Here is a 57,344-nt window from a genome sequence, read left to right as displayed (position 1 = left end):
GAACGATGTCGTCGCTGATCATAAGTGCGAACGCCCCGAAAACGTTACGGTCTCGAGGTTCATCCATCCGTGCGGGTATATGTGCGCGACGCATAGACAGCAAGCTTCGGTGCGTATTGATCTGGCAGGTTAGAACAACCGGGAGTCCTGCAAAGTCAGAGACTTACCGAGGCACATCCGATTTTCATCAGTCGTAGTTTGCGACGAGCTGCCATACCGCTCGATACGCTGCGGCTATGGCGGCTTGAGAGAACCCCGGCGTCTCTCCCCCTTCGGTTCATCAAGGACGCGGCGCTGGGGCAAAAGGTTCAACCCGCAGTACTGGGATCACGATCGATCCGCGTGTCTAACGTCAACCGCACCATCGCGCCCAACGATGATCGTATCGATCTCAGAGAGGAAAAGGCCGTGCGCGGCAACACCCGGAATGGCTGCGATCGCGAGTGCGGTCTGTTGCGGGTCTGTGATGACCCCGAAGGCCACATCCAGGATGTGATTGCCCTGATCTGTCAAAAGCGGATCGTCATTCTGCAATCGGAGGGACACCGGAACTCCAAGGTCGGCGAGGCGCGCTCCGACGAATTCAGCGGCAAACGGGAAAACTTCGACGGGTAGCGGAAAGCGGCCGAGCCGCCTTACGACCTTGCTTGAATCGACCACGGCGATGACGCGAGCGGATGCCGCAGCAATAACCTTTTCCCTCAGCAAAGCGCCCCCGCCGCCCTTGATTGCCTGGAGGTTTTGATCGATCTCGTCGGCGCCGTCGATCGTGAGGTCCACTGAACTGAGACCCCCGAAGGCAACCAGCGGTACGGCCAATTCGCGGGCCAGAGCCTCGGTCATGCGCGAGGTTGGGACAGCCGTGATGCGGAGCCCGGCAGCAACTCGCTTTCCAAGATACTTCAGAACGTAGTTCGCCGTGCTGCCGGTCCCTAACCCGACAAGCATGCCGTCCTGGATTTCATCGACTGCCCTTTTGGCTGCGAGAGCCTTTTCTGCTTCGAGGTCAGACACCGTTTAAATCCTCCTTCCCTTCCTCGCGCAGTTCCGTCGCGCGCTGCATGCTCTACGCGACGGTGCCGAGCAGGCGCCGGAAACGGCCAGTCAATCCGGGTCGCCTCGCCGTGTTGACCTGCTCGGAACCCACGCCTAGGTCTATGCGTCACGCATATATATCGTCGACTTGAGCGACAATTTTCCTACGAGCGGTAGCGAAAGATACTCGTTCCCGGCGGCGATTTCTCATCAACGAAAGGGAATGCGCATGACTGTCAGGGTCGCGATCAACGGTTTCGGGCGCATCGGCAGACTGACGTTGCGCTCGGTGGTCGAACTTCGCCGTCAGGATATCCAAGTCGTGGCTATCAACGATCTCGCACCGGTCGGCACCCTGGCTCACCTCCTCAAATACGACTCCGTCCACGGTCCCTTTCCGGGTGAAATCGACGTCGGCGCCGACTGGATCGATGTCGGCTACGGGAGAATCACAGTCACCATGCAGCGCGACCCGGCGGACTTGCCTCATCAGAAGTGCGGCGTCGATATCGCGATGGAGTGCTCAGGCTTCTTCACTTCGAAAGACAAGGCCAGCGCGCATCTCCGCGCCGGTGCGAAACGTGTTCTCGTCTCCGCACCCAGCGAAGGAGCCGACAAGACGATCGTCTTCAAGGTCAATCATGCGACATTGACGCCCAAGGATGTAATCGTTTCGAACGGGTCCTGCACGACCAACGTGCTCGCACCCGTGGCAAAAGTGTTGAACGATTTATTCGGCATCGAGCGCGGCTACATGACGACGGTCCACGCCTACACCGGCGACCAACCGACGTTGGATGCCGTGCACACGGATCCTTATCGAGGACGCGCAGCCGCTCTATCGATGATTCCGACATCGACGGGCGCGGCGAATGCAATCGGCCGCGTGTTGCCGGAGTTGAAGGGCAAGCTGCACGGATCCTCAATCCGTGTCCCCACACCCAATGTTTCGGTCATCGATCTAGCCGTGTCCGCCATGCGTGACGTCACCATCGAGGAGGTGAACGGAGCCATTCGGGTTGCTGCCGATGGACCAATGCAGGGCGTGCTCGCGGTCACAACCGAACCGTTGGTGTCGATCGATCTGAGCCATCGGACCGAGTCGTCGATCGTCGCACTGCCCCAGACCGACGTTGTCGATCGAAGACTGGTCCGCGTTCTAGCCTGGTATGACAACGAGTGGAGCTTTGCGACACGCATGGCGGATACCGCGCTCGAGATGGCCAAATTCGGCAACTGACCGCCGGCGCCGACCCCCAAAGCGAGCGTTCGCGCGAACTAAGGCGCCGTTTGCGCCACCCTACTCTCGCGTCCTTCAAACACCATCCTGAGTAAAGTGGTCCACACAGGCAGCGCGATCAAATTTCGATCGAACTCGACAGAGGACCTGCCAAGGTGTATGCGTGGCGCATATATCACGCAAGGTGATGACGATGCTGGACGAGCCCTCAGATCGACTGATCAACGTCTTCGGCGCGCTCGCTCAGGCCGTTTCCGATCGGGTGCGGATTGCCATAGCTGAGGCCTTTACCGCGGGTGGGGAAACCGCTGCTGCGCTGATTGCGATCGGTCACGATCCGGGGATGTCGATCGATCAGATCAGCCGGATCCTTCGCCTCTCACATGCCGGGACGGTTCGCGTTGTTGAGCGGCTGGATGATCAGGGCTTTGTAGGGAAGTCGCAGTCTCAGTCTGACCGCCGCGTCGCACGTATAACGCTGACGCGGCGGGGGCATGCCGAACGAACCAAACTCCTCAGCCTGAGAAATGCCGCGGTTTCCGGCCTTTTGGTCCGGGTCTCTGCCAACGACCGCATAGTTTTGGAACGGATCGCCGACACCATTCTGACTTCGTTGCTGGATGATCCGCAGAGCGCGCTGGCGACGTGCCGCTTCTGCGATCAGGCACGGTGTCTTGGCTGCCCGATGGGCACACGGCGCCACTGAAATCTTCCGTTTATCCACAACCGACATAATCTTCATCGAGGAGTTCCGATGCCGTTTCTGAACCGCTATCGCTTTCATGTTGCCGAGGAAAACAGAAGGGATCTGGCACTGCTGAGGTGGGCGCTCGTCCTGGTCTTCCTATGGTTCGGCGGCATGAAGTTCACTATGTACGAGGCCGAAGGGATCGCCCCGTTCATCGGGAACAGCCCGCTGATGAGTTGGCTCGGCATGTTCGGAACACAGGGGCAGAGCTACTTCGTCGGGATCATCGAACTCTCGACGGCTGCGGCGCTGACCGTCGGCGCGTTTCGGCCTATCTTCTCAGCGCTCGGCGCCCTGATGTCGGTGTCAACCTACCTGATCACGCTAACTTTCTTCGTGACTACGCCGGGCGTCTCGGAGGCAAGCGCAGGAGGCTTCCCTGCGATATCGGCCGCGCCGGGACAGTTCCTGCTCAAGGACGCCGTTCTCCTCGCGGCGTCGCTCGTGTTGCTCTTCAACTCGGTCGAACGGCGACCAGTACAGTCGGCCTAACCTAAGCATGCTGGTACAAGCTTGCGAGGGAGGGTGACAAATCGCCGGTGATCGAAGGCTCCCGTCTCCTTCGAAGTCTAAGTGGCGCCTGGCAACTCGATCGGGAGATCAGGGGTGCCGGCGCGCAGTTCCTCGGCAAGGCCGTCTTCGAGCCTCAACCTGATGGCACTTCCAATTACCGAGAATGCGGGACGCTTCTATTGCGAGACGGGCGAGAGCTATCCTCCCACCGGAGCTACACCTATCGTCCCTCCGAAAGGGGGTTCACGGTCGCGTTCGCGGACGGGCCGACCCTGGGCAATATCTTCGTGCGGCTTCTTTTCGACGCCGTGGACGATCAACAGCTCGTAGCTGACGACGTCCACCGCTGCGGTGCCGACACTTACGAGGTTCGCTACATTCTCGGGCGGCCGGGTGCATTCGAGACCATCATCGACGTGGTGGGCCCGGCCAAAGCCTATCGCCTGATCAGCAGTTACGTTCGCTAATGGTCGATGCGCCCGCCGCGTGCCAGCCTACGGCGTCCGACCAAGCCAATCAGAATGGTGGCAGTCATGGTTAGGACGGCTGCGAAGCCACCTGGTGACAGCGCGGGCACTGCTGACAGGATAAGACCATCATTCCCGCCGGGGATGAGAGAGATCCCAACCCCCATAAGGAAGCCGCCGAAGAGGGTTCGAAGAAGGTCACGGGCAGAAGGTTCCTGCAGGCCCATGTTGCCTTGCCCCGCAGAGGCGGCGAATGCGCCCATTACCGATGCGGCCACAGCTGGGAGTGCGACAACCCCGGTGCGCATGTCGTGGAGAAGAAGGCTGTGTTGCAGCAACTGAGCAAGCGTCCAGGACGGCGATAGCGCAAAGAGCGCTCCGCCGGTCACTCCAAGGACCAACATCGATAATGCCAGCGGCCATCTCGCCCTTGGTCGCGATGCCTCGCTGACCGCCAGGATGATCGACACCAGCGTAAGAATGATCAGAAAGCTCAAGAGGCAGACCATACCCTGCACGCTCGGCTCCGCGAGCAGGCTTGGCCACATTGCGATACGATCGTGTCGCGCTCGGTCAATGAGCAGCATCCCGGCCGCTAGTCCAAAGGGCAGAGCTACAAGTCGGACCTCCCCGTTCCCCAAACGAGCGAGCGATCCGAGCAAGCAGGTGTCGTTGACGAGGGCGCCTATTCCGAACGCGACGGCACCAGCGAGGAGCGAGGAGTCGATACTGGACGCGGTGATTGTTAGTCCGTCTATCGCCGCGGCCCAGGCGAGCGGAACGGCAACGAGACCGGCAGCTGCCGATGCTGAGACAAGCCCGATGAGAATGCGAGGAGGGTGTCTCTTGGCCAGCTCGTCAGCGGCGGCGACCAGGCACGTCCCACCCTGGTTGGCGGCGAATCCGAAGCCGAAAGACAGTACGCATAGAGCGAAGTCGAGCCAGGATGGCACCTCGCTAAGCTCTGCAGTTCAGGCGGTGTTTATCCCGGGGAAAAGAGCTGCTCAGCCGCTCCCACGGGAGAGCGCCGCTCGTGACTTGGAGCCTAGCAACTTCATGCAGCATGCGTTTGAGATATATGCGCTGCGCATAGATATCAATGCCGCCGCACGGTATATGCGCAACGTAAATGCCGGCACACCGGGCAAGCTTGTTTATTGAATAAGGCGTGGATTCGCGCTCTGACGCTGAGCGGTACAATCCTGCCCGACGCCTTCACCCACCTCAGATACTGTTGGGCTGGGTTAGCGAACCTTAGCGGCCTCTGCTGCGACGGCGTCATTCGCTCGCCCGAGTTTCGCCTGCAATCGCTCCACGAAAGCAGCCGTCCGCCGCTCGAGCGCTTTATGCCGGTCGTTCAGGACCTTTTCCGCCCGCTCTTCCATTGCGACATCCTGACCAGCGATGCGCTTCTTGGCGACATCGGCGCTTACCGCCAACCGCTCTCGTGCGATGATGCCGCTAGTGCATAGTTGGGCCTCGGCGGCTGTACCCGAGGTAGAAAGGTTGTTGCGCGCCGTGGTGCCGCCCTCCGCGAGCCTGTTCGCGGCCTGTCGCCCATTTTCGCGAATGCGGGCCGCGACGGCGTCGACCTGATTGCCGGCATCGACGTTGATGAACTGCCCGCCTCCGGCCGAGGCGACTGCGGCCAATGCCGCGGCTTCTCCAGTGGGGACGGCGAAGCCGATGATGTTCACGATAGCCTTTGTCGGCCCTGCGTTGATCCGGCGGGCAACGTCGACCGGATCGCCGCCGCAGGTTTCCTGACCATCCGACACGACATAGATTACCTGGGTTCCCGGCCTGCCGCCCTCAACGAGCAGCATCTCGGCTTGTCGGAGAGCGGCTGCGAGGGGTGTCCACCCCACAGGCTTTACGGCCGACACACCGCGAACAAGCGCGGCTCGATCGCGCGAAAGCGGCACGGTGAGGCTGATCGCGCCGCACGAAGGGGCCTTCCCGCGTGCCGTGTTGTCGCCAGCTTGCCCAAATACGAGCAGGCCGACTTCCGCTTCTGCGGGCAGCCCATCGATAAAGCTACGAGCTGCTGCATGCGCTAGGTCCAGCTTACTTCGACCCGAGACCCGCCCGGCCATCGACCCTGATGCATCCACAGCGATGAGCACGCGCTGCGGAGACCCTAAGGGCTGCTCGTTCGACTTGGCCTCGAAAGTCGCCGAGCCCACCGACGCCTCACCGAAACAGGTTTCCGGGTTCTCGGCAGCGAAGCGGCGGAGGTACGCATCCACCTCAGTTGATGAGTCTTTCACGCCGGCAGCTGGGGCCGTGGCGGCTGGGTTGCTGGCGTCCTCCTGATTCCTCGGCGCGCGGTCGCATGCCGGAAGTCCGCACGCTAGCGCCAAGAATGCCACATAGCTGGTCCGCCGCATACGTGCTCTCCTGATCGTTTCTGGCGAATGCAGGTTGGCCGAAAGCCGGAAGACCAACAATGCCCCAGCGAAGATGGCCGGACAACACTATCCGCTGAAGCAGGGGGAACCGCCACTTGTCGCAAGTCATTTGCGCTCGATCGTTCCCTGCCCTTCCACCGCCCTTCTGAAACTCGTTGCGAGGTCCGGCTGTCGAAGATCGCCCGACTTCAGCATGGCATCGAGGAAAGCAGCAGTAGCAGACTGGACGCATGCGACGCGCTCAGGCGACTCATCCGTGGTCTCGGTCACCGCGTAGCCGGAGATCCCGCCCAGCATGTGTTCGCCATCTTCCAGCGTCAGCAGGACCCGTCCTCCGGGACTCAGCCGATACGGATCGGCAAACCAGTCGGGTCCTCTAACGGTGAGGGGCGAGCGGTCGGCGTCACCCACCACGACCAACGTGGGCGTGACCAGATGTTCGAAGGTCATATCCAGCCATGGAGTGTGCCTCCTGGCGAAATCGCTCAGATCCGTCCCACCGTGACCGCCGGACGCCAGCAACACGCCGGCTCGAATCCTCTCATCACGCCAGTCCTCGCCACTCATCGAACCCTGCATGCGGCCTCCCAGGAGCATACTAACCGTCTGCCCTCCAAAAGAGTGGCCAGCTGCCGCGACGGCTGACGTGTCCACACGGCCATTCAGCCAAGACAATTCACCTACGATCGACAGTAGCGCGTCGAGAACCTGGACCATGTCGGCAACGCGAATGCGCCAGATGTCGGGTCGACGAGGATCGTCGGCCGAGAGAGCGAGCCGCCGCGCATCAAGATGCGTCGGCTGGATGACCACGAATCCACGGGACGCCCAATAGTCGGTAAGCGGCGCATAGGCATCCATCGACGACCCATAGCCATGCGAGAACAGGACCACCGGCAGCCCTTTGCCGACCAATGGGGCGGTGACTCGTAGCAGCAGTTCTTCGCCCCGATCTCCTGCAGGAAGGGCAAGTCCCCGGACCGAGAGCACCGGCTGGGCATCACGCATGTTCGCGTCGCGGAACTGGATCTCATCGGTCATCGCCGCTTCCTTCCTGCCGAGCCATCTCGATCACGACCTTGCCAAACGGCCCTTCGTCCAGCCGATCCAGCGCCAAGGAGAGATCGGAAAGCGCGAAGCGGCTGTCGACGACGGGCTTGGCGCTTGTGCGATCGAGCGCACGGACCAGATCCTCCAAAGCGCGACGATGTCCCGTGGCGATGCCGTGGATCGAGACGTTCTTCATCAGCAATGGCATGACCGGCGACGCGATGTCGAACCCCGCCAGCGCGCCGATCTGATGGATCTTTGCGCCGACCGCAGCAACTTCGATGGAGAGACCAAGGTGCGCGCCACCGACCGTCTCCAGAACATGATGCACTCCGCGATCAAGCGTCAGGGCATGGATCGTGGCGATCCAGTCCTCGGAGTGCTTGTCGACTACGATATCCGCACCCAATGCCCGCACCCGTTCGAACTTGTCGGGCGTGGTTGAGACGATCACCTCCGCGCCGTGAAGTTTAGCGATGGCGAGACCGAACAGCGCGACGCCTCCCGTTCCCAAGATCAGCACCGTCTCGCCGGCTCGCACATGGCCGCGCTCTACGAGCGCGAACCAGGCGGTCACGCCAGCGCACGGCAAGGTACTGGCATACGCGTCACTCAGCGACGCCGGCGCGGCGACCAGCCAATCCTGCGGCAAGGTCACGCATTCGGCGAGCACCCCTGCGAAGAAGCCGCCGAGCGTTCGATAATAAGCCGGCGATCGCGCATTGCCAGGCCGAGACCCGTCGATCCACTCAGGGGTGAAACACGAGATCACCCTATCGCCAAGAGAAAAGCGCCGCACTTCTTCGCCGAGCTGAACCACCGTGCCAGCCAAGTCCGAGGCAGGCGTGAACGGGAAAGCCAGAGGCAATCCCCTACCGGTCTCGATCACCATCTTATCGCGATGGTTGAGCGACACGGCTCCAACCTTCACCAACACTTCGCCAGGGCCAGGCACTGGAACGTCCCGCTCTCTCAGAGCGAGCTTGTCGCGGCCGATCCCTTCCATTTCCCATCGTCGCATCATCGTCATAGCCACCGCATCTCCGTTGCGGTGCAATATTGAAGGCCTAGATACATGTGAGAATGGCCGATTAATTTCACGGGTTATTGAACGAGGCTCAACAATGCGCGGTTCAGAATTTGCGGAGTTGATGGCGTTCCTCGCCGTCGCCGAAGAGCGGAGCTTCCGGCGAGCGGCACAGCGGCTAGGCATATCGCCCTCTGCACTCAGCCATAGCATGCGAGCGCTCGAGGAGCGGCTCGGCGCAAGGCTGCTCCACCGGACCACGCGAAGCGTTGCGCCTACCGAAGCCGGCCAGGACCTTCTCCATCGATTAAGACCAGCGATAGCCGAAGTCGACGAAGCGGTGCGCGACGTCACCGCTTTCCAGCAACGGCCGCGCGGACGGGTACGGATCAACCTGCCACGCGCAGCGGCCGAACTCGTGATAATGCCTAAGCTAAAAGCCTTTCGGGACGCCTATCCCGACGTGCGGGTCGATCTCGCGATCGACGACGCCATCACCGATGTGGTCGCCAGGGGGTTCGATGCCGGCATCCGGTCCGGCGGGATCGTCGAACGGGACATGATCTCCGTACCCCTCACATCCGATCTGCGCATGGCCGTCGTTGGCTCGCCGGCGCTTCTAGGCGGCCTGCCGAAGATCGGTGATCCCGCCGATCTTAAAGGTGTCCCGTGCGTCACCTACCGCTGGCTGCAGTCGGATGTGCTGCATCCATGGCGCTTCGATGGACCCGACGGCCCGATCGAGATCATTGTCGACAGCGTGCTGACTACCAACGCCACCGACATGCTGCTCGGATCAGCAATCGCTGGCGTTGGCCTCGCCTATCTCGTCGAGAGTCTGGTCGCACCGCCCGTATTCGCCGGCTCGCTTGTGCGAGTGCTGGAAGATTGGTGCCGCCCCTTCCCCGGCTTCTATCTCTATTTTTCCAGCAGACGGCAGATGCCCTCAGCGCTGCGCGTCTTCGTCGACTTTATGAAGATGGCAAACCCGTACAGCTATCCGCAACATGTGGAGAACTCCTAAGTCGGCAATCGCCTATGTGGGCAATCAAAATTGACATGGAGGCGCCAGTGTCGATCACCGACGTGTTGCTACCGCTCCCGGTCAAGGCGGAAAAAGCTAACGCCTGAAGGGGCGTCGATCAGCTGGTCAGGATCGCGCCGGCAATCAGGCCGGAGAGGTGCTCAATCCGCGTGACGAACGCCGGCTGCTCACGCAGCCAGGCAAGCGCGCTTACCAGCGCGAACAGGTCGGCCCCGCTGACATCATGCCGGGCCTCGCCATGGTCCTGCGCGCGTGTCAGCAGGTTCGTGCCTGCCGCCTTCATTGCAACGCACGATGCGTGAAGAGGAGACGCCTCGTCATCGATCGCCGCGACCATGACGGCAATCGCACCGCGATAATCGTGGGCGGCTGCGACAACGCGGTGCAGCCAAGCCACAAGTGCCTCTCGCGGCTTATCGGACAATGCCAGCTCTTCCGCCTGCGACCGCAGCGCATCGAATTGCTCGCGAAGCAGAGCGTCGAGCAGCGCTTCCCGGGTCGGGAAGTGCCGGTAGAGCGTGCCGAGCCCCACGCCGGCCGTCCGCGCGATCTCACGCAAAGAGGCATCGGCGCCATTCGCCATCACAAGGTCGCGAGCCACAGCGAGGAGCCGTGCATAATTCTTCTTCGCGTCGGCTCTCATTGGCTCCAACTTGACAGACGGAGCAGTGATCCGGATATCTCCGGGACACTGTTCCGCACTCATGTAGTGCCTCGTTTGAGGAAAAACCCGTGTCCATTAACACCATGAAGGCCGTTCGCTTCCATGAGTTCGGTGATCCGCAGGTACTGCACTATGAGGATGCGCCCAAGCCCGAGGTTGGCCCTGGCGAGGTCCTGATCCGCGTCCACGCGGTAGGTATCAACCCGCCCGACTGGTACCTGCGAGAAGGATATGCGGCATTGCCGCCCGAATGGCGCCCGGCGGTGCCCTTCCCGGCTATTCCGGGATCTGACGTTTCGGGCGTGATTGAGGCGCTTGCCGATGACGTCGAAGGCTTCGCCGTTGGCGACGCCGTCTACGGAATGATCCGCTTCCCGAGTTTCGGTGACAGCCGCGCGTATGCCGAATATGTCTCGGCGCCCGCTTCGGACGTTGCCCTCAAGCCCGCCGGCATCGACCATGTCCACGCCGCCGCTGTGCCGATGTCGGGTCTCACCGCATGGCAGTTCCTGATCGATCTCGGTCATGACGTCGACAATCCGCTGCAACCGACCCGGCACGAGCCGGTGCCGCTCGCCGGCAAGCGGGTGCTGGTCAATGGCGCGGCGGGTGGGGTCGGGCATTTCGCGGTGCAACTGGCCAAACATCGCGGCGCGCACGTGACCGCAGTAGCCTCTGGCAAGCACGACGCGTTCCTTCGCCAACTCGGCGCTGACGAGGCCATCGACTACACCAAAACAGTGCCTGAGAATGCCTTTCGCGATCTCGATCTCGTCGTCGACGCGGTGGGCGGTCCAAGCACGGGCCGGTTCCTCCCTGCGATAAGACAGGGCGGCGCGCTGTTCCCGATCTTCCCGCTCGGCTTCACCGGGCATGGCGAGGCTGCGAAACTCGGCGTGACTGTCTCTGCGACACAGGTGCGGTCGGACGGCGCGCAGCTCGCCGAGCTGGGACGCCTGCTCGACGACGGCACTATTCGGGTAGCCATCGACAGCAGTTTCGCGCTCGAAGACGCGAGGCTTGCACATGAGCGCGCCGCCGCCGGGCACATTCAGGGCAAGATAGTCCTTACGGTGGGCAGCCAAACGTGACCGTGCCGCGAGAGGACAAGCTTACGCAGGGCACGGCGGATTGGCTGGAGATGGCGGCATTGCTGATGTGCGATGCCGCCTCGCGCGCGAACCTTCCGTCCGACCTGACGGTGAGCTTGGTCGAGCGCTATACCGACGGCGTCGCGCTTTCCGACGGTCTCATCCAGGGCATACGCTTCGAACTTGTCGAGGGACGGCCCTCTTTCCGGATTGGCGTGCGCCCGAACGAGCGGGCGGATGTCATTGTTGAGATCACCGCCGCCGCAGCGCGCCATCTCAACATACTGCGCAGCAACGATCCCGCTTATGCGGCAGCACGCGCCCGCTATCTGGAAACGGGCGAGATGCGGGTCGAAGGTGACCCCTCCCGGCTCGGCGACTGGCTCGCGGCTGTGCACGATCCAATCGTCGAAAGAACGCGCTGAAGGGATGCCGAGCATCCCGATGACAGACAGGTCATCAAACGTAGGCAACAGGAAGGGGTATCGGCATGAAATCGTATCGGTTCGGCTTCACGAGGCGATTGTTTGATCAGGCAAAGGGCATGAGACGCGCAGTGACGGCTGTTGCCATCGCTCTCCTCGGCAGTTTCGGACCGTTGCATGCTCAGGAGACCGGCGGGAAGCCGCCCACAGGCGTTGCCGATCGCTTGTACACACTCGATTGCGGCCTGACCGAGTTCCAGGACGCGTCCGCCTTTTCCGACACCGGCGAATATGACGGGCGCTCGGTCGCGCTCCCGACCCCGTGCTATCTCGTCCGTCACGGCAAGGACTGGTTGCTGTGGGATACCGGCAACGGCGATCGGCTGGCGTCAATGCCGGATGGCGAGACAAAATTTGGCGGCCGTTTCTCCCAGCGCCGCACGCTCGCGGGCCAGCTCGCAGCGCTGGGATTGAAACCCGACGACATTCGCTACGTCGCGCTCTCGCATATCCACCAGGATCATTCGGGCAATATCGGCCTCTTCCCCAAAGCAACGTTTCTTGTCGCTGCCAGCGAACTCGCCTGGGCACGGGGCACACCAACACCGTTCGGGGTCGAGGCAGCATCGGTCGCCCTGCTTGGAAAGGTCCGCGTCGAGCCGCTGGACGAGGACAAGGACGTGTTCGGCGACGGCAGCATCAAGATCATCAAGGCCCCGGGCCACACGCCTGGTGGCCGGTCATTGTTCGTCCGACTGGCCAAGGCGGGCTCGCTGCTCGTGACGGGCGACCTCTATCATACCCGTGAGAACTACGAGAAGGGGCTGGTTCCCAGTCCAAACGTCGATCGCGCGCAGACGCTGGCCTCATTCGACCGGTTCAAGCGGATCGCGGCAAACACCAAGGCTCGGGTGATTGTCCAACATGCCCCGGAAGATTTCGCAGCACTACCGGCCTTTCCAAAATATCTCGACTGATGCCTTAACCTGCGCGTTGGCAAAGCCTGCGTGCGAATTGATCAAGGCTGGTGATTGCTGAGCACCTCGCGGTCGGCGCTCGTGATGCGTTCGCGGCCATCGGCTCGGAGCCCTATTTAATCGAGTGAGGTATCACGAAGCGGGTTACGTCTATCGTTCATGTACGACCCGCTACCAGCCGAAGAGTTCGACGGATGAAGGTACGACGATGAAGTTGATTGTGATGAGCTCGCTGATGATGTCGTTCGGGCTGGGTGCCTGTGCCGCTAGCCGCGCGGCCGGCGACGTCGGATCGGGTAAATGCAACGCCGAAGGTGCCGCGCGCCTTGTAGGCAAGGTCGCGCCTGACGACGGCACAATACTCCGCCGCACCGGCAGCACGATCGTTCGACGGATCGCGCCTGGCGATCAAGTGACACAGGATTATCGTCTCGAGCGCGTGACCGTATCGATCGCTCAAGGCCGGGTAATCTCCGCTTCCTGTGGCTGAGCTCTGACCGCAGATGAAGGCGATCGTGCTCGTAGCCGTTCTCTCGTCGCTCGCAGGCTGCGCCGTCCAGAAGCCGATTGAAGGGCCGGTCAGGCTAGGACAGATCGCCTTCGTTGGTGGGCCAAAGGTTCGGCCGGAAATGGTCATCGAGGACAGCCGCTGCCCTACGGATGGCCGATGTGTCTGGGCAGGGCGCCTGATCGTGCGGGTGACAGTGCTGGGAGGCGGATGGTCCAGACAGCTCGACCTCACACGCGGCATCCCCGTAAATGTCGCCGATGGGACGATCACCCTCGTGGCAGCAACGCCGCCTAGGCGCCCCAGCCGCCTGCCCCTGCCCTACCGTTTCACATTCAGCTTCCAGGGCGGCTTATAATCGTCATTGCGCCGCTATCTCAGTGCCGACCAATTGCAACGATCGATACTTCAAGGGCGCGACTGAGCGCGGCGTCGCCGCTCATGCGTAGACCGACACGTAGATGCTCGCCCAAGCCTCACCCGCCGCTGTCGAGACCCGCACGGGAACGCGGTTATAGCCGTCGCCCTCAAAGGCATCGAGGCGCGACCAGTGTGCGGGAAGGTCGGGCGATTGAAACAGCTGGACTGTCACCGTCGACTCGGCGTCGTCGAGGACGATCGCCGGAAATCCCATCGCCGCGCCCCAGCCTTGCTCGACCAAGCGGCCGCGCACTGTGCCCGGTGTCCACGTGCCGGTCAGCGCGGCAAGTTCGTGCGCATTCGGCTTGCCCGGTGCCAGCGTGCCGTACACGGCGAGCCGACACGCCGCCTGTTCCATGCCGGTCGTCATGCGTTCTCTCCTTGGCCAAGCCAATGCCGCAGTACATTCGTGGTTTCGTCCGGTCGCTCGAGAGGTGGCAGATGCCCGCAACTGTGGAACAGGTGGAACTGTGCGGCCGGCAGCGCGGCGTGCATCGCATGCGCCTCTGCCGGTGGCGTCAGCCGATCGCCATCACCGACCGCGATCAGCGTCGGCACGGCGATCCGCGGCAGCAAGGGACGGCTGTCCGGCCGACCCAGGATTGCGCGCTGCTGGCGCAGGAAGGCGTCGCCGCCGACCCGCGCCGCCATCGCCTGCACCGCGTCGCCGACGGGTCCCTCGACATGGTCGGGATGAACGAGCTGCGGCAACAAGCGGCCGGTGACGCCGAGGAAGCGTCCCAGCTCGAGCGAGCGCATCGCGGCACGGCGCGCGTTGGCCCGCACCGGCGGATCGGGCGCGGCGCTTGTCGCGATCAGCGCGAGCCGCATGACCCGCACAGGCGCCTGACGCATGATCTCGAAGGCGACGTAGCCACCCATCGATAGTCCGGCGAGCGCGAACCGCAGTGGCGCGTGCGCCAGAGCGCGCGCCGCCATCTCACTCACGCTGTCGTCCAGCGTCAGGTCGGCGACCTGCGCGTCGGCGATGTCGGCCAGTCCGGCGAGCTGGTCGTCCCAGAGGCGTGCGTCGCACAGCAGGCCCGGCAGGAGCAGAAGCGGCGCGCGGTCAGTCATGTGCCACGTAGTGCACGCTTGCCGCCAAGGCGACCCGGACAAGCGAGAATCCGACGCACAGGGTCACCCCTCAAGCCAGCCGTGATGCTCCCAGAACCAGCCGCCGATCGATCCGGTGACGCTGCTGCCCAGATAATAGAACAGCAGGTAGATTCAGAATGCGCACCCCCGGCCTCGCCGGATGCCGTCCTATCCCGACGGCTGGCGATGCCAGATCGGTCGATCAGCGTCCGGGGCTGCGACACAGACCGTAGAGCCTCTGCACCTTGGGGTTGCCCGCGCCAAACTCCCTGCGAAACTCGGCTTTCTTGGCACAGGCCGCGGCCTGACCCGGTGTTCCTTGCCGGCTTGCTCGATCGCGCGCCTCGATCCGCTTGGAGTGGGCCCTCATCGTCGAGCTGACGACCTGGCCGCGCGATAACTCGCCAAGATCGATTGCCGGGGGAGTGTCCTGGGCAGCCAGGGAACTAGCCAGCAGTCCGGCGGACAATAACAATAAGCGCTTTATGTCCGATCTCCGACGGTATCTCGATACGCGAAACGGATCCTCTTGGAACGGGTTCCGTCAGCTGGCCCGACCGACAATGAACCGGGAGTGAGTTCGGCGGGGACGGCCGGGAAGCAGACGTTGGTTCAAGTTGCAAGATTGCGGTATCCGGGGTTGGCGGACTTCTTCGCTGGGACGTGTTGGTTCAATTTATGCAATTGATGGTTCAGATTAGGCGAAGCTGCACCAACCATATGTAACATGACGATCGCCCTTCGACGCCTACGGCTCTTGCCAGAACTAGTAAGGGTGACTTTATGAAAGTCCGCAATCTCTAGGCCGGAGTATCGGAAATCAGAGCCTCCGCGATCCTACTGCCACTAGCAGCTATGCTGGCGATGGGCTCCTGCGCGATCCAGCGGCATGGCCCCGATCAGGCCATCTACTGCGCGCTGGGTAAGTCGCGCGACGGTGTCGACATCTATTGTCCGAAGCCGGTACTAAACGGCGGCTGGCCAGCGCCGTTCGCGTTCGACCGGCCTGGCATTTCCGTCGAGGGCAAGATCGCCTTCACCGAAGACGACTTCCGGTTCTGGCCGTTCATCGCAGACGTCGCCTTCTACGAGCTGGCCCTTCTTGCTCTATGTAGGCTGATGCAGAGGGTTAGGCCGAAATCCTGATAGCGGGAAAGTGGACCACAAGGCCGAAGATCGGCCATGCAGCATGCGGGCATGCCGCTAAGCGGCTTGTGATGGACGCCCTCGGACGTGTTCGATGAACACCGAGGCGAACTTTCGGGACGGGAGGACGTAAGGACTGCACCGAAGAGGGTGCTCACCACGGCACAGGATCGTGAAGCGCGAGATCGCGTTCCAATTCGATGAGTTAAAGGCTAGTCTCGCTACAATGGTAGCCGACTTCAGCTTCATCCATGCGGCCGACGTCCATCTCGACAGCCCACTTGCTGGACTGGCGGCGAAGGACGAGGCGTTTTCGCAGCTGGTGCGCGGCGCGACGCGGCGCGCCTTGGCGAACGTCATCGACCTGGCGATCTCGGAAGGGGTGAGCTTCGTCGTGATCGCCGGCGATCTCTACGATGGGACGTGGAAGGACCACGCAACGGGGCAGTTCGCCGTAGCGCAACTCGCCCGTCTGACGAGGGCCGGCATTCGCGCCTTCATCGTTTTCGGCAACCATGACGCGGAAAGCCGCGTCACCCGCCACCTCACCATGCCGGATGGCGTGTATTCGTTCTCGAACCGCAAATGCGAGACCATCGACCTGCCGGAGCTCGGCGTCGCAATTCATGGCCGCAGCTACAAGGAAGCGGCGACGTTCGAAAATATCGCGTCGACGTACTGCCCACCGACAAAGGGCCGGCTCAACCTGGCGATCCTGCACACCGCACTCGAAGGCGCCGAAGGTCACGCGAGGTATGCGCCCTGCAGCGTCGACGAGTTGCGTGCGGCGGGGCACGACTATTGGGCACTTGGGCATGTGCACGAGGCTTCGGTCCGATCGACCGATCCGCACATCGTGTTTCCGGGCAACACGCAGGGACGTCACGTGCGCGAAACCGGCGCCAAGGGGGCGATGATCGTGCGGGTCGAGGACGGCGTCGTCCGCAGCGTCGAACCTCGCGCCTGCGACGAGGTGCGCTGGGCGAAGGCTTCGATCGACGCGGCCGGCGCACGCGACATGACCGAACTCCTGTCGGGCGTCTCCGAGGTGCTGCTGAGGTCGATCGCCGATGCCGGCGACCGTCCGACCGCGACGCGACTGACCGTGACGGCCGCCGGACCTCTGCGCAACGCGCTCCTCTCGGACCCCGACTGGTTCTCGGCGGAGGTACGGGCCCAAGCGTCCGCCGTTTCGGATTCCTTGTGGCTGGAGAAGATCCGGATCGAGGCCCCGCTGGTTGATACGCCGGTCAGGCTGCCTGCCGAGATCTCCGATCTGCTGTCGGAAGCACTCGAGGATCCCGACTGCGCGAAGGCGATCGACGCCGCGATCGCGCCGCTGCTCGGAAAACTGCCGTCCGACATCGGCGATGCGGACACGTCGCCACTCCTTGCGGCGGCCAGGGCCCGCGACGTCAGGGCGCTGATCGGCGATGCGCGAAGCAGGGTCGCGGCGCGCTTCGAAGGCGAGGCCGACTGATGCGCTTCAGGACGCTGGAACTCGTGCGCTACGGGGCCTTTGCGGACCGGGTGATCGACTTCGGCGACGGGACGGTCGATCTCCATCTCGTCGTCGGCCCCAACGAGGCCGGCAAGTCGACGATGCTCCAGGCGGTTAGCGACTTCCTGTTCGGTCTTCATCCCCAGAGCACGCAGAACTGGCGGTACGATTATGGGGCGCTCGGCATCCGGGCGGTGATTGAGCACGAGGGCCGGACGATCGAGCTCACGCGGCGCAAGGGCAACAAGAACACGTTGCTCCGTCCGGACGGGAGCGCGGCTCCCGACGACAGCGTCTCGACGATGTTGGGCGGAATGGATCGCACGTCGTTCGAGCGCATGTTCGGCCTCGACCACCGGAAGCTCCGCGAGGGTGGGCAGGCGATCCTTGATGGCCGCGACGACGCGGCGCGCGTGGTGCTCGAGGCGGGGACCGGCCTCAGCGGGATTGGAACGGAGCTCAAGCGCCTCGACGGCGAAGCCGCCAAGCAGTTCAAGCCGAGCGCGCAGAACCCGTTGATCAACCGCCTCATGCGCGAACGCGAAGAGGCGAGATCCGACGTCCGCACCGCGGCGCTGACCGAACCTGACTGGAAGACGGTCCAGGAGAAGCTGGCGGCCGCAACGGGCCGACGGGCGCAGCTTCTGGACGAGGCTCGTGGACTTGCGGCCCGTTCCGCGATGCTGGAGCGCCTGACCAGAGTACGGCCCTCGCTCGCCCGGCTGGCCGCCGTGGAGGACGAACTGGCGTCCCTGGGGGAAGTCGCCATTCTCCCGAGGGACGCGGCATCCCGTCTGGCGACCGCCCTGTCCAATCGCAAGACCGCGGAGTTGCTGAGCGTACAGCACCGGGGTGCGCGAGACAAAGCTAGGGAGGCGGCCTCCGCCATCACGGTGGACACGCTTCTGCTGTCGCATGGCGATCGCGTGGCCGAACTCGAGGAACGCCGTCCGGTCGCGGAGAACGCGATCCGCGACCTCGAGCTACGTCGCACCGAGCTGGACCGGGTCGATGCCTTGATCAGCGCCGCCCGTACCGAGGCCAGGCTTCCGGTCGACGCGCCGCTTCCGGGCGCCGGCTGGGTGGAGAGGGTGCGGCGACACCTGGAGAACGTCCGCCTCCTTGATGCGGAAGGGGGTCGGCTCGAGATCGTCCGATCGGAGCTGACCGCCAGACTGAGCCGTCTTCCGACCACGGATGCGGTGGGCGGCGGTGTGGATCCGGCCATACTGAAGGCGGCCGTCGCGGCCGTGCCCAGCGATCATTCCGCGCGGCTGCGAGCCGCCGAGGACCGTCTCAAGCAGGCCGCCAGTCGCCTCGGACCGGCAACGGCGGCGCTCGCGCCCTGGCGCGGCGAGCCGTCCGACCTCCCTACCCTCGCCCTTCCTCCCGAAGCCGTCGTAGCCGAGCACGCCGAGGAGATCGATATAGCGCGCCGGGGCATCGCGGCCGCCGAGGCCGAGATCGTCACAGCTGAGAAGCGTGCGATCGAATCCTCGGCGGACTTGGACCGCCTGGTTGGTGCCGGCGACCTTCCGACGGCCGGAGCGGTGGCGGCCGCGAGGTCGGCCCGCGATGGCTTGATGAATGAGGTGCGCGACCGTCTGGCCGGCGAACGACGGCCCGACGATGGCGGCGTCGTAGACGATCTCGCCACAGCGATCGGCTCCGCCGACGCTCTGGCGGATCGCCGCGACGCGGACTCCGCCCGCGTCGCGCAGCATGCGATCGTATTTGCGGATCTCGCGAAGGCCCGCAACCTCCGCCAGGAAGCGGCGGACCGTCTTACGGTCGCGACCGAGGCATTGACTGCTGCGCAGACGCGATGGGCCGACACGCTCCGCCCTCTGGGCTTCGACGGCGCACTCCCCCCGACCGGCATGGCCGCATGGCGCGCCGAGCGCGAGCGGACCGTGACCCTTCTCGCCGACGCCGAAGCGGCCGAGAACGCCCTCGCACGCCAGCGCGAGGAGGAGACAGCGTTTGCAGAAGCGCTTGTCGACGCGTTGCGGGTTGCCGGCGTGCAGACAGCCGAGCCGACGCTCGCCGGGCTCCTCCCCGTTGCCCGGCGCACGTTGGAGAAACTCGAGACCGAGGTCAGGGAAGCCGAACGCAGCACGATGCAGCGCCAGGCCCTGGCGACTGCGTCCGAGGACCTTGAACGCGACAAAGCTCGGCTGGCTGCGGGAAGGCGCGCTGCCGCCGACGTCTCGGGCGCTCTGCTCTCCGAGGCCGCCTTGCCGGCTGGCGACGGAGACGTGACGCTGATCGACGCCGTGGCGGCGATGGAGACGATCGCCGGACAGAATGGCGCGAGGGCCGGACTCGCCAGACAGGTGTCCGGCATGGAGCGCGATATCGCGGCGTTCGACCGGGACGTCTCGTCTCTCCTCGACGATCTCCGGCGGCCGGCAGACGAGTCCCCGCCGATGGTTCGCAGGCTAGCGGCGGAACTTCGCATCGCCGTCGCGGCGGATGCGGAACTCGACCGGCAGAAGAAGCTCGCGGAGGAGGGGGCGGAAGCGCTCCTTCAGGTCGGCGAAGGCGCGGCGGCGGCAGACAAGGAAATCTCGGAGCTGATGCGTGCAGCCGGGGTCGGAGCGATCGAGTTGCTCGAACCCGCCATAACCTCCTCGTCCCGGGTCGTCGAGCTTCGCGGGACACGGGATACGTTGATGACGGAGCTGGCTTCGCTCGGGGACGGGATCGCGCTCGATGCGCTTCGGGATGAGACCGCAGCCATCGGACCCGACGAGGTCGCGGCCGAACTCGAGGGCATCGCCGAGCGGCGAAGCGCTCTCGAGTCCGAGCGGGAGGCGGTGGGTCGTGAGCTCGCCGAGGCCGAGGCTGCGACGAGAGCCGCCTCGACCGCTGCGGCGGCGGCCGAGGCCCAACAGCGCTTCGTGGACGCCTCCGCCCTTCTGGCGGACGCCGCCGAGGAGCACGTCGGAACGGTGGCGACGGCCGCGCTTCTGCGGTGGGTCGTCGAGCGCAACCGAGCGTCGCGGCAAGCCCCGCTGATGCAGCGTGCGTCCGAGATCTTCTCGAGCGTCACGCGAGGCGCATTTACCGGCCTTGCGCTCCGCTATTCCGACAACGACGAGCCGACCATCCGTGCGTTACGGTCGACAGGAGATCCCGTAGGTGTGGAGGGCCTTTCCGAAGGTACGAGGGACCAGCTTTACTTGGCGCTTCGTCTGGCCTCGATCCGCGACCGTGCTGGCGTCGCGCTTCCGCTGATCTGCGACGACCTTCTGATCACCGCGGACGATGCTCGTTCGGCTGCGATGCTCGAGGTGCTGGCGACCGCGTCCACCTCCAACCAGGTGGTGCTGTTCACGCACCACGAGCACATCGTTGAGGTCGCCCGACGTGCAATCGGCGAGACCGCATTCCTTCTGCATCGGCTGGAGCCGGTGGATTCAGCCATCTTGGCGGCGTGATCCGTAGTTCGGCGATCGATGGTCGGACGCGGCCGCCAGGTCGGATTGCACTGGTGGGCGCCGCACGGGCCGGTCCGATCTTCGTGTCGGAGCTTTCCCCCACCGCCCGACATGTGACGATCGTCCGCCCGCTCAATCGCGATCTCACTGCACAAGTGGGAATATGTCGGGGCGAAGTTCGGCGTTGCGGAAGGAGCCCAGGAGCAGCGCATAAGCTTTTCTAGGTCTTGTTGGAGCGCAAGCTCGCGGATGGCGTCCGTCCTGGCTCGAGCCATCACGGGCAGGTGATGTAGCCTTAGCCCTGCGCTGCCGTGACATCGGTGCCTTCCATCAGCACGGCACGGCGGCTCCGTGCGGTGCGTGCGGTGCATGACGTAGAAAGCGACGATCCGATTCTGGCTGCTTCTCCGTCGGGAGCATGTGTGCAGCTAAGCTGGACAGCCCATTGCGCCCGCGGCTAATCGCGACTGATGCCAGTCGTGACGACAATCATGAATACGACCACGGGTCAGCCCATCCAGAAAATGACGTTCGGACGCATGCCGAAGCCATGGGCCTCGTTCACGCTTGAGACGGGCGAGCTCGTCTCGGCGGACCGGGTGGAGGTCGGCAAGCCTGCACCCGGCAAGGTGGTCGTACCGGTGTCCGTCTGGGTCACGCCCAAGAGCTAGTCCCGGCCAGCCGACAGGAGCTCCGAACGTCGTGACCGCATGGATCGAGGTGCTGGCGGAAAGGATCGAGGACGAGGTCGCCGCGCGCGGCCGACTGACGAATGCCGGCCCGCACTACGTGTACGTTCTATGTCGCTCCGACGGAACGCCGTTCTATGTTGGCAAGGGCGTCCAGAACCGCTGCTTCCACCACGAGGCTGAGGCGCGCAAGACCGAGAGGCTCACCCACAAGCTTAACCTGCTGCGAGCGATGCACCGCAGGGGCGAAGCGATCGGCTACTGCATCGAGAGCAGCTTCGATACTGAAACGGAGGCTCACGTACGGGAGCGTCACCTCATAGCTACGTTCGGGCGTCACGACCAGGGCCGGGGTCCTCTCACGAACCAGACGGATGGCGGCGAGGGTGCGTCCAATCCCTCTCCGGAATCGCGCGAGCGACGCCGGCAGTCGCTCTGGGGCGAAGCGGAGGACGAGGAGCGTCGCGCCGCCAACACCTGGTTCCAGACGCTCTGCAAGGTGAAGTCGGTGCCGGTGAAGCCACTTAGCCGGTTCAAGCCGGAGCGGCTGCACGCGAACCGCACCGACTTTGCGATGAGCCAGAGGCAGGCGGCGGCCCTCACGGCATCGGCGGTAGCCAATCACGTGCTCCTGCAGCCGGGAACGGCCATCCCGCGCCTCATGATCGTCGATGGCATAGCGATGTCGATCGAGAACGGGGTCGGCCGGGACATCCTGTCCAGCGGCATGGCGACTATCGCCGATGGTGCCACTGGGGCGGAGACATTGTCTCTTACCCCCACCGGCTACCGCTTCATCGTAAGTACGATGGGCCAGCGCATGCTCGAAGCCGCAGGCGTCCTAGTACCTTCGCTAGAAAAAAACTGAGGTAGCTGCTGGCGATAGCGCAGCGGCAAGTTGCCCTGTCGTTGTGCGGAATGAGATCAACGACTGACTTCCTCGAACTCACCGGTTAGACCAACGAAGCGCACAATCTGCGCGAGGGCGACGGGGAAGCGGAACTGAACGAGAGGTCGCAGCGCGGAGCAAACGGCGGGATCGCTCCTTCGTCGGCTTCATAACGTCGGACGAGCGCTACAGATTCATCGACCCTGACGGACGGATCGACAGCCAATAAGCGGTGCTGTATATGCGTCACGCATATTAGTCGGGACTTTCGGTTGGCATCTCCTCGTTCCAAGCAGATGCGGTCTAGAATGCGGCGGGCAGGCCAAGACCTGCTTCGCGAGGCGTCCGTGATCATGCGCCGCGCCGAACTTCTACGGCGTATCCGTGCAGCCAGGCGAGACGAGCCGGGCATGATGCAGTACTTGATGAAGTCCAAGTTTCTGATTGCTGAGTGCGCCGGGGGGGAACTGGCTCTGCTGCGATGGGCGCTCGTCTTAGTGCTGCTCTGGTCCGGTGCCATGAAGTTCACAGCCTACGAGGCCTATAACATCGCTCCGGTCATTGCCAAAAGTCCAATCCTAAGCTGGCTGAGCATGTTCGGGGTGCAGGGCGAGAGCAACTTCATTGGTTTCATACAGCTCGCGACTGCGTTCGCCCTGACTGCTGGAGCCTTCAGCGCTTTGTTCTCGGCGCTCGGAGCAGCCATGTCGATGTGCTTCTCCCTGATCACGCTCTCCTTCTTCGTCACCACGCCAGGAGTGGCGGAATCATCCGCGGGCGGGTTCCCGGCCATTTCGACAGTACCGGGCGAGTTCCTGCTCAAGGACACGGTGCTGATCGCCGCGTCCCTCGTCCTTCTTCTGAACTCCTTCGATCAGCAGCGGAATAGTGGATCCTAATCCTCTTTGAGCCGTGGGCGGCTAAATCTCGATCGCAACCTCGGGCGCCACCTGCGCCGTTACTTCGGTGTACAACTCTGTCCCCGGTGCCGCACGAATGCTGGCAATAAGGCTGTAACGCACCGCCTCGCCCACATGACCTTGCGCGACGTTCTCCCGCCACCAGCCGCCTGTCGGATAGACGATAATCGCGTCACGAGCGGCAAGCTCTGTCGCGGTGCCTTCCCAGATATCCGCGTGCAGAGATCCCCTGTTGCGCAGCTGCGGACCCACAGCCCAGCCGGTGTCCGATGCCGCGCGCTTAGCCGGCCGAGCGCCTGCTTCCGAGGTCCGCCGCCGGAGAAAGGTGTCTAGCGAGTCATCCGCATGCTTCAGGTCGAAGCGCAGACCATGGCTCGCATAGACATGGCGCCGCGACAATCCGCGCTCGCCAGGGTTCGGTTCGATGAAGTAGCTCAGCGTTATCCGCAGCTGGACGAGCGTCGCCGGATCAAGAGCCAGTAGTGCTTCGCGCGGCCATGGGAGCTGGTGAACCGCCAACTCATCGGTCACTGATGTTCCGCCCTTCATCTTGAACGGCACAATCTCGTCTTCGCTGACGAGGGTCACATCGTGGTCGAGGCTGCCGAGCGCGCGCACCAAGGACGGCACGCCAAAACCGTAGCGCCGCACGAGCGCGGGCTTGCCGATGGCGCCCTGATGAGCTCGCATGGCAGCGGTCCACTCTGCAGAATGAACGATCAGAGCGCGGACCGTTTCGGGCCACAATGCCGGCTTCTCCGCCATGATCTGTGCCGCCATTCGAGCGGCGAGCGCGGTCGCCGCGCTGGTATCGCCTGTCGTCGTGAACGGCCGCTCGGCCATCGTGCGATAGGTGGTGAGCAATGCGAGGTCATCGACATGGTCGCCCTGCCCCGTCGCCGGATCGTGTCCGATGTTCCCGCCTTCGAAGACGACGTCGGGCTTAAGAGGCCATTCGCGAATCCAGCTGACGGAGGTTCGGCTGCGCGGCATGATGTCACCGGCGGCTCCAAGCGCGGTCCAGCCGGCATAGGTCGGATCCGAGATCAGCGTGCGCTCGGTATACGCTCCGACGGTCAGTGCATTCCACGCCTGGGCCGGGCTCTCGATCGGCATCGTATCGTTGCGCACGGGATAGTCTGCCGCGACGATCGCCTCGCGGATGTTGCCCGCAGCAACTGCGATGAAGCGCTGCACCTCGTCACGGCCAAAGGTGATCGCGTCGAGCTTCGCCGACCAGGCCGACGGCCTCCCTCGGCCGTGATCGCCCAAGCTGGTGACCGCAAGGCAAATAGCCCTTGGCCGGTTTGGTGCTGCGATCTCGGCCCGCGCGATCGCCTGGGCGGTGATCGCCCCATACAGATCCGGGTCGTTGGCGCCATGATCCGGCAGGATCTTGACCGACTCGAGCCGGTGCCGGACGATCACGGGACCCACCCCATCAAGCACCTCCATGAGGTCGCCGTACAGCAGCGTCCCCGACATCTGCGTGCCGTGACCGCCATGACCCTGAACGCTGACATCCTCGACATTCCAGGCGGCATCGAAGGCCTGCTGGTCGGCCGGAAGCAGATAGGGCGCGATCAGGGGATGGCCGATGGTGGTTCCGGAATCGAGCAGGCAGACGGCTGGAACCTCGCCGCCGACCGGTACGAGCCGGCCCGCGAGGTCCGAGCTCCATGTCCGCTGCTCGGCACCGTCCATACCCATGTAAAGCGAGGGCGTGTCGCGTGCGAGGCGGAGCTCGGCGACACTGTCGGTGTTGGCGATCACTCGTCCGAGTTGTTCAGCCGTGCCCTTCGCAACGACGACATCACGCTCGGCGAATTCGAGACTGTGTTCGCGCGTCGCCATGCCAAGCGCCTGCGCGGCCTTGTCGAACGATCCTTTCGTCCCCTTGCGGACCCAGACCTCCCACCAAGTCTCGACGCCCGGCGCGGGGAAGAGGTCCGCCTGATCGGTGTAGAAGGACCGGGCAACCGCCAGGCGCGCGGTTTCGATCGACGCGACGAGGCGCTGGTTCTTCGGCTTGCGGATCTCCTCGACCGAACCGTCGCCTAGGGTCTTGTGCCTGACCTTGTCTTCGTCGCGATAGGCCGCGACCTTCTTGAGGTAGTAGTCCCTCTGCTTCTCGGGCACGAACACGGTAGCCGAGACAAGCCCCTCCTCGGCAGGGTGTACGTTCACCAGCTCAATGGGAAAACGGCCGCGGCGGTTCTCCAGCTTGTCGACGATGTCAGCTTGGCCCACGGGCAGTGTGAATTCGACGTAGAAGCCCTTCACGCCGGCAGCCACATCGGGCTCACGGTTCGCGAGGATCGTCTCGCCTTGCTGCACCACCTGGGTCAGGGCCTGGGTCAAGGCATTCGCATGACCGGCCCGATCGCGCTGCGGCGGTCCTCCGCCACCGTCGCCGCCCGCCTGATAGGCTGTGTACCCCTGGCGCGCCCCTGTTCCCTGCAGGTAGATATGCGGATGCGGCCGCGCTTCCTCGTCTGCCATCTTTACCGTCGGGCCGCTGCCTTTCGCTCGTCGATCGCGGCGAGAAGATCTGAGGTCTCCACGCGCTCACGCCCTGCGAGCAAGGTCCGCTTCGCCGACTCGTCCGCGATCCGGGCGAGGTCAGCCTGGCTTAGCCCCTCAACCTGTGCGGTCGCCTCATCCCAGGAGACCGAGGTGGTGTCGAAGGTCGACAGCCGGCCTTCGAGGATCGCACGGGCCACCTGCGCGTCCGGCAGGGCATATTCAATCACATCGTCAAAGCGCCGGAAGAGCGCGGGGTCGAGCAGCTCAGGATGGTTGGTCGCCGCGACGATCAAGCCCTCGCTGTCGTCCTCTTCGAGAAACTGCAGGAAGGAGTTGAGCACGCGACGTATCTCACCCACGTCGTTGCGCTCGCTGCGGCGGGCGCCGATCGCGTCGAACTCGTCGAAGAAATAGACACCGCGAGTCTCGGTCATCGCCGAGAAGACCGCACGAAGCTTCGAGGCGGTCTCGCCCATGAATTTGGTCAACAGTCCGTCGAGGAGGACCGAGAACAAGGGCAGCTTGAGCTCGCCGGCGATGGCTGCCGCTGTCATCGTCTTGCCCGCTCCAGGCGGGCCGATCAGCAACAGCTTACGGCGGGGTTGCAGGCCATGCTGATGCAGCCGGTGCGCCTGCCGCTGCTCCACGATCACGCGCTGCAACCGGTCGCGCAGCTCAAGCGGAAGCACCATGCTCGAGAGACGCGTATCGACATATTTGGCAGCGACGAGGTTCGCCAGCTCGCCGCGCGGCTGCACCAGGGGGACGGCGCGCGTGCGCCCCTTTATCTTGCCGCGGGCGCGTGCATCATCGACCATCTCGCGCAGCTGCTGGGCGACCTTGCCGTGGCCGAGACGCGCTTCGTTGGCGGCTGCCTGCATCGCGACCGTCAGGAACTGCTCCTCATCGCCATCGATGTGACTTTGCAGCAGCGCGACAAGGTGGGTGGCTTTTGTCACCGCAGATCGCCTGTTCCATCGCTTCTCATGCACTCATCTCGCGCTGTCGGTTGTGGCAACGCTCGGAAGACGCGCTTTGATCGACTGCCCCCAAGTCGTTACCGTTCTATCGTCGTTCCTTCTTTGTGACAACGAAATCCGCAGCTGGGTCGCCGAGGCAGAGGCTTTGCTTCGATGGCCGTCCAGGGCACGATCTCCTATCATTCGAACCGCTTTTTGAGCCGGCCGACGGGCTCCACGGTAGGCGCAAAGGCCGCAGCAGGTGCCGACACCGCGCGCCGAAAATGCGTCATCGCCATTCTTCTGCGGCCCTTAGGCGATCGTAAGCGGCTCAAAATAGTTGCCGCAGCCGCTCAGGACGGCAAAGTCCGGATCATCAAATGTCACGATCCGTCGGATCATGTGCGGTGGTACCGGGGCGAGCGCGCGATCATGGGGAACGCCATCGTAGGACCGGCCCGCTCGCCAGCTACAAAACTGGCGCATGATGTGCGTTTCATAGCCAAGGCTATCTTGGAAATAGGACATGGGGATTGCCGCTTCCACCACGCAAGGCAAACCCGTCGAGCGGAGGATCGGCCCGAGTTCGGTGTTACGGTCGATCGCCGCGTAGAGGGACTCGCCGCCCCAAAACCGGAAGAAATCCTCAACTCCGTCGTCGTTGTGCGGCCGCGTGAAGAGGAACCAAATCCGTCCTGCTCGCGTCGGTGAGTGAGCCTGGTGACGAAGTCGAAACTGCCCCGCGATCTCGGGGACGAACGCGCCCGACGACACCGCCGCATCGATCCTCCTCATTAGCCCGTCGATGCTCGGAAGGCTCATTCCCGCTTCGAGAATGGCCCTCCGCTCATGAGGTAGAAGTCGGCTGCAATGCCAGGCCAAGATCTGGTGAGACCTCAGCAGCTCGCCCAGCTGCTCGACCAACCGGTCATACTGATTCCCGGTGGCGAAGCGCTGTGTCGTCACCCAATCGTCCAACACATCGAGATGCTCGTCGAGGAAGGCGGTCACCGCCGGCGGCCAGCCTGCCGGGTGATCATAGTCGAGGAGCAAGGTTCGCCCTCACAACTCAGCCAGCCGCAAAGAATTGGTCTGCAGGTCCAGACAGGGCGCAGCGGGCGGTCACGGCTTTCGCGCCGCCTTGATCGCTTCCACCAGCCGATCCAGAGTGGTCCTCGCCGCATGAATACGATCGATCGCTAGGCCGAGCGGCTCGAGCGCAGATTCCAACTCCTCCTCCTCAAACCCCGCGACCAGCGCTTCCTTGCTGACCGGGATCGTCAATGCGACAACACCGGTCTTGGGATCACAGAGAAAGCCTCGATCCACGAGCTCGTCGATCAGGGGGCCTTGCGACCTCAACAGCGCCTTCCAGTCGCGCTGGCCGAGGGCATCCGTGCTTGCTGATAACCGGATACCAGCGCCAGCGAAGCCTGCGATCGTGCCCACCCACGTCTCAGGCTCGTGACCATCCAGGCAGGCGACGGTGTCCAGCACGAAGGATAGATAGCAGTCATTCTCGTCTGATTTTGGCATGCGCCACTCTTCAGGCGCGAACCACTGCGTCTTGTCGAAATCAGCCGGTGCCTCGCCCGCCCAGCCGAGAGCACGCCGCTTGTCGTCGATTAGCGCTGCGACGACTTTTTCGAGCATGGGCTCCATCGTGCTGTGAGCGTATCGAAGGGCGGCCTCCAGTTCATCGATATGGCTCACGATGACCGCGCCGACGGCGGGCTCCGGCATGATCAGCTCTCCTAAAACGCTTCGACATGCTCGCCAAATGCGGCGATCATCTGCTGTACAAAGGATCTACCGGCGACCGTCACGCCGGCTGCCGTTCGAGCGGCGCGTGCAACGTCAAACCACCCTGTCGACGATACCTCCGACACGTCGGCCGAGAACGGCGCCAGCAACACGATCCGCGCCGATCGCTTCTGCAGCTCCGCCCGCCGAAACACCGATGCCTTGTATCGATCGAGCTGATCGCGGCCGAGGCCGGCGCGTATCTTCACCTCGATGCCGATCAGATGGACGCTGGTCTCGATGATGAGGTCCACTCGGTCGGCAGCATCGCCCATCGGGCAGACTTCAGTGCTGACCCGGTACCCCGCGCCCAGCGTCTCGGACCAGTCCGTCTTTGGCAGCGCGGCGCGAAGATAGTGCGCGAGGAACATCCTGGACGTCTCGCCCCCGAACTCGGTCATCCAAAGCCCGGCCAACGCGCTCGCGTTACGCACCTCATCATGGCCCAAGCCCGCCAGCGCCCAGGGATTGATGAGACCGCCCCGCGCCTTGACGGTGGCGAGCGGGCCTTTCAGTGATTGGAAGGCAGCTTGCAGGTCGCCGAGCGCATAGAGTTGCTTAGGGGCGCGAGGCTGCCCGGTTGGCAGCACGGCACGGAGAGCCAGGAAGGCGGTCTCGAGTGCATTCGGCTGGAGGCCGTCAGTCAAAGCGAGCTCTTGCGCGGGCTTCGGCCGCGGCGACAACTTCTCTCACCAGTACCGCGGGCCATACGCGACCGAGTTGGGCGTCGGACGGATCGTTGGTGTGAAACCGGCCTGAGTAGATACCGATGAAGTTTACGGCGCCATCGCCGGCCTGAATGCGGCCATGCATGCCCTCCAGCTCGACTTGACCATGCGCCCTCTGGATGACCGGCGAGCCGGACATGCCCGGCCGCGAAGCGGAGTCCACAATCAGGTATCGCTGGTGCTTGCTCGCGGTGAAGAATGGCTCGCTTGCGAACGTTGCCTGCTTCCAGACAGGCAGCCCGATGCCAAGGCGGCCGAACGGATAGCCGAGGATGAAGATCGGCATCCCGATCCGTTGTTTGAGCGCCACGGTGGGAATGACGTTCATCGGCATTACTGAAGCTTCGCCGGGCGGCGGCAACTCTACGTCCAGAGCGGCGATGTCTACAGCGCGACCGTGTTTTGGATGCTCGACCCAAAGCGGCTCTTCGTCCGCGTCGATGGTCGGCACCCGAACGATCAGCGGCGGTCGATCCCGATCGTTCAAGGGAACGTACACCCGCAGGTGATCCGGGATGCCGCCCTTCCTATGCGTGACTTCGTTGGTCTCGCTGTTGCGGCCGGAGACGACGTGCCAGTTGGTCAGCAGGGACAGACGTCCATCGAGCCGCAGCCAAGGGAATGCCGTCGCGCCTCCAAGAAGCTGTTCACCGAAGAAAGCCTCGACGTACAAGGGTACCAGCGAGCAGGTGTCGATCCCGGGCGCCGTCACTTCAACCTCTCCAGCAGGCGACCCACAGCACCGGCTTCGGCCGCCAGGTTGCGGTTGTAGGCTAGCGGCATGCGCGGGCTCTTCCACCGCAAGGCGTCCATGATCCCGGCAAGGTCCTCACCGCTCGCGAACAGGTCCTGGTTGAGCCCGACCCGGGTCGAGTGTGCGCTCACCCCCTTCAGCAGCCGCACGATATCGTCAGCGGTTAGATCGGATAGCGCTCCATTGTCGAATGCGCGTCGGATCATCGCCCGGTAGATGGGTCCGACGGAGGCGGGGTGAAGCGCGACGGAGCCAATGTCATACTCGGTACGAGGTGGCACTGCCGGCCGCGACAGCGTCTTGCGCAGGTCCCAGGTCTCCCGCCCCGTGATACTGTCAATGCTCCGTCCCTTCACGGCAGGCCGTGCCTTGTAACGCCGGACCTGTACGCGGCGGAACAGCGGCCCATGGCGTATGCCAGCCTCCTCGGTCCACGCGGTGATCGCGCGTACCGATCGCGGGCCAAGGAACGCTGTTGCCCCCTCCCCCTCCTGATCGCTCTTGCTCCGCGGAATTGCCAGCAGCCGCGCCTCGGGATCGAGCGCCTCGAGGATATGCTCGACCTCGATCGCGACCAGCTCTGAAGCGCGCAGTCCAGTGTCATAGGCTACCGATAGCAGTGCTCGGTCCCGCAACCCCGGCAAATCATCCGCACAAGCCTCCAGGAGCGCCCTCACATTGATCCCACGGGGCTTGTCGCGCTCGACATCCTTTACGGGCCCCTTGAAGCGCAGCGGGCGTGCCTGAGCCTGAGCTGTGCCCTTCTCTCGCCGGATCGTACGCAATCGCAACTTGACGAGCTCTGCCTGGGTCGGGTCCTTAAGGTCGAGCAGTTGGTGGATTTTGGCGATCGACGCCTTGTAGCGGCCAAGAGAGGCGGGCTTTGCCCCCTGCCCTGCCCGTGCATCGAGATAGCTTGCGACCATCTCTGGCGTCGCCGGCAGCGATTGGTACCGCGAACGACGGCACCAAAGATCGAAAGCTTCGAGGTCGGACTTGAGCGCCCTAATGCTGTGCGGAGACGAGGCGGCCTGATAAGCGGCGATCAGATCGGCATTGATCGTGATTGGTTTTTCGACCTGCAACTTGGTAAGCTGCCACAGCAGATCGTCGTTGGCGGCAGGCAGCATCGGGGAAAGTCGGTACTGGGTCACTGTCAGCGCTTCGACATCTCGATGATTTCATCGAACGTGAACGGCTCTTGGCCATAGACGGCTGCGAGCCCATTGAATGCTGAAACGGCGACTGCTTTGACCGCCTCCGGCTCGATCGACGTGAGCCGGCCGTCATACTCATAGGCTAGCTCAACCGCGGCATATCCCTCATCGCGGAAGCTAAATGGTCCCTGCGGCCACCAGCTGTCGGTAAGGTTGCTGATGCCGAGGCGGACATGGATGGGCAGCGAGCCCCCGTGGGCCAACACCAAGGCACAATTACGCTCGAGAAAATGTACCCATTGCTTGAAGAAATAACCGGTCGACAAGGTAAGCCGCTCACCCTCGCGCTGGAAAAGGAAGCCGCCGGCGACTCCCCAGATTTCCCCGGTTTTTTCGAACCACTGCGTAATGGCGAGCGTCGGATCGACATCGTCCTCCGGCGCCCGTGGCCAATACACCATCGCACCGCCCTGGCTCATGCCATAATTGAACGAATTGGCTCTCGCGACGAGCGCCGGATGCCCCATATGCTCGATCAGCGATTGCCTCGCCCCTGGCTTGGCCGACCATTTTGACGGGATGATCCGCGCATAGCCCGGGAAATGCTGCTCCCATCGGACCTTCCGGCTCCCGTGCCGACTGGTCACCGTTTGGGGGACTTCGCGATCGAACCACAGATCTAGATCGCCCTGGAAATGCGGCTGCCAGTGGATAGCCTCGGGTAGCGGCGCCGGCAGCTGATCGAGCGCCAGCCTCAGATAGTCGGCAAGCCGCTTGGCGAGATCCGCGCGGACGCGCCGAAGTTCTTCGCGATCGGCACCGGCGGGCAGGTGAAACGGGATCGGCCCTCGCCGCCCGCGCATGTCGAACGGCAGCTTGTCGACAAGCGCCCCGTCGAACGCGGTATTCCAGACCTGCAGGATGCGGTTCTCGCCGAGCGCCCGGTGCGCATAGCCTAGCTCGATGAGCACGTTCGGATTGGCACAGGGCTTCCCTTCGACCGACACCGCGATCGGCGTGACGTCGGCGACGAACACTGCGGCCTCGTCAATCTTGCGCAGGATCGTGGCGACGATGTCGGGTGTACCAGCGACGCCCTGGGTGTCCGACGTCAGGCTCGGCCGCTCGGCTTCGTCGAGGTCGGCGGCGAGCATGCCGATCGCCTGGTCGAGCGCGGAGCGGATCAGCTCACGCGTCACGCGGCCATCGAGATCGCTCTGCCAGGACCAGAAAACCGTTTCTGTCACCACGCCGCCCCGTCCCTACCTGGCGCCTTCCATGCCCATTCTAAAGTTTAGCGTCAAATATGCTTATGCGATAACTGCAATTATCGAGTGTGGGCTCTAATGTGCAGCGGCAAGAGGAAACCAATTGCTGACTTTGGTTTCTCTCCGTGGCATTGGCCCGACGTGATCCGAACGGAAAGCCTGCGCGTGGACGATGGCCTGCTCCTGCTCGGGCGGCTTGATGGCCGACTGCAAAGCAGCTCGTGCGCGGACATCTTTCTTGCGCGCTCCCGCTTGGAAGGCGCTGCCGCACTGGCCGGTCTTGCAGGAGTGCCGATCGTGGTGCGCGATCTGCAGGAATGGATCGCAGGCCGCACACCCCCTCCCCGCGCTTCCGAAGGCCTCAACGATCCGATCTCGGTTGCGGCCATCTTTCACCTGGCGCTCAGTGCCGGCGACGACCTCAAAGATCCGCTCGCGCGGGCCACGCTCAACGTGCTGCGCACTGTTCTCGATGATCGCACCGAGGCCGAGGCTTATGGGGCCGAGGACCTTGCGCACTTCGGGACGATGTGGCGCCAGCTACGAACTGCGGCAGATGCCTCCTTTCCTTCCGGTGACCTGCTGGCCGTCGCCGACCGCATCTTCGAACTGTTCGCGCTGACCGAACCAACAACGCCAAGCGGCTTCGATGTTGTGAGCATCGATGGTCGCGCTCTCAACCTGCCTCCCCCCGAACGCGACCGAACCTGGCTGATCGCCGCCGCCGTACCGCGGATGCTGTATCGCGCGGGCTTCACGACAAAGGTGATCCCCGCCCTCGTCCTGATGCCAAAGTTCCTGCCCTCCTCGCCGATAGATCTGTTGCCGACGTTGGTGCAGGCGATCCGTCGGACGGCGCAGGCCGGTTTGCGCGATCTGGATTCGATCGAGCGCGCCGCATCGCGCATCAAGACAGACCTCGCGGTCACAAAGCGGAGCAAGGCCCCTCTCCTCGCCCGCCTGCAGCTTTGCTATCCCGGCCTCCAACCAAATGCTGTTTCACGCCTGCTTGGTATTACCCCGCAAGGCGCTCGGAAGCTGCTCGCCTCCCTGCCACAACCCTCACGCCCAATGCTGATCTAACAAGACGCGAATGGCTTCCTCGGCATCCTGGCGCGATGCCCCGCCCTTGCTGAGCAGCGTCAACCGAATGCCTTTGCGGTCGACACCGTCGATCCGCAGCACTGGTTTCCCCCCGGCCGAGGAAACTGTTTCCGGCTTTCCTGACTTCTTGGGGGATCCTGACCGCTTGGGGGGGTCTACCGCCAGAGCGAGTGCCTTGATGACGTCGAGGACCGACATAGGTTCGCTGCTAGTTGCCTGCTCGGCAGCAAGCCGGTCTGCTTCCTTGTACGCCCTTGACCTGCGGTCCTCTGGCTTCAGGAGCGCCTTGAGCGCTATCGCATTGCGAATGCCGAGCTGCTGCGGGTTGGCGAACGCCCGAGTCAACTCCACTGGCAGACGGGCCAGATCGAGATAACGCGTGAGCCAGCTTTCCGAGACCTTGAGCCTCTCGGCCATCGTTTTCTGCCGACCATCGTAGTAAGCGTCGAGCGCGCGCAGATAGTCCCTCGCCCGCTCCAAGTCGGTGAGATCGTCGCGCGCCCTGTTTTCGATGTCGGCGAGCCTGAAGGCTTCCTCATCACCGATCTCCCGAACGTCGACAAGAAATTTGAAATCCGGATAATTGTGCGCCCTGAGCCAGCTTATCGACCAATGCCGCCGCGCACCGCAGATCACCTCAAAGTCGAAGTCCGGGTCGCCCGGCACTCGGCGGACGATCGCGGGTATCTCCTGACGTCCCTGCGCCTTGATGCTCTCGATCAGATCGGCGCAGCGCTCCTCGGTGAGCAACGCGTAGTCGCGATTGTGCCCGGCCCACATCCGACACCGCGCTGGATCGACAAGCTCATGCGTGCGATTGACGATGGCTCCGGAAGCAAGATCTGCCAACCGGTTCGATCGGCCCGTCAGCACATTGGAAGCGAGGCCCGAACGGCGTGGCGGAGAAGCTTCCTCGGACAGGTCGATTCCCGCCGCGAGATCGGCTGCAAAGCCGGTGTTTTTCCTGCTCATGCGAGCCTCCCTCTAGCGAATTGCACGTGTGCAATAGTCTTTCGTCCTCGCGGAATTGCACGCGTGCAATTTCGGCCTCTCATGCCAGTGCGGCCTTGCGCAGCGCAGGTTGGTGGCTCGGCCACATCGACCGGATATCTACCTCTATCTCCGCATTCACGCCGTCCAGATAGCCTAGGCAACGATTGCGCACAGCCGAGCTCGTCGCGGGGCCGTCGAGCTCGTAAACAGTCATCAGCCGGGCCGTTGCATTGTCGATTTCGGCCGAATCCTTGAGCGGCGTGCGCACCATCGCATGGCCGAACAGCGTCCGCATGAGATGCAGCAGTTCCTTCTGCATCGACTTGTTCTCGTCGACCTTTGAGGCGACGAAGCGAAGAAACCGGAGTTCAGGGGCGAGCCCACGCTCCGCGAGCTGCTCGATCGTTTCATCCAGCATCGAGAGAAAGGCCGCTGTCGAGGAGAAATCCATCACCGTAGGCGGCACCGGAACCACCAGAGCGTTGGCGGCTCTCAGCACAGACAGCGAAATGGCGCCGAGCGCGGGCGGCGGATCCATCACAATCACATCGAACCTGTCCGAGATACTCTCGATGCCCTCCTTCAATCGGTCCAGGAGACCGTCGCTCCCGCGAGCCATGCGCGCCGCAAGCTCATATTCCGAATTGAACAGCCTAAGGTTTGCAGGAATGAGCTCAAGCCCATCGAAATGGGTCTTGCGCAGCGCGTAATCGAGTGACGAGCGCTCCCCTTCCCGCAGGTAGGGGTAGAGCGTATCGTCCTCGGTCAGATCGAGGTCGGGAACGTAGCCGAACAGGGTCGTCGCGGAGGCCTGGCTATCACAGTCAACCAAAGCGACACGATAGCCGCGGATCGCAAGATATTGAGCGAGATGAACCGCGACAGTGGACTTCCCCACCCCACCCTTGAAATTCTGGACCGCGACGACACAACACGGATCAGTCGGCGCCCGGTAAGGCCGTGTTCCGAACACGCCGCGCATATCGTTCAGCTGAGCGAGCGTGTAGCGCTCGCGACGATTGGTGTCGGTCCTTAATGGCTCCGGCAGGCGACCATCCTTCTCCGCGTCGCGAACGGCCGCTGGTGTTCGCCCGACGAGGTCCGCCGCCTTGCTGATCGTGAAGGTCGGCTCACGGCGGTCATCGGCTCTTGCGCTTCGCGCCGAGTCCCGCAGCTTCTCGAGCACCGAGGACGTTCGATTGGCAAGCGCGGCAACCGAGACAATGCGCTCGGCTTCCTCAATCTCAAGTCCGTTCGCCACATGCCCACCTTTCGCAATTGAGCATGGGCTACACCCACTTGCGCTTTTCGGTCAAGATTGCGCGGACTTTCGAAAGTTCGGCCGCGCTTCTACACCCCATCAGGTCAGGAAGGCGGCTATCCTGACTGAGTGGGGGCACCCCCCAAATTGCACGCGTGCAATTCGCGTTTCTATGGGCGTCCCCGGCGATTTACCCAGCCCTCGCAAAACCCTTTCCAGGATGCGATCATCTTGGAGCCCCGGAGCTTCTCAAGCCGCGCGCCCATATGCTCGCGATAGGCGTCGGCGATCAAATTGATGTCCCAGCCACCGCCGTGCGCTCGGCCTATCGCTAAGAGTTCATCCTCCCCGAAGTGAAGCGACCCCCTCGGGAATGTCTTGTCCTCTGGTTTGCTCGACGGCAATGCCTTGGCCAACGCGGTGAGCGCGGCCTGTCCTACCGTCACGGCCTCCACAGTGCCTTCCCGACGAGCTTTCCTCCCCGACGCGTGACGGTCGAGCTCATTTACCGTTTCGATGACGGCAGGGGGGCCCTTCGGCTCAAACCGAAACTCAAGCTCGGTGACCGTCCGACCTTGACGTGTTTCCCGCCACTCGACCCTGAAGTGGGCTAGCTGGTCAATTTCCGCCTTAGCCTTTTCGAGAACCTTCCGTCGCAGCTGGGCAAAGTCGGTGTACACCTCAGGTGGTATTCCCAGCGCCGCGCGCAGAGCCTGCATGTCACCCTTCCAGGTTGCTTGCCGGCGATGCAGACGTAGGGCGCCTAGCTCGTAGAGCTTGAGCGCGTAACTCGACCGGAAGCCGAGGACAGCCTGGCGGTTGAGGACCGCGTAAGTCTCTGATGCCTGGATCAGCTTCCGGGCGTCGGGCGTGAACTCCCACTCGATCCACCCCGCCTCGCCACCATCTTCCTCACTCTCTTCTCGAGAACGTGAGATCAGGGAGAACCGCAGCGTCGCCTTCTTCCCTCGCCACGACTTATCGTCCACAGCGAAGAGAGTGCGGTGAAGCTCCTCCAGCATGTCGCTGATTCGCTCATTGCCCTTGTGACCCCGACGAATGTCGGCCTTGCGCATTCGATGCGGCCGATCCTCCCAAGCATCGCCGCCCGCTGTAAGGATCATCAGCGCCAACAGCCGCGATGCGGTCAAGCTAAGCGACTCGCCCTTGATGAACTTGACCTCGATGATGCTGCCGGGTTTGGCGAACTCATCGCCGCCTTTCGCCTTCAGTGCTGCGGCAACTCTCATCGAGCGGCCAGGGGAGACTCCCTCTGCCGCATCCTCTATTGCCTCGTTTACTTGGCCAGCGTCGTTATCCATGCCATTGTTACGATCGAGTGGGAATCGGGGGAGGGTCGTTGCTGCCTGACCTGACCTCACTCGTCAAGTCAGGTCAGGATGGGCGTGGTGCACGATCCCCCACGCGGTCAGGAACGATTCTGTGCCCTGCCATCTAAAAGCACGCAAACTCGCTGAGTCGCACATTAGCTGACTGCCCCACCCCAACATCTGCCATTTCTCGCGAATTTCCTTTTAGGAGGCTCAGTTTTGACTGCTACGATTCGTCCGATGATGCATGCCCCCAAGCGGTCAGGACGACCCCGCGAGGTCAGGTAGCCTCCCCCAACGGGACAGGCTCCAGCCCCCATCGGGTCAGCCAAACACCCCCGGGGAGTCAGGATAAGAGGGCTTAAGCCCTTGCTATTGTAGGTCTTTTGCCGCCCTGAATCTGAATCTCTTGAATCACGAATCCTTCCGCTGCGAGCAGCGGCGTTTTCAAAGATGATTCTTTGGGAAAGCTCACTCGAGTCGCATCCGTGAACAACTGCCACGACGCTGAGGAGGGGAGAGGGGTCCAGGCTGGCGAGCAGGAGATGCAGCTATGCCGCTTACAGCCAAGAGACCAACGCAGGAACTAGTCAACATGGTCGGGGCCCTCGGCGGCACCTGGACAGGCTATATCGCGATGTGCCGCTGCCCGGCGCACGACGATAGCGATCCAAGCCTGTCGATCCGGCAAGGTGATCGAGGGATCCTCGTTACCTGCTTTGCCGGATGCTCGCGCGAAGACGTCCTGAGGGAACTCCGCCGGGTCCGACCGAGTCGTCACTATCTGGCGCCCGACTCAACCAATATGCAGCGTGCGGCCAATATCGAGCGGCTCTGGGATCAGGCTGGCGATGTTCGAGGCACCTTGGCTGAGCGCTATCTCGCTCGCCGCCACCTCCTTCCGCCGCCGCGCGACGTCCGCTTCCATCCACGGTGCCCGTACATGCCGAAGCCCAAAACGGTTTTCGAGCCGGCGCTGCTCATAGCCGTTCGAGAATCTCGACGGCTGGTCGCTATCCAGCGAATTTTCCTCGACGTCGTGACCGCCGAATATAAGCGCAAAGTAATGCTCGGCACGCCAGGGAGCGGATCGTGGCGGGGCGGGGAGGGGAGCACCATCCTCGCGATTGCCGAGGGCTTCGAAACGGCAGAAGCCTTCGCTCGTCTAAACGCCATCCCCTGCTGGGCCTCACTTGGCGCCCGACGTCTCGATCAACTCATCATCCCATCCGCAGTCGATACGCTGCTTATCGCCGAGGACAATGACCCTGAAGGCCGGCGCGCGGCAGATAAAGCCGAAAATTATTATGGGCGGCCGGGTCTAACCATCCGCCGAGCGCCACCCCCGGCAAAATTCAAGGACTGGGCGAAAGCCCTCGACGCCGCCGCTCAGCAGGTCACCGTCTAGGCGCTCGGCACCGGAAAAGGGGAGGGGGATCGAGAGCGTGATGCTGCCGAGGGTGCAGTCACGCAGGAGATCCCAACATGTCCGACCTTTTCACCGCGGTCGATCACGCCGACCATCGCGCAGCGCACCTGCTCGTACCCCATCTCACGTCGGGCCTGGTGATCACGCGGCGAATGCTCAACGACGTGATGTGGAAGGCTTATGGTGGTTCGGATGCCGATGGACGCTGGTCGCAGCGCACCAGCTTCGAAGTGCTCGAGCACGCGCTTGCCCTGCATCAACGGTCCAGCCCCATAAGTCTGACCAGCCCAGATGACATTCGCGCCCTGATCGCTTTGTCAGACCGGCTTCCCACCCAAACGGTTCGCAGCGAGGAGCAGCTCGACTGGCAGCAGTTTTCGACGCCCGTCGACATCGCAGCCGTCGCTGTCCTGCTCGCCAGCGTTCAGCCGGAGGACGTGGTCTTGGAACCCAGCGCCGGCAACGGCCTCTTGGTCGCGCAAATCGGACCGCATGCGGCACTCCAACTCAACGAACTTGATCCTATCCGTCGCGCGCGCTTGGCTGACATCTTCCCGGATGCCGCCATTACCGGTCACGATGGAGCGACGATCAACTCGACTCTGGCGAATGAAGATCGACCTTCGCTAATCCTGATGAACCCGCCATTCTCCCGGTCGCTCGGCCGCGGCGCGGATGTTTACGCGGCGGTGCGCCATCTGCAGGCGGCGCTTCGGCGGCTTCAGACAGGCGGTCGCCTCGTGACAATCATGCCTGATTGGTTCAGCCCGAGCGCGAGAATGCGCGATCTCTACGAGACGGTGCTGCGGGACGTCACTGTCCACACCGCCATCCGTCTGGAAAAATGCTATCTAAAGCACGGGACCTCGATCGCGGTTCGCCTCTTCGTGATCGACAAGGTTCCGGGCAAGGCGCCACCCGCCTTTATCCAGCGCTCTTCGGTCGACGAGCTGCTGGACGTTCTCGCCGTTCCCGAAAGATCGAAGGTCCAGGCCGATCTGGCGTCTCCGGTGCCCAAGCGGTCGAGCGGCATTTCGATGTTCCGCGCGGTCAAGAGCAGTCGTCCCGCACCGCGTGCCTACCACGCGCCCGTCCGTAACGATGTCCTCCCCGTCGAGTACCAGAAGCTCGACACGCCTGCGCCGCTCCTCGACCAGACCGGGGTCTACCTTCCGTACCGGCCAAGTCGGATCGTCTTCGCCACTGCCGGCGAGCACCCGACGCCACTCGTCGAATCGGTGGCGATGGGATCGATCCCGGCCCCCGTTCCGCATTACCGTCCGGCGCTGCCCGAGCGAACCGTCGCCGAGCGTCTTCTGTCCGCGTCCCAGCTCGAAACCATCGTATATGCGGGTCATGCCTGGACGCAGACCATTCCAGGACGCTTTAAGCCCGACAAGGAAGGTGTCGGCCTCACGCTCGTCGAGGACGGAGATGCCTATCGCAAAGGCTTTTTCCTCGGCGACGGCACCGGCGCCGGCAAGGGCCGCCAGATCGCCGCCTGCATCCTCGACAACTGGTTCCAGGGCCGTCGACGCAACATCTGGGTGACCAAGAACGCACCGCTTCTCGAAGATGCACGCCGCGACTGGACCGCGCTCGGCGGGTTAAGCGGCGACATCCAGCCCATCTCCAACTGGAAGATCGACGAGCCGATCAATCTCGACCAAGGCGTCCTCCTTGTCACCTACCCGACGCTGCGCTCGATGCGGAGCGACCACAGCCGGCTCAAGCAGATCGTCGATTGGGCTGGCGCCGGCTTCGAGGGCGTGATCGCATTCGACGAGGCACACGAGATGGGTGGCGTCGCGGGCGGGGAGGGGGCTCTCGGTGCCAAGGATGGATCCCAGCAGGGCATCTGTGGCGTCCTTCTCCAGAACCAGCTGCCCGGCGCGCGCGTGCTCTACGCCTCGGCGACCGGGGCGTCCGACGTCAACAATCTCGCATACGCGGTTCGACTGGGCCTATGGGGGCCTGAGACTGCCTTCGCCGATCGCGAGCAGTTCATCAGCAGCATCCGCAAGGGCGGCATTGCGGCGATGGAGCTGGTCGCGCGCGACCTCAAGGCCACCGGCTTGTACATGGCACGGGCGCTGAGTTTCGCTGGCGTCGAGTACGACATCCTGCGCCACGAGCTGACTCCCGCACAGGTGGAGATCTATGACACCTACGCCGACGCCTGGTCTATCATACACCAGAACATGGAGCGCGCACTCGAGCTCACCGGCATTGTCGACGGGCTGGAGAACACCACGCTGAACAGCGGCGCCAAGGCGTCGGCCCGCTCACGTTTCGAGTCCACCAAGCAGCGCTTCTTCGGCCAGGTCCTCCTGTCGATGAAGCTACCGACCGTGATCGCCGCAGTCCGCGACCATTTGGCAAACGGCCAGTCCGTGGTGCTGCAGCTCGTGACGACAGCGGAGTCGATCCTCGATCGTCGACTTGACGCGCTGAGCCCCGACGAGCGGGCTGAACTCGAGATCGATCTCTCCCCCCGCGAATACGTCATCGACTATCTCGAGCGCGCCTTCCCGACGCGGCAGATGCGGGTGCTCACCGATGATACGGGTACACAGCGCTCGACCCCCATGGAGGACGACGCCGGCAACCCGGTCTACAATCCCGAGGCCCAGGCGGCGCGGGCGCAGCTAATCGAACAACTGTGCGCTCTTCCGCCCATCACCTCCGCGCTCGACGGCCTCCTCGAGCAGTTCGGCCACGACAACGTTGCCGAGGTGACCGGGCGCACCAAGAGGCTCGTTTTGACCGGCGATGGTCGTCAGAAGCTCGAGACCCGCTCCACGCGGACCAGTCAGGCTGAAGCGGCCGCCTTCATGCAGGGCCGCAAGCGCGTCCTGATCTTCTCGGATGCCGGCGGCACGGGGCGATCATACCATGCGTCCCGCGACGTCGTGAACCAGGAGCAGCGGGTCCACCTGCTGCTTGAGCCCGGCTGGCGCGCCGATCGCGCAATCCAGGGTCTCGGCCGCACGCACCGAACACATCAAGCGAGCACGCCGCTGTTCCGCCCCGTCACCACCGATTGCAAGGGTGAACTCCGCTTCACCAGCACCATTGCCCGCCGGCTCGACAGCCTTGGTGCGCTCACGCGAGGGCAACGCCAGACCGGCGGGCAGAACCTGTTCGATCCAGCCGACAATCTTGAAAGCGAATATGCCTGTGCCGCACTCGTCAGCTGGTTCCACCTGCTCGTCGCCGGCAAGCTGACCAGTGTTTCCCATGCGGATTTCGAGCGGCGCACCGGTTTGGAGCTTTGCGACAAGGACGGCGTGATGAGGGACGAGATGCCGCCGATCCAGCGCTGGCTCAACCGCATCCTGGCGCTGCCGATCGCGCTTCAGAACAAAATTTTCGACGAGTTCCTCTCGCTTGTCGAAACGCGGGTCTCGGCGGCCCGCGAAGCCGGCCGCCTGGATGTCGGAGTAGAAACTATCCTGGTCGATACGGCGACGCTCATCGACGACACGGTGCTGCGCACCGATCCGGTCAGCGGCGCGACCTCGCATCTCCTTACGATCGAGATCGCCCACCGCAGGACGCCGGTCTCCCTCACCCGGATTCTGCACATCGCCGACAGCGATGCGACGGCGACCTTCCTGATCAACGCCAAGTCCGGGATGGTCGCGCTGCAGACCCGCGCCCGCTCGCTGATGGAGGAGAAGGAGGGAACTCCGATTCCGCGGTTCGAACTTATGCGTCCCACACGCCGCGAATATGTGCGGGAGCAGGAGCTGTTCGAAAGCGCCTGGACGCCGATCGAGCGCGACGTTTTCTCGGCCAAGTGGCTCGAAGAGTCAGAAGCGGCGGCGAACAAGGTCGACACCGAAACAATCAGACTCGCGACCGGGTTGCTGCTCCCGATCTGGTCGGCGCTGCCGAGCGATCATCTGGTGGTCAATCGGATCGCCGACAAAGCTGGTAACAGCTGGCTTGGACGTCTCGTCTTCGACGAGCATGTCGTGCAGCTCTTTACCAAACTCGGCATCGACCGCGCTGAGAACATGCCGGTCACCGATATCGTCAAGTCTGCGGCGGCTGGCCGCAGCGTCGATCTGACGCGGCCCTTCCCGATGACGATCAAGCGCTCGCTGGTGAACGGCTCGCCGCGGATCGAGCTTGTCGGCGCCCCGGCCCAGCAGCTCGCTTGGCTCAAGTCTGTAGGGTGCTTCACTGAAGTTATTCAATATCGAACCCGCGTCTTCCTCCCCGCGTCCTCGGCGAGCGAGACACTCCATCGGGTTCTGGGCGAAGCGGCGTAAGCACCTGCATAGCCACGGACCGCCAGCTTCGTGCGCTTTGTCGCGGCGCCACCACAAAGCGCGCTTGAATGGTCGCGCAAGCCTGCACCAGTAAGGAACCATGGACATCACAACCGGAAATACGGAGGCGATCCTTCGCTTCCACCGCTTCCACGAGCGGCTGAACCGATCGCTGAAAATGCAGGCGATTGGGCTCGGCTTTCTTGCCGACGAGCTCGAAGTGGGCGTCAGTGTTGCTGCGATCAAGCAGCGCGTGGACGCCCGCGCCGATCTCTGGGGAGGGATGCCGGACTGGAACAACGTGGGCGACGATCTCGCCCTCGCGGTCCGAGACCTCGGCCAGGCTGGCGTGTCACGCGCCTTCTCGGCGTTCGACCTGTTCCTGGAGCAGATCGACGCCGAGCTTACGAGCTGGCGCGACTTCTCCGGAACGGGTCAAGGCGTTGGGAGCGAGGCCGAGTCTTCCGATGGAGACCGCGTTGAGGACAAGGTCGACCGCTTCTACGCGCGGCTCGGCGCGAGCCGGACCCGCATCTCCGATGTCTGGGCGGTTTCCTGTGAGGACCGTTGTCCGAAGACCATCCTCACGATGCTGAGCCCAACAGACAACGAGCATGCACGCGACTGGCGCCGCCGGTGTGCGGAGACCCTTGCACGGCGCGCGCGCAAGATCGCGGACGGCGACCAGATCAGGCTGGCGGTGCCGCTCAGCTTCACCGACGGCCATGTCGGCCACGAGTTCATCGTCGAGAAGCGCGGCCGGAGGCTCAGCTTCCGGGCACCTGATTCGCACGGTCGCTACCGCATCACCCGGTTCATGGAACTGGATTGGCAGATTGTTCCGGTGACGAAGGTCCACAAGACGATCTTTGCCTGAGCGCGCTGGCCACTATCATGCCCTCCGAAGAGGATCTGTTATGTTTGCCTTGAGCCCTGGCTTCTCGCCGAAGCGACTCCTCCTATGCAGCCGGGAAAACGCCAACCGTGTTGCCTCGCGCCTGTTCGACGAACGGCCGGGCCGCGTCAGCATCGTGCGGACAGCGAACCCGCTTCAGCCTTTCCGCGTCTGCACGACGACCGTTGCGGGCGACCATGTCGAAGTGGAGATGGTTTCCTGATGCGCCGCATCGTGCTCCTTGCACTCGCGGCGGTCTCCTGCGCCGTCCCCAGCGCGCCGGCCGCCACCCAGCGCTTCGACGCCAAAGCACGGGCGCTCGACGGCGATACGGTCGCGGTCGACTTTCGGCTGCTCGGCGTCGACGCATTCGAGCGGCGCCAGCTCTGCCGGAAGACATCGGGCTGCTGGCAATGCGGCAAGGCTGCGCAGGACTACGCGGCACGAGCGCTACGCGCGACCTCCGCCACCATCCATCTAACCGCTACCAGCTCTTACGGGCGGCCGGTGGCGAGCGTCACGGTCGATGGTCGCGACCTCGGCGAGCAGATTATCCGCGCCGGATTCGCCGTGCCCGAGGCCCAGTATCTACGCCACGATCCCGGCCGCGCGACACGCTATCGAACGGCGTTCGCACAAGCGCGCGCACGGCGGGCGGGCGCTTTCGCCGGCACGTGGATCGAGCCGTCGCGCTGGCGACACGGCGAGCGCCTAGCCTGCGAGCGATGAACTCAGGCCGACAGCGCCGGGTCGGCCCACCAGGACGGACCTTGCTCGAACCCGCCATCCATCGTCACCAACGGTCCGTCGGGCGCGTCGGCGACATAAGGGTTGGTCAGCGGCATCAGCGAGGCCTTGAGACGCTTCTGCTCACCGGCCACGCGTCCGCGTCGCTCAAGCAGATCTTCCAGCCATTCGAGATCGTCGAGCATGCCTACGACGCCGCGACCTGCGAGGCAGAAATACAGGCAGCGCTGAAAATCGTCCGCGCCGTCGTTGGCGAGGATCGCAGCGAGCTTGAGCTTGCCCGCCGGCACGCCTTCATGAATCCAGCGCACCGCCTCGCGCAGCTCGCGGGTCGAGTAATAAGCGTCCTCGACATGCATCCCGATCGCGGCGTTCGCGATCATGCGCCGGGTCGGCCGGTTCTCGGTATCGAGCGCTGCGTCTCGCAACGTGATGTCGACATCGAAGCGGTTGCGGAAAAGCGTGGTTGGCATTGACAATCTCCTGCGCCAGCAGAACGTACCGTGAACAGTCGCGCCCGTCAATCCGTTGAACGGGACGTGATCAGGCGGCCCGGCGGAAGGTAAGATTGTAGCGGAGCTCTCCCGTCAGCGGATGTGCGGCGCAGACGAGCGTGTCGACGCCATGATAAGTGAGGCGCGCCGGCCCACCCCAGACCACCACGTCGCCGTGATGGAGCCTGAACCGGCGGACGCGGTCGCCGCGCATTTGCCCGCCCCACAGGAACATCGCATCGACGCCGAGCGACACCGACACGATCGGCTGGTTGAGATTGCGCTCGTCCCGGTCCTGGTGAAGCGACAGCTTCGAGCCCGGCTCGTAGCGGTTGACGAGGCACGCCTCGGGCTCGAACCGGTCAAATCCCGCCGCCGCCGCAGCGTCGCTCGCCAGCTGGCGGAAGAGCGCCGGCATCGCCGGCCAGGCAAGGCCGCTCAACGGGTCGGTGTCGCCGTAGCGATAGCCGCGCCGGTCCGAGATCCAGCCGAGCCTCCCGGCATTGGTCATGGCCACGGACATGCGTCTACCCCCGGGCGTCTCCAAGTGGCGGAACGGCGCAGCGATCGCGATCGCCGCTACCGAATCGAGCAGTGCCTGATCGAACTTTAGCGCGAACCCCGCGAGCAGCGTCGCGCCGGAATCGAGCTGCAGATCGCGTCGGTCGAAGGCCAACAAATCACGCATCGTGCGACACGGTACCGAGCCGTCGCTCCCGCGGTCAATCAGATCCCGGAACGTGCTACCAGGTCAGCTTACGACCAGATTACGCCGTTGGCCGATCGAGCGTCTAACCGCAGGTTCTGCCGGAAGCTGCCGCGGGTTTGTGATAAAGACTTCTGGCGGCAACGCGCCTCAGCAGAGGTCCTGGTCGCTAGTCCCGCAGCATTCTAAAAACTGTTATGCAGCTCTGACGACCCTTGTGCGGTGGGCAGTAGACGCCGCCACCTTACACGTAAACGAGGAGGTAGCCTTTGGTTGACGACGCAGCGGGCCACACATCCAAAGAGACCGGCGAATATGGGCCGGCCCGCTACTCGTGTTGCACGTAGAAAAGCTCAACCAGATCAAGGATGAGATCGGACGGATCGTCGCCGCGCTCTTTGATCGCGATCATCTCGATCAAGTCGGCCGTCGTGATGAACAGAATGACCTTCTTGTCCTCGCTATAAATCGTGTTCCGCTTGATATGGGCTTGTCGCTCCGGTGCCTTGTTCGTGCACAGCACCGCCAACCGACCCATCGGCTTTGACAGGTAATTACGTGTCTGATTAACCTCATCTTTTCCGATTTCGCTGGCGTCGTAGTTCTTGAACTCGAAGAGAATCATCCTCGCATCGAGCTCTTTATAGAGGTGGGCCCAGTTGCTGCCGCCGTCGTGACATCGGTTCGGAAAAATGGCGTCGCGCCGGTCGATGCCTGAATAGCTTCTTGGTTGTATGATAGGCTTGGCGAGTGGCGGTACGAATAAGTAGCTGAGCGCTTCCGTGCACGCGTTTTCGAACTCGCTCCAGCCGCCGTGCCCTGCTTTGCAGGCGCGAAGCCGGGCTCGAATATCATTCGCGATGCTCATTTGAATCGCGGACCGAAATATTTGCGGAGAAGCTCCGGCTGCGCGAGGAGGAGACGTTTTAGCTCTACGCCTTCGACTAGGCGGATAGGTGCCACGGCGACGACCTGCCTGGCGGCCGACGTGACTTGGCTACTCGTCACGAGAGATATGCGGGTATTTTGGTCGCGCGCCACCATCGCCAAATGGGCAAACTCGGTCATAACGGCTACGCTCAACCGGCCCGCGCTGTAGTGCTTGACTTCGATCAGCCATTCCTCGGACATATTCCCGCCGAAGGGGTCAGAGCGTTCGAAGTTCAACCGGAAATCGAACTGGCGGCCTTGGAATGAAGCTTCGCGCTGGGGCTCGTGGCCCAAGCCAGCGAGCAAATCGGCAACGAGGTCTTCGAAACGATGAGGCGACAAGGTCGAGAAATCGATTTCGATCGTTGGCGCGAGCGTCTCAACGAGCTTCTCCAGGGCCGCTCGCGGGTCTGAGCGAAAATCAAGGTGGAGGAGATCGCGCATCTCCTGCGGGACCTCCACGTCGTCGAGCAGGATAGGGATGATCGGAATTGAGCGATCGCTCAATCCTCGAACGAAATCACGCTGCATTACTTCGTCGTGAAAGTGGGCTGAGTTTATTGATGCAGCCGATATAAGCGCAATAAAATAGTCACTGGCCCGAAGCTTTCGATCGACTACATCCTGCCACTGGTCTCCCGGTCGAAGGTCCGCATCGAGCCAGACCGCCAAGCCCGCATCCTGAAGTCGCAACGCAAGCAATTGCGCAGTAGGGCGATCTTGAGCGGCGTAACTAATGAACACCGACTTGCCGCCGTTCGCCGTTGCGTCCCCCGTCATCCCATTACTCCGAGAATCATTCGCGTCTGCCTAGCTTCTCATTTTGTCGATAGCCACTGCACGCGATGGTAAACTCCAGATGGCGTTGACGATTCGGTCCGTGACCGCTGTCACGCGATAATCCCGCCACCACGTGAAGCGCCTCGCCGGGTGACCGGGCTGCGCAGATCTTCGGGACGGGCAGCAGGCGGCTCAGTGGCAGTATTCCAGCCGACGAACTGCTGGTGACGCCGCCGGCCTATGTCTTCTTTGGGCTCTTTCGGGGAAGCGCAAGCCGCTACAATCGCAATTGTTGCCTTAAGGCTTGCGGGAAGTGGCGGGGCAGCACCAAATATGCGGTGCAATGGAAAACCCCTACGAAACTGCCAAAGCGTTCGCACTTGATTTCGGGCGGGCGGAATATGCGCTCAAGCGCTCCGAATACCTTCGAAAGAGCAAGGACGTCGCCGAGGCAGACTGGGACTCATTCGCCGGCGATCTCGGCGCGGACTTTTTCGCGCATATAGTCGAGAAGGAGATCGCCAAGACACTCATTGGCGATCCACCGCGTCGACTGATGGCAGACATGATTTGGTCACCAGAGAAAACCTCGCCGCTCACCAACGTGCACGAGTTGATAGTTCAAGGCGTATGTCGCGTGCGGAATAGCTTTCTTCACGGAGAAAAATTCACAGGCGGACCAGAGGGGCAGTGGGATCGCGACCTTACGCTGGTCAAAGAGGCGCACGCCGTGCTGACGGAAGCGATGGCCTTCGGGCACCTCCCGCACGATTGAGCAAGGGTTACGGCGAATGCGCTTCACAAAATCCGAGGGGCTGACAGAGTCCGAAGCGCTTCTTGCCTCGCTATGCGAGCAATCGTTCTTTGCGCTGTGGACATACCCAAATCTGTTCAAGAAGGCCGCAAAGGAAATGATCGACCTCATGGTCGTCTTTCGCAACGACGTCCTCCTCTTTTCGGACAAGAGCTGCGCCTATCCAGAAACGGATAATCCCGAGCTGGACTGGAAGCGTTGGTATTCGCGTGCCGTCGCAAAATCTGCCCATCAGGTGCAACAGGCCGAACGTTGGCTTCGAAGTCAGCCGACCCGCATATTTCTCGACGCTAAGGCAACGGAACCGTTGCCCATCGACCTGCCGCCTCCTGACACTCTCAAAATTCATCGTATTTGCGTCGCGACAGGTGCAGCGGGACATTGCCGCCGCGTAACCGGTCAGCCGATGCTCGGATTGGATTTTACCGCCACAGACGATGAGGCGCCGCTCCGCATCGGAACCGTGCCCGAAGCACACGGCTTCCTCCACGTCTTCGATGCAGATTCACTCGCCTTGGTGATGCGAGAGCTCGATACCATCAGCGACTTTGTGGAATATCTCGATGCAAAAGCCGATCTTGTGGCGGGAGGCAAATTCAAGGGGGCGCCGACGGAAGCGGACTTGCTTGCCTATTATCTCCATCATGGCCGCACATTCCCCGACGCCCAGCAGGAATTCGTGCTTCAATCAAATCTTTGGCGACAGGTGGAAGCGCAGCAGCCGTTTCAGCAAGGCCGCGAACTCAACCGCCGCCATCGCCTGTGGGACCGGCTGATCGATCGCGTGACCCGGCTCTATCTTGCCGAGGAACTCCAGTTCGGCAACGAAACGACAATGTCAGACCATGAGCGCCTCGTTCGGGTCATGGCAAGCGAAAGCCGGTTCTACAGACGCATCCTGTCACAGGCGATCGAGGATCGCGCCGAGCGAGCGCGCGGTGGCTGGATCGGGTCCATTCTTCCATCGCAGGATCTGAATGTCCTCTATGTACTGCTGATGGGGCCTGGCGCGCGCCGCGACCAATATGAGGAGTACCGAACGCAACGGTCGCAGGAACTTGTTCTTCGTTGCTACGCCGCGAAGGCTGCTCGCCCGCAAGCACGCTTCATTGTCGGCATCGGCCTAGATGCCCCCGGCGGCGAGGGATCGTCGGAAGATCTGGTTTATCTCGATACCCTTGATTGGACCGCGGAGGAGGCTCAAAAAGCCGAGGATATTCGCCGCGACCTTGGTTATTTCGTCGAAGGCAAGATGCAGGAGCAGCTGTTGGACGTCGAGGAGTATCCAGGTTCGTCTTGATGACAGGGTAATGCCCCGATCCGGTTGCCAGCAGCATGGACGTGCGCGCGAACCTGTTCTAATCTTGTTCCCATGGCGAGCGCTTCTGCCCCGACCGATTCCGACGATGATTCCCAGGGCATCCTGCCATCCCAGTTCCTGCGGGAGAGGCGGCCGGAAATCTATTCCGACACCGCTGGTCGGACGGACTATGAGCTCGACAGAGCGGTCTTCGATCATCACCTTGAGACCCTGACCCGGCGTAACCAGACTCACGATTTCGAGATTTTTTGCAGAAAACTCTGCGAGCGCGCGATCTGTCCCAACCTTAGAGCGCAAACCGGGCCAGATGGCGGCGGCGACAGCAAGGCCGATGGCGAGAGCTTTCCCGTCGCCGAGGAACTCAGCGATATCTTCTTCGAGGGCGAAGCCAATTCGGGCCGCGAACGCTGGGGCTTTGCATTCAGCGCGAAGGGGGAATGGAAGCGAAAGATTCGCAAGGATGTCGACGGGCTAATAAAGACCGGTCGTAGCTATGACCGCATCATTTGCGTGACGAGCCAGTATATCAAATCGAAGGAACGCGCGGCGCTCGAAGACGAGCTTTCACAAAGCACCGGCGTTCCGATCACGATCCACGACCGCACCTGGGTCATCGACCAGGTTCTCGACCATGAGCGCAAGGACCTTGCCTATAATTATCTCGGGGTCGGCAAGGAAATCACCGACGAGAGCAAGCTTGGCCCGACCGACTACTCCCGCCTGCAGCAACTTGACGAAATCGAACGAGACCTGGCTCGTGCGGCGTCCGGGCCGGGGATCGGCCGCGATCATATTCTTGACGCCCTCGTCGCGGCAAAGCTGTCGCGTGGGATGGAAAAGCCCAGGGTCGAGACTGACGGGCGATTCGATCGTGCGATCCGTCTCGCGGACAAGCATGGCAACCTCCATCAGAGGGTAGAAGCTCGGTACGAGCGCATCTGGACGGCGGTCTGGTGGTACGACGATTTCGCCTTTTTCGACGATGAGTTTGACGCAATCGAAGCGCTCGCCAGCGAAGCCTCGCACGCGCGAACGCTCGGATTTCTCGTCAACCTGGGCCAACTTCTGTTCACCGCGGTCCTCCACGGACACGCGGGCCGGGACGCCATTCAGCTCGACAAGCGCATCGCTAGGATCGCCGAGCTGCTGACGCCTATGAGCGAGGACGGCGAGCGGCCAAACAACCAGCTCGAGGCCGACGCAGCACTGCTACACATCGAGATGAACTGGGCGGCGATGAGCAGGGATGCCGGTGCGCTGACCGCCATTTGGCGTGGCTACGCCGACATTATTGATCGAGCCAGAGGGCTCGGCGAGTTCGATGCGGAGCGTGTCGCAAATTTGATAGAGGCCGCGGAGGCGGTGGCCGGCGACGATCCCGCTTACGCGGAATTGATCGACAAACTCGCGGATTTCGTGGCGGAGCGTGAAGGTGAGTCGCAAGGGGCCTTACTCCTGCTGCGCCGCGCGAAGAAGCTTGAGCTGACCAGGCATTTTGAGATGATCAGGCTGCTCTCGAAGGCCGTCCTGCACCTCACCAAGAAGGAACATAGCCACAGTCTCGAAGATGCACTCTCCCATTTGGCGGTCGCGTATCGCAGTGCGGGACTGTCCTGGGCAGCACGAGCGACCTGCAGGACCGGGCGACCGGCGCGGTCGTCGCCTTGGTCGAGATCGACGATTACTCCCACAACGCTACGACCGACGGCAAGCGCGATGCGATGACGTCCCGCGCTGGCTACACGACGATCCGGATCGCGGGAAAGACCAGGCCGACGCTAACCCATGTCCGTGAGGCGCTCGCGCCCCTCCTAGCTCTCGCAGAGCGATCGCGAGACGGCCACGATTTGCCCCTGCGACCTTCGAACCGAGGGGGCGATCATGGGGCTCGATGATCGCGAGTATATGCGCGAGCGGCGGCGTGCAGAAAGCAAGGCTGCGCGGCTGGGGAGTGCATCGTGGATCGACGCCAAAGGACGTCTTGAAGACCATGAACTCTGGTTTGACGCCAGAAACATCGGCCACGACTATCGCAAGCGCCGGTACCGGCGCGCTCTGGGCGTCGGTCCGCATCCCTGGCAGAAATGGACCTTCCTTCTCTCGGCGATCTTGATCCTTGTGCCGATGTATGGAGCGGCAAAGCGCGAGGGGTGGATACCGGATTTCGCTGCAGCGTCACCTTTTCCCGAGACGGGCTCGGTCACCGCCGCGACCTCGTTGAAAGCGGAAGCCCTCAGGAGCAGCCTGACCATCGCTGCTGGGGCCGCGAACGCTGTCGTCCAGTTTTTCGATCCGCTGACCGATCGGCATATCTTCTCGATTTATGTGGCGAAGCACGAGAGGGTGACGGCGCCCGCGCCGATCGGCACCTTCCGAATGCGGCTGATCGAAGGCCAGAGGTGGCACGGCACGTCGCGCTTTTTCGGGCCGAACACATCCTACGAAACGGCGGCAGAGCTGCTGACCTTCGAGCCGTCGGCGGGCCACGTCATCGATCTGAACCGGAGGCCGGATGGAAATCTTAAAACGAGGATGATGCTGTCGGGCCCCAAAAGGTTATAAGCTCAACAGAAGTGCCATTTGTGACACTTTACCCATTCGCTCTAGGTAAAGTGTCATTGATGACAAGACCCTGCTGCGTTGGTGCTGATCAGGGTTGGAAGGCGTGATAGCAGTGGAGTTCCCGCCTCTTCGAGACTCGTCCCTGCATGCCGCACCACATCTTCTACTCCTGGCAAAGTGATACGGAAAACCGTGTCGGGAGAGGGCTGGTCCAGTGGGCACTCGATCGCGCGATCCGGGCGATCAACGCCGACGCCGATGTCGACCCGGCCGATCGCGAGCTCCAAGCGGACCGCGACACGCTGGACGTGCCCGGTATGCCGCCGCTTGCCGACACCATCTTCGACAAGATCGACCGGGCCGCGGCCTTCCTCTCCGATCTGACGCACGTTGCCACCCGCGCCAATGCCGAGCGGTCGCCCAACCCGAACGTCCTCCTCGAGCACGGCTATGCGCTGCAGTCGCGCGGCTGGCGCAGCCTCATCGGCGTGATGAACACCGCTATGGGCCACCCCGACGAGCATCCTCTGCCTTTCGACCTGCGGCATTATCGCCGGCCCATCCTCTATCACTGCCCACCTGACGCCGGCGACGAGGAGCGGCAGGCGGCGCGCGCAGGCCTGCAGCGCGCGCTAGAAGAGGCGCTTCGCGGGATCCTCGCCGACGAGGTGCTACGCGCGGCACGCGTCCCGCCGCCGCCGGCCGAGCCGCACCCTCATGATGTCGCGCTCCTGCAGCGCTACCGGGCACAGCTGCCCGAGCAGCTGCGCCAGTTCCTGCGCGAGCACAGCTTCGGCACGCCTTATCGCCGCAAAATGCTCGACCCGCTGGACGAGATGGCGGTGGCTTGGGCGGGCGCCGAGTTCGACTTTGAGGACCCGGTCCTTCAGGAGGCCGGCAAGGCGCTCCGTGACTCCAACGCTTCGCTGATCCGGCTCATCGATGAGCGGATCTACGTCATGGACCGCAACCCCGAGATGGGCTGGCCCAAGACGGACGACGATGTGCGGCGCGGTATCCAGCCGGCGACGCTCGCCATCATTGAGGAGCTGAACGCGCGGGCGGAGACGCTGGTCAACGCGATCGACGCGTTCGAAAAGGCGGGTCGATCGCGAGTGCGGGTCGCTGCGGCGCCTGCGGTGCCACGCCCGGTTGACACGCGTTGGGAGGCTGCACGCGCGGCGCTACAGGAACTGGCGGCCGATCGCGCCCGCGGCGGGGTTCCGAAGATCGTGCAAGCGCCCAGCATGGTGCTGCGGCTCGTGCCACTTGCCGGTATGGAGAGGCCGCGGCTTGTTCCCAAGGCGGTGATCTGGGGCGCGCGCCGCTTTCCGCCGGATACCAACGTCAAGGTCGCCGAGGATTCTGATGAGCGGCAATGGTGGAGCTATGGCCTGCCGCTGATCCGGACCGACAACAATCCGGAGACGCGATGGCTCACCCGCCTCGTTCGACCTGGCATGATCGAGTTCGAGATAACGATCGGCGACCGGATCGACGATGATCCTCAAATCGTGGTCGATGGCTGCGCCCTTGAAGCGGCGATCGTCGAGCATTTTGAGCGGCTCGCCGGCATCCTTGCCACCATCGGCTTGCCCGGTCCCGGCATCGCCAGCGTCGGTTTGCGCGGGGTGGAGGACGTCGTGCTCCAGAGAGCGCGGCCTGGCGGGCGGAAGATTCGCCGCCCGGAGCTTGTCCTACCGCACCTCGAAACCGATGATCTCGGTGCGCCGTTCCAGCCGCGCCTGCGAGAGCAGTTCGACATCTTATGGCAGGCGGCGGGCTGGGCCGACGGCTCGCCGTCCTACGACTGAGACGCTGTCCCGTGCTCCTCAAGCCGCCACCGCCCGAAACTGGAGCCGAGGGCCTCTCCGCCTTCCGGTCAGCCGCCAAGCTGTACGAGGCATCGCTTCGTAACAGGACCTTCCGAGAGTTCTACCGCAAGGACCTCGCCAAATGGCAGAAGCTGTATGCGACGCTCGCGGCCAAGCGGCCGAGCGGCTCGCCAGCCGCGGCCCACTTCGCCGAGCTCTCGGCGCTCTGCGGCGCGCTCCTCGCTGAATATGGTCCGGAACCGCCGCCCAAGGTACGCGCGCGCAAAGCGAGCATTGCCGTCGCGCTCAGCTACCCTGACTTTCCCGACGAGATCAGCCACCGAATCCACTTCCTCGAAGGTCCGGGCATTCGGCGGCAGCGAGCGATCGAGCTCGCCGCCTATGCGCCGGCCGTCTCGCGACAGACTTCCGGTCGCGGCCGCGTCCTGCTTTCGATTGGCGTGCGCAAGGACCAGGTGCGCCTGTTCCACCGCCTCGTCGAGGCGATCGGTGAGCTCGCTTCGGGCGACTTCGCGGCCGCGGGCTTCGACATCGTCTATGCCATGCGTCCGGATGGCATAGCACCAGGCGAGAGCTGGACCGCCAATCCTCTTGATCCCGCGCTACCGATCGCGCGCATCTGGCAGGATAACGGCCACGCGATGGGCTACAGCCATAAGGCGTGGCTGCTGCGCACCCAGTGGCGTGGGCCAGACGGCGCTGGTCTGCCGGATGATTTACCCGACCCCGATGCAGGGGCTTGGGATCCTGATCCGCACTGGCAGCGTGTGCTGGACCTGACCGAGACCGATCAGCTGGACGACGCCTTGGCTCTTGTTGAAGCGGTGCCGGGCCACGCCCGCGAGCCGCTGTTCGACGAGGTCATCTATCTTCGCTTCCTCACCAAAACGCCGCTGCAGGCGCAGGACATTCGTGTGCTCGCTCGGAAGCATGCTGCGACCTCGTCGATCGCAGGCCGGCTGCTCGAGGAGTTTGAGCCCTTCCTAAACCATCTCGACGCGCAGTTCGCGCTCGACCCGCCCATCTTGGGCGAGATGACTGGACTGCAGACGGGGTTCGTGCCCCTCGCTGTCCCGCCGATGCCGCCCCCGTCCGATTGGGCGGCTTGCCGGAGGCACATCGCGCAGTTCATCAACCCGAGCAGCCCGCGCGGCAGGATCTTCTCGGCCTCTGTGCATTGTAGGGACACGGATTCACGGTAGGCATCGACGTCAGGGGTAGCGAACTATTTGCGCAGGTTCTCGATGCCAAGTTCGCGCCATATCCAAGTGAAGTCGTAGGTGGCCATCGGGTCGTTCGCGTCGAGTTGGCTGCTGCTGCGGTTTTCGAGATGCTTGAGCCACCCGGCTACTCGGTGCCGGCCTGCGGCAGTTTGAACGGCTGCGCGCGGGGTGATGTCGCCGAGCATGCCGACGGGTTCATCGAGCGTCGCGCGGTACTGACGGTCGAGCATGGCATGGATGAGCGGGGTTGCAACCTCTGGCGCAATGGCGGGTGCCGGTTCGGATGATGTCAGCCCCTCGGCCCGCGCCGCCATGGCCTGTTCGACCGTCTCAATCGTGGTCAGCGGCGAGCCGACCAACCCGGCGAGCGCATCGTTGATAAGCGCGGTGCCGCGTTTCGCTCGCTCGGCCGAGGTGACGGCGAGCATCAGGGCGCGGCCTTTCAATTCGACATTGCCGAGCACCGGGGTGCCGTCCGCCATCGTCACACCCCACGCCATGCGCCCGGTGCTTTTCGCTTTTCCGTTCGGTTTCTCGCCCAGCCAGTTCCAAAAGTGCGTGGTTTCCCGCTGAAGCGCAGGGACAGTATCAAGCCGCTCGCCGACCAGCGCCTGGGTCACGCCGCGTGCGAAGGGAAAGCGCACGCGGTGGAACATCACCTCCTCGCCATCAATGTTGTGCAGCGTGGGGATGGGCGCCGGTCCCATGGTCTTGGGAACGACATCGAACAGCCATGCCGTGCTGATGAGGGCCGGAAGTGCAGCCAGATCGTCGGCGTCTAGGTTCAACGCGGTGCGCGGGCTGCGCTTGCCCTTCGAGCGCCGTAGATCGGCGACGAGCGCCTCGGCCGCCTCCATCGTGAACGACAGCACGCCGCCCGACAGGAGGTGCTTGCCTCCGACCTGCACGACGCGGGCACCGATCCTGTCCCATTGCTTCAGCGTCTGCGAGGCGCTGCGCTCGGATACTCGAAGCGGCTCGCCGCCCCGGATCAGGTCGCGCACGAGGAAGCCGCTGCCGGGCTCGACCTCGCTGACCTCGTGGAGGCTCATCACTGACGATCGAAGGGCACGCAGGTAGATTTTGGTCGGGCCGCTCTCATTCCAGCCCCGGCGCCGAATATAGTCATCGACGATGTTCCGGTCGGGTTGGATGGTGCGCGTCAGCAGATCCTCGAACGCGCATCCCCACAACACGCCGGCCCAATGATCGCCGACGATGTCCGCCAGCTCGTCCGCTTCGAAGTCGAACTCCTCCATCGCCAGCCCGAGATGATCGCCGAGCGCCTCGCCCAGATGCTCGCCCCAGGCCGGCGAGGTGGCGAACTTCATGACGCCGGACAGATCGTGACCACGCTTCATGCCTGTTCCCTCTGCTGCTGACTGAATTGCTGGCGGTGCGCGGCGACGATGCGCGAGACGGTGGGTTCACTGACGCCGTAGAGCCGCGCCATCTCGGCACCGGACTTGCGGCCGGACGTGACGGACTCGGCGATTTCGCGGCGCTGCTTGTCGCCGAGCTTGGGCCGACGCCCGCCGATCCGTCCTTCTGCGCGAGCCTGGGCAAGGCCGGCGCTGGTACGCTCGCGGATCATGGCCCGCTCGAACTCGGCGAAGCTTCCCACCATCTGCATCATCATCCGCCCTGCCGCGGTGGTGGTGTCGATCGCCTCGGTCAGTGAGCGGAAGCCCGCGCCTGCCAGCTCGATCCGCTCCATGATGTGCAGCATATCCTTTAGGCTGCGCGACAGCCGGTCAAGCTTCCAGACGACGACGACGTCTCCGTCGCGCAACTGGCCGATCATCTCCAGAAGCTTGGGTCGGTCCCACCGCCCACCGCTGGCGGTCTCCTCGAACACCCGCTTGCAGCCGGCCGCATCGAGCGCGCGCCGCTGCGCGGCGTTCGACTGGTCGTCGCCCTTCGACACGCGGGCATAACCGATCAGATAGGGTTCGCGCGTCATCTGCGTCTCTTTCACAAACGGCCGTATCTGGAGGCGGAAACAGCATGCACCAATTTGTAGCTTTCAGCGGTAAATGTCACGAAGTGACATCACTGATTGTCGCCTCCTGCGGCCTGCTCCTTTGGGGAAGCACTGATAAAGCCAGCTTTCCCGCTCGGTCCGGCACGTTGCGCT

At 63.3% G+C, this 57,344-nt stretch carries 53 protein-coding genes (1 of these 53 running past the window's edge); 27 read left to right on the top strand and 26 right to left on the bottom strand.

The window, feature by feature from the left end; translation table 11 throughout:
- Positions 1-22 carry the 5' portion of a MarR family winged helix-turn-helix transcriptional regulator gene (locus ACP7A3_RS19240; protein ID WP_232252465.1) on the bottom strand. Its footprint begins 458 nt before the window's first position, so only the first 22 of its 480 coding nucleotides appear in the window; the start codon lies at positions 20-22; the stop codon falls past the left edge of the window.
- A gap of 305 nt (positions 23-327) precedes the next feature.
- A complete protein-coding gene (gene rpiA, locus ACP7A3_RS19235) occupies positions 328-1,014 on the bottom strand; it encodes a ribose-5-phosphate isomerase RpiA (RefSeq protein WP_066782098.1) in 687 nt (228 codons plus the stop codon).
- 250 nt (positions 1,015-1,264) lie between these two features.
- On the opposite strand from rpiA, the gene gap reads away from it, so the two are divergent.
- From gap to ACP7A3_RS19215, 4 genes are all read left to right on the top strand, one after another.
- Positions 1,265-2,275 (top strand): type I glyceraldehyde-3-phosphate dehydrogenase, encoded by a 1,011-nt coding sequence (gap, locus tag ACP7A3_RS19230; protein ID WP_197939378.1) that lies wholly within the window; start codon positions 1,265-1,267, stop codon positions 2,273-2,275.
- Positions 2,276-2,468: 193 nt separating this feature from the next.
- Positions 2,469-2,981: a MarR family winged helix-turn-helix transcriptional regulator gene (locus ACP7A3_RS19225; RefSeq protein ID WP_082746385.1), complete on the top strand. Its 513-nt coding sequence runs from the start codon at positions 2,469-2,471 to the stop codon at positions 2,979-2,981.
- Between the two features lie 48 nt (positions 2,982-3,029).
- Entirely contained in the window at positions 3,030-3,515 is a 486-nt protein-coding gene (locus tag ACP7A3_RS19220; protein WP_066782100.1) for a YkgB family protein, read from the top strand.
- Between the two features lie 47 nt (positions 3,516-3,562).
- The gene (locus ACP7A3_RS19215; RefSeq protein WP_066782101.1) at positions 3,563-4,003 is read left to right on the top strand and encodes a DUF6314 family protein; all 441 of its coding nucleotides are present in this window, start codon (positions 3,563-3,565) and stop codon (positions 4,001-4,003) included.
- Here the strand turns inward: ACP7A3_RS19215 and ACP7A3_RS19210 are convergent.
- From ACP7A3_RS19210 to ACP7A3_RS19195, 4 genes are all read right to left on the bottom strand, one after another.
- On the bottom strand, positions 4,000-4,956 hold the full coding sequence (locus ACP7A3_RS19210; protein ID WP_197939362.1) for a YeeE/YedE thiosulfate transporter family protein: 957 nt from the start codon (positions 4,954-4,956) through the stop codon (positions 4,000-4,002). The two genes, ACP7A3_RS19215 and ACP7A3_RS19210, sit on opposite strands and share 4 nt — an antisense overlap.
- A gap of 291 nt (positions 4,957-5,247) precedes the next feature.
- Complete coding sequence (locus ACP7A3_RS19205) at positions 5,248-6,393, bottom strand: VWA domain-containing protein (protein WP_197939363.1); 1,146 nt, start codon at positions 6,391-6,393, stop codon at positions 5,248-5,250.
- 126 nt (positions 6,394-6,519) lie between these two features.
- Complete coding sequence (locus tag ACP7A3_RS19200) at positions 6,520-7,455, bottom strand: alpha/beta hydrolase family protein (RefSeq protein WP_084280995.1); 936 nt, start codon at positions 7,453-7,455, stop codon at positions 6,520-6,522.
- On the bottom strand, positions 7,445-8,494 hold the full coding sequence (locus tag ACP7A3_RS19195) for a zinc-dependent alcohol dehydrogenase family protein (RefSeq protein WP_232252466.1): 1,050 nt from the start codon (positions 8,492-8,494) through the stop codon (positions 7,445-7,447). Before ACP7A3_RS19195 ends, ACP7A3_RS19200 begins: the two co-directional genes overlap by 11 nt.
- 94 nt (positions 8,495-8,588) lie before the next feature.
- Here ACP7A3_RS19195 and ACP7A3_RS19190 point away from each other — a divergent pair, with 94 nt between their 5' ends.
- On the top strand, positions 8,589-9,515 hold the full coding sequence (locus ACP7A3_RS19190) for a LysR family transcriptional regulator (protein WP_197939364.1): 927 nt from the start codon (positions 8,589-8,591) through the stop codon (positions 9,513-9,515).
- Between the two features lie 118 nt (positions 9,516-9,633).
- Here ACP7A3_RS19190 and ACP7A3_RS19185 read toward each other — a convergent pair whose 3' ends face one another.
- Positions 9,634-10,179, bottom strand: coding sequence for a TetR/AcrR family transcriptional regulator (locus ACP7A3_RS19185; protein ID WP_197939380.1), 546 nt, complete (start codon positions 10,177-10,179; stop codon positions 9,634-9,636).
- Positions 10,180-10,268: 89 nt separating this feature from the next.
- Between ACP7A3_RS19185 and ACP7A3_RS19180 the strand changes: the two genes are divergently transcribed.
- From ACP7A3_RS19180 to ACP7A3_RS19165, 4 genes are all read left to right on the top strand, one after another.
- Positions 10,269-11,291: an NADP-dependent oxidoreductase gene (locus tag ACP7A3_RS19180; protein ID WP_197939365.1), complete on the top strand. Its 1,023-nt coding sequence runs from the start codon at positions 10,269-10,271 to the stop codon at positions 11,289-11,291.
- The gene (locus ACP7A3_RS19175) at positions 11,288-11,716 is read left to right on the top strand and encodes a hypothetical protein (RefSeq protein ID WP_217806640.1); all 429 of its coding nucleotides are present in this window, start codon (positions 11,288-11,290) and stop codon (positions 11,714-11,716) included. The genes ACP7A3_RS19180 and ACP7A3_RS19175 overlap by 4 nt, the downstream gene beginning before the upstream one ends.
- A gap of 65 nt (positions 11,717-11,781) precedes the next feature.
- Entirely contained in the window at positions 11,782-12,693 is a 912-nt protein-coding gene (locus ACP7A3_RS19170; protein ID WP_197939366.1) for an N-acyl homoserine lactonase family protein, read from the top strand.
- Positions 12,694-12,916: 223 nt separating this feature from the next.
- Positions 12,917-13,183 carry an I78 family peptidase inhibitor gene (locus ACP7A3_RS19165; protein WP_426257166.1) on the top strand — a complete coding sequence of 89 codons (267 nt, stop codon included), beginning with the start codon at positions 12,917-12,919 and terminating at the stop codon, positions 13,181-13,183.
- A gap of 457 nt (positions 13,184-13,640) precedes the next feature.
- On the opposite strand, the gene ACP7A3_RS19160 is transcribed toward ACP7A3_RS19165, so the two are convergent.
- Together ACP7A3_RS19160 and ACP7A3_RS19155 are read right to left on the bottom strand one after the other, a co-directional pair.
- The gene (locus tag ACP7A3_RS19160; RefSeq protein WP_232252467.1) at positions 13,641-13,991 is read right to left on the bottom strand and encodes a gamma-glutamylcyclotransferase family protein; all 351 of its coding nucleotides are present in this window, start codon (positions 13,989-13,991) and stop codon (positions 13,641-13,643) included.
- Positions 13,988-14,698, bottom strand: a complete 711-nt coding sequence (locus tag ACP7A3_RS19155) for an alpha/beta fold hydrolase (RefSeq protein WP_197939368.1) — start codon at positions 14,696-14,698, stop codon at positions 13,988-13,990. Before ACP7A3_RS19155 ends, ACP7A3_RS19160 begins: the two co-directional genes overlap by 4 nt.
- A gap of 876 nt (positions 14,699-15,574) precedes the next feature.
- Between ACP7A3_RS19155 and ACP7A3_RS19150 the strand changes: the two genes are divergently transcribed.
- The 6 genes from ACP7A3_RS19150 (at position 15,575) to ACP7A3_RS19125 (ending at position 23,286) form a co-directional block, all read left to right on the top strand.
- The gene (locus ACP7A3_RS19150) at positions 15,575-15,865 is read left to right on the top strand and encodes a hypothetical protein (protein ID WP_197939369.1); all 291 of its coding nucleotides are present in this window, start codon (positions 15,575-15,577) and stop codon (positions 15,863-15,865) included.
- A gap of 226 nt (positions 15,866-16,091) precedes the next feature.
- A complete protein-coding gene (locus tag ACP7A3_RS19145; protein WP_197939382.1) occupies positions 16,092-17,345 on the top strand; it encodes a metallophosphoesterase family protein in 1,254 nt (417 codons plus the stop codon).
- Positions 17,345-20,809 carry a YhaN family protein gene (locus tag ACP7A3_RS19140; protein ID WP_197939295.1) on the top strand — a complete coding sequence of 1,155 codons (3,465 nt, stop codon included), beginning with the start codon at positions 17,345-17,347 and terminating at the stop codon, positions 20,807-20,809. The genes ACP7A3_RS19145 and ACP7A3_RS19140 overlap by 1 nt, the downstream gene beginning before the upstream one ends.
- Before the next feature lie 470 nt (positions 20,810-21,279).
- Complete coding sequence (locus ACP7A3_RS19135; protein WP_197939296.1) at positions 21,280-21,480, top strand: hypothetical protein; 201 nt, start codon at positions 21,280-21,282, stop codon at positions 21,478-21,480.
- A 31-nt stretch (positions 21,481-21,511) separates the two neighbouring features.
- Positions 21,512-22,366, top strand: coding sequence for a GIY-YIG nuclease family protein (locus ACP7A3_RS19130; protein WP_197939297.1), 855 nt, complete (start codon positions 21,512-21,514; stop codon positions 22,364-22,366).
- A gap of 431 nt (positions 22,367-22,797) precedes the next feature.
- Positions 22,798-23,286 (top strand): YkgB family protein, encoded by a 489-nt coding sequence (locus ACP7A3_RS19125; RefSeq protein ID WP_426256934.1) that lies wholly within the window; start codon positions 22,798-22,800, stop codon positions 23,284-23,286.
- Positions 23,287-23,307: 21 nt separating this feature from the next.
- Here ACP7A3_RS19125 and ACP7A3_RS19120 read toward each other — a convergent pair whose 3' ends face one another.
- The 8 genes from ACP7A3_RS19120 to ACP7A3_RS19085 form a co-directional block, all read right to left on the bottom strand.
- Positions 23,308-25,809: a S8 family peptidase gene (locus ACP7A3_RS19120; protein WP_197939298.1), complete on the bottom strand. Its 2,502-nt coding sequence runs from the start codon at positions 25,807-25,809 to the stop codon at positions 23,308-23,310.
- A 2-nt stretch (positions 25,810-25,811) separates the two neighbouring features.
- Complete coding sequence (locus ACP7A3_RS19115) at positions 25,812-26,792, bottom strand: AAA family ATPase (RefSeq protein ID WP_197939299.1); 981 nt, start codon at positions 26,790-26,792, stop codon at positions 25,812-25,814.
- Between the two features lie 312 nt (positions 26,793-27,104).
- Positions 27,105-27,845 (bottom strand): hypothetical protein, encoded by a 741-nt coding sequence (locus ACP7A3_RS19110; protein WP_197939300.1) that lies wholly within the window; start codon positions 27,843-27,845, stop codon positions 27,105-27,107.
- Between the two features lie 69 nt (positions 27,846-27,914).
- Positions 27,915-28,535: a hypothetical protein gene (locus ACP7A3_RS19105; RefSeq protein WP_197939301.1), complete on the bottom strand. Its 621-nt coding sequence runs from the start codon at positions 28,533-28,535 to the stop codon at positions 27,915-27,917.
- An 11-nt stretch (positions 28,536-28,546) separates the two neighbouring features.
- Positions 28,547-29,242 (bottom strand): PD-(D/E)XK nuclease family protein, encoded by a 696-nt coding sequence (locus tag ACP7A3_RS19100; protein ID WP_197939302.1) that lies wholly within the window; start codon positions 29,240-29,242, stop codon positions 28,547-28,549.
- Positions 29,235-30,035 carry a S1 family peptidase gene (locus ACP7A3_RS19095; RefSeq protein ID WP_197939303.1) on the bottom strand — a complete coding sequence of 267 codons (801 nt, stop codon included), beginning with the start codon at positions 30,033-30,035 and terminating at the stop codon, positions 29,235-29,237. The genes ACP7A3_RS19100 and ACP7A3_RS19095 overlap by 8 nt, the downstream gene beginning before the upstream one ends.
- Entirely contained in the window at positions 30,032-31,207 is a 1,176-nt protein-coding gene (locus ACP7A3_RS19090) for a tyrosine-type recombinase/integrase (RefSeq protein ID WP_197939304.1), read from the bottom strand. Before ACP7A3_RS19090 ends, ACP7A3_RS19095 begins: the two co-directional genes overlap by 4 nt.
- Positions 31,208-31,233: 26 nt before the next feature.
- Complete coding sequence (locus ACP7A3_RS19085) at positions 31,234-32,388, bottom strand: hypothetical protein (RefSeq protein ID WP_426256933.1); 1,155 nt, start codon at positions 32,386-32,388, stop codon at positions 31,234-31,236.
- Positions 32,389-32,667: 279 nt separating this feature from the next.
- On the opposite strand from ACP7A3_RS19085, the gene ACP7A3_RS19080 reads away from it, so the two are divergent.
- A complete protein-coding gene (locus ACP7A3_RS19080; protein WP_426256932.1) occupies positions 32,668-33,585 on the top strand; it encodes a hypothetical protein in 918 nt (305 codons plus the stop codon).
- On the opposite strand, the gene ACP7A3_RS19075 is transcribed toward ACP7A3_RS19080, so the two are convergent.
- The 3 genes from ACP7A3_RS19075 to ACP7A3_RS19065 all read right to left on the bottom strand — a co-directional run bounded on the left by ACP7A3_RS19075 (position 33,565) and on the right by ACP7A3_RS19065 (position 37,110).
- On the bottom strand, positions 33,565-34,578 hold the full coding sequence (locus ACP7A3_RS19075; protein ID WP_426256931.1) for a ParB/RepB/Spo0J family partition protein: 1,014 nt from the start codon (positions 34,576-34,578) through the stop codon (positions 33,565-33,567). The two genes, ACP7A3_RS19080 and ACP7A3_RS19075, sit on opposite strands and share 21 nt — an antisense overlap.
- Before the next feature lie 79 nt (positions 34,579-34,657).
- Complete coding sequence (locus ACP7A3_RS19070) at positions 34,658-35,860, bottom strand: AAA family ATPase (RefSeq protein WP_426256930.1); 1,203 nt, start codon at positions 35,858-35,860, stop codon at positions 34,658-34,660.
- Between the two features lie 170 nt (positions 35,861-36,030).
- Complete coding sequence (locus ACP7A3_RS19065; protein ID WP_426256936.1) at positions 36,031-37,110, bottom strand: replication initiation protein; 1,080 nt, start codon at positions 37,108-37,110, stop codon at positions 36,031-36,033.
- Between the two features lie 634 nt (positions 37,111-37,744).
- Between ACP7A3_RS19065 and ACP7A3_RS19060 the strand changes: the two genes are divergently transcribed.
- The 5 genes from ACP7A3_RS19060 to ACP7A3_RS19040 all read left to right on the top strand — a co-directional run bounded on the left by ACP7A3_RS19060 (position 37,745) and on the right by ACP7A3_RS19040 (position 44,524).
- Positions 37,745-38,599: a DUF7146 domain-containing protein gene (locus tag ACP7A3_RS19060; RefSeq protein WP_426256929.1), complete on the top strand. Its 855-nt coding sequence runs from the start codon at positions 37,745-37,747 to the stop codon at positions 38,597-38,599.
- A 77-nt stretch (positions 38,600-38,676) separates the two neighbouring features.
- On the top strand, positions 38,677-42,900 hold the full coding sequence (locus ACP7A3_RS19055; protein WP_426256928.1) for a strawberry notch-like NTP hydrolase domain-containing protein: 4,224 nt from the start codon (positions 38,677-38,679) through the stop codon (positions 42,898-42,900).
- 100 nt (positions 42,901-43,000) lie between these two features.
- Positions 43,001-43,777 carry a DUF6927 domain-containing protein gene (locus ACP7A3_RS19050; protein WP_426256927.1) on the top strand — a complete coding sequence of 259 codons (777 nt, stop codon included), beginning with the start codon at positions 43,001-43,003 and terminating at the stop codon, positions 43,775-43,777.
- Between the two features lie 40 nt (positions 43,778-43,817).
- Positions 43,818-44,018 (top strand): hypothetical protein, encoded by a 201-nt coding sequence (locus tag ACP7A3_RS19045; RefSeq protein WP_426256926.1) that lies wholly within the window; start codon positions 43,818-43,820, stop codon positions 44,016-44,018.
- On the top strand, positions 44,018-44,524 hold the full coding sequence (locus ACP7A3_RS19040) for a thermonuclease family protein (RefSeq protein WP_426256925.1): 507 nt from the start codon (positions 44,018-44,020) through the stop codon (positions 44,522-44,524). The genes ACP7A3_RS19045 and ACP7A3_RS19040 overlap by 1 nt, the downstream gene beginning before the upstream one ends.
- Before the next feature lie 2 nt (positions 44,525-44,526).
- Here the strand turns inward: ACP7A3_RS19040 and ACP7A3_RS19035 are convergent, their stop codons facing one another.
- The 4 genes from ACP7A3_RS19035 to ACP7A3_RS19020 all read right to left on the bottom strand — a co-directional run bounded on the left by ACP7A3_RS19035 (position 44,527) and on the right by ACP7A3_RS19020 (position 47,452).
- Positions 44,527-45,015: a hypothetical protein gene (locus tag ACP7A3_RS19035; RefSeq protein WP_426256924.1), complete on the bottom strand. Its 489-nt coding sequence runs from the start codon at positions 45,013-45,015 to the stop codon at positions 44,527-44,529.
- Between the two features lie 70 nt (positions 45,016-45,085).
- Positions 45,086-45,724: a DNA oxidative demethylase AlkB gene (gene alkB, locus ACP7A3_RS19030; RefSeq protein ID WP_426256923.1), complete on the bottom strand. Its 639-nt coding sequence runs from the start codon at positions 45,722-45,724 to the stop codon at positions 45,086-45,088.
- Positions 45,725-46,070: 346 nt separating this feature from the next.
- On the bottom strand, positions 46,071-46,610 hold the full coding sequence (locus tag ACP7A3_RS19025; RefSeq protein WP_426256922.1) for a hypothetical protein: 540 nt from the start codon (positions 46,608-46,610) through the stop codon (positions 46,071-46,073).
- Positions 46,607-47,452, bottom strand: a complete 846-nt coding sequence (locus tag ACP7A3_RS19020; RefSeq protein WP_426256921.1) for a TIR domain-containing protein — start codon at positions 47,450-47,452, stop codon at positions 46,607-46,609. The genes ACP7A3_RS19025 and ACP7A3_RS19020 overlap by 4 nt, the downstream gene beginning before the upstream one ends.
- Before the next feature lie 343 nt (positions 47,453-47,795).
- Between ACP7A3_RS19020 and ACP7A3_RS19015 the strand changes: the two genes are divergently transcribed.
- The 6 genes from ACP7A3_RS19015 (at position 47,796) to ACP7A3_RS18990 (ending at position 55,186) form a co-directional block, all read left to right on the top strand.
- Positions 47,796-48,227, top strand: coding sequence for a hypothetical protein (locus ACP7A3_RS19015; protein WP_426256920.1), 432 nt, complete (start codon positions 47,796-47,798; stop codon positions 48,225-48,227).
- Positions 48,228-48,243: 16 nt separating this feature from the next.
- On the top strand, positions 48,244-49,566 hold the full coding sequence (locus tag ACP7A3_RS19010; RefSeq protein ID WP_426256919.1) for a hypothetical protein: 1,323 nt from the start codon (positions 48,244-48,246) through the stop codon (positions 49,564-49,566).
- A gap of 72 nt (positions 49,567-49,638) precedes the next feature.
- Positions 49,639-51,312, top strand: a complete 1,674-nt coding sequence (locus tag ACP7A3_RS19005; protein WP_426256918.1) for a hypothetical protein — start codon at positions 49,639-49,641, stop codon at positions 51,310-51,312.
- Between the two features lie 156 nt (positions 51,313-51,468).
- Complete coding sequence (locus tag ACP7A3_RS19000) at positions 51,469-52,149, top strand: hypothetical protein (protein ID WP_426256917.1); 681 nt, start codon at positions 51,469-51,471, stop codon at positions 52,147-52,149.
- Between the two features lie 146 nt (positions 52,150-52,295).
- Positions 52,296-53,963 carry a hypothetical protein gene (locus ACP7A3_RS18995; RefSeq protein WP_426256916.1) on the top strand — a complete coding sequence of 556 codons (1,668 nt, stop codon included), beginning with the start codon at positions 52,296-52,298 and terminating at the stop codon, positions 53,961-53,963.
- 11 nt (positions 53,964-53,974) lie between these two features.
- Positions 53,975-55,186 carry a hypothetical protein gene (locus ACP7A3_RS18990; protein WP_426256915.1) on the top strand — a complete coding sequence of 404 codons (1,212 nt, stop codon included), beginning with the start codon at positions 53,975-53,977 and terminating at the stop codon, positions 55,184-55,186.
- A 23-nt stretch (positions 55,187-55,209) separates the two neighbouring features.
- Here ACP7A3_RS18990 and ACP7A3_RS18985 read toward each other — a convergent pair whose 3' ends face one another.
- Positions 55,210-56,568 carry a hypothetical protein gene (locus ACP7A3_RS18985; RefSeq protein WP_007015766.1) on the bottom strand — a complete coding sequence of 453 codons (1,359 nt, stop codon included), beginning with the start codon at positions 56,566-56,568 and terminating at the stop codon, positions 55,210-55,212.
- Positions 56,565-57,170, bottom strand: a complete 606-nt coding sequence (locus ACP7A3_RS18980) for a recombinase family protein (protein WP_026109404.1) — start codon at positions 57,168-57,170, stop codon at positions 56,565-56,567. Before ACP7A3_RS18980 ends, ACP7A3_RS18985 begins: the two co-directional genes overlap by 4 nt.
- Between the last annotated feature and the right edge of the window lie 174 nt (positions 57,171-57,344).

Source organism: Sphingomonas sp. DC5200-1, assembly GCF_049897245.1.
Taxonomy (GTDB): domain Bacteria; phylum Pseudomonadota; class Alphaproteobacteria; order Sphingomonadales; family Sphingomonadaceae; genus Sphingomonas; species Sphingomonas aquatilis.
Note: the sequence above shows the minus strand (reverse complement) of the source record. Positions and strands in the feature narration are given on the sequence as shown.

Bases quoted from the DNA above. Each gene is read 5' to 3' on its own strand.
- ACP7A3_RS19190 (WP_197939364.1), top strand. From the start codon at position 8,589: ATGCGCGGTTCAGAATTTGCGGAGTTGATGGCGTTCCTCGCCGTCGCC.
- ACP7A3_RS19170 (WP_197939366.1), top strand. From the start codon at position 11,782: ATGAAATCGTATCGGTTCGGCTTCACGAGGCGATTGTTTGATCAGGCA.
- ACP7A3_RS19145 (WP_197939382.1), top strand. From the start codon at position 16,092: ATGGTAGCCGACTTCAGCTTCATCCATGCGGCCGACGTCCATCTCGAC.
- ACP7A3_RS19105 (WP_197939301.1), bottom strand. From the start codon at position 28,535: ATGCCGGAGCCCGCCGTCGGCGCGGTCATCGTGAGCCATATCGATGAA.
- ACP7A3_RS19025 (WP_426256922.1), bottom strand. From the start codon at position 46,610: ATGAGCATCGCGAATGATATTCGAGCCCGGCTTCGCGCCTGCAAAGCA.
- ACP7A3_RS19185 (WP_197939380.1), bottom strand. From the start codon at position 10,179: ATGAGAGCCGACGCGAAGAAGAATTATGCACGGCTCCTCGCTGTGGCT.
- ACP7A3_RS19065 (WP_426256936.1), bottom strand. From the start codon at position 37,110: ATGAGAGTTGCCGCAGCACTGAAGGCGAAAGGCGGCGATGAGTTCGCC.
- ACP7A3_RS19160 (WP_232252467.1), bottom strand. From the start codon at position 13,991: ATGACGACCGGCATGGAACAGGCGGCGTGTCGGCTCGCCGTGTACGGC.
- ACP7A3_RS19050 (WP_426256927.1), top strand. From the start codon at position 43,001: ATGGACATCACAACCGGAAATACGGAGGCGATCCTTCGCTTCCACCGC.
- ACP7A3_RS19140 (WP_197939295.1), top strand. From the start codon at position 17,345: ATGCGCTTCAGGACGCTGGAACTCGTGCGCTACGGGGCCTTTGCGGAC.
- ACP7A3_RS19060 (WP_426256929.1), top strand. From the start codon at position 37,745: ATGCCGCTTACAGCCAAGAGACCAACGCAGGAACTAGTCAACATGGTC.
- ACP7A3_RS19205 (WP_197939363.1), bottom strand. From the start codon at position 6,393: ATGCGGCGGACCAGCTATGTGGCATTCTTGGCGCTAGCGTGCGGACTT.
- ACP7A3_RS19220 (WP_066782100.1), top strand. From the start codon at position 3,030: ATGCCGTTTCTGAACCGCTATCGCTTTCATGTTGCCGAGGAAAACAGA.
- ACP7A3_RS18980 (WP_026109404.1), bottom strand. From the start codon at position 57,170: ATGACGCGCGAACCCTATCTGATCGGTTATGCCCGCGTGTCGAAGGGC.
- ACP7A3_RS19055 (WP_426256928.1), top strand. From the start codon at position 38,677: ATGTCCGACCTTTTCACCGCGGTCGATCACGCCGACCATCGCGCAGCG.
- alkB (WP_426256923.1), bottom strand. From the start codon at position 45,724: ATGCGTGATTTGTTGGCCTTCGACCGACGCGATCTGCAGCTCGATTCC.
- ACP7A3_RS19165 (WP_426257166.1), top strand. From the start codon at position 12,917: ATGAGCTCGCTGATGATGTCGTTCGGGCTGGGTGCCTGTGCCGCTAGC.
- ACP7A3_RS19000 (WP_426256917.1), top strand. From the start codon at position 51,469: ATGGGGCTCGATGATCGCGAGTATATGCGCGAGCGGCGGCGTGCAGAA.
- ACP7A3_RS19005 (WP_426256918.1), top strand. From the start codon at position 49,639: ATGGCGAGCGCTTCTGCCCCGACCGATTCCGACGATGATTCCCAGGGC.
- ACP7A3_RS19150 (WP_197939369.1), top strand. From the start codon at position 15,575: ATGCTGGCGATGGGCTCCTGCGCGATCCAGCGGCATGGCCCCGATCAG.
- ACP7A3_RS19195 (WP_232252466.1), bottom strand. From the start codon at position 8,494: ATGACGATGATGCGACGATGGGAAATGGAAGGGATCGGCCGCGACAAG.
- ACP7A3_RS19010 (WP_426256919.1), top strand. From the start codon at position 48,244: ATGCGCTTCACAAAATCCGAGGGGCTGACAGAGTCCGAAGCGCTTCTT.
- ACP7A3_RS19015 (WP_426256920.1), top strand. From the start codon at position 47,796: ATGGAAAACCCCTACGAAACTGCCAAAGCGTTCGCACTTGATTTCGGG.
- ACP7A3_RS19090 (WP_197939304.1), bottom strand. From the start codon at position 31,207: ATGCTGCCTGCCGCCAACGACGATCTGCTGTGGCAGCTTACCAAGTTG.
- ACP7A3_RS19035 (WP_426256924.1), bottom strand. From the start codon at position 45,015: ATGCCAACCACGCTTTTCCGCAACCGCTTCGATGTCGACATCACGTTG.
- ACP7A3_RS19020 (WP_426256921.1), bottom strand. From the start codon at position 47,452: ATGACGGGGGACGCAACGGCGAACGGCGGCAAGTCGGTGTTCATTAGT.
- ACP7A3_RS19075 (WP_426256931.1), bottom strand. From the start codon at position 34,578: ATGAGCAGGAAAAACACCGGCTTTGCAGCCGATCTCGCGGCGGGAATC.
- ACP7A3_RS18985 (WP_007015766.1), bottom strand. From the start codon at position 56,568: ATGAAGCGTGGTCACGATCTGTCCGGCGTCATGAAGTTCGCCACCTCG.
- ACP7A3_RS19045 (WP_426256926.1), top strand. From the start codon at position 43,818: ATGTTTGCCTTGAGCCCTGGCTTCTCGCCGAAGCGACTCCTCCTATGC.
- gap (WP_197939378.1), top strand. From the start codon at position 1,265: ATGACTGTCAGGGTCGCGATCAACGGTTTCGGGCGCATCGGCAGACTG.
- ACP7A3_RS19040 (WP_426256925.1), top strand. From the start codon at position 44,018: ATGCGCCGCATCGTGCTCCTTGCACTCGCGGCGGTCTCCTGCGCCGTC.
- ACP7A3_RS19085 (WP_426256933.1), bottom strand. From the start codon at position 32,388: ATGCTCGCCGCCGACCTCGACGAAGCCGAGCGGCCGAGCCTGACGTCG.
- ACP7A3_RS19155 (WP_197939368.1), bottom strand. From the start codon at position 14,698: ATGACTGACCGCGCGCCGCTTCTGCTCCTGCCGGGCCTGCTGTGCGAC.
- ACP7A3_RS18995 (WP_426256916.1), top strand. From the start codon at position 52,296: ATGCCGCACCACATCTTCTACTCCTGGCAAAGTGATACGGAAAACCGT.
- ACP7A3_RS19225 (WP_082746385.1), top strand. From the start codon at position 2,469: ATGCTGGACGAGCCCTCAGATCGACTGATCAACGTCTTCGGCGCGCTC.
- ACP7A3_RS19200 (WP_084280995.1), bottom strand. From the start codon at position 7,455: ATGACCGATGAGATCCAGTTCCGCGACGCGAACATGCGTGATGCCCAG.
- ACP7A3_RS19120 (WP_197939298.1), bottom strand. From the start codon at position 25,809: ATGGCAGACGAGGAAGCGCGGCCGCATCCGCATATCTACCTGCAGGGA.
- ACP7A3_RS19135 (WP_197939296.1), top strand. From the start codon at position 21,280: ATGCCAGTCGTGACGACAATCATGAATACGACCACGGGTCAGCCCATC.
- ACP7A3_RS19125 (WP_426256934.1), top strand. From the start codon at position 22,798: ATGATGCAGTACTTGATGAAGTCCAAGTTTCTGATTGCTGAGTGCGCC.